The sequence below is a fragment of the Maricaulis sp. genome, from assembly GCF_034670125.1.
Taxonomy (GTDB): Bacteria; Pseudomonadota; Alphaproteobacteria; order Caulobacterales; family Maricaulaceae; genus Maricaulis.
The window spans coordinates 514,047-567,143 of the sequence record NZ_JAXMOC010000002.1 but is presented as its reverse complement, the minus strand read 5'-3'; the positions used below and the strand labels follow the sequence as shown (position 1 = coordinate 567,143).

General features: G+C 63.4%; 61 protein-coding genes and 1 tRNA gene (2 of these 62 running past the window's edge). 45 read left to right on the top strand and 17 right to left on the bottom strand.

Annotated features, from left to right (window positions below; genetic code table 11):
- From rplF to VOI18_RS06005, 12 genes are all read left to right on the top strand, one after another.
- Nucleotides 1–456, top strand: the 3' portion of a protein-coding gene (gene rplF / locus VOI18_RS06060; protein WP_011643718.1) for a 50S ribosomal protein L6. It extends 78 nt beyond the left edge of the window; only the last 456 of its 534 coding nucleotides appear in the window; its start codon lies off the left edge, out of view; its stop codon occupies nt 454–456.
- An 8-nt stretch (nt 457–464) separates the two neighbouring features.
- A complete protein-coding gene (gene rplR / locus VOI18_RS06055; RefSeq protein WP_323761504.1) occupies nt 465–827 on the top strand; it encodes a 50S ribosomal protein L18 in 363 nt (120 codons plus the stop codon).
- 12 nt (nt 828–839) lie between these two features.
- On the top strand, nt 840–1,445 hold the full coding sequence (gene rpsE, locus VOI18_RS06050; protein WP_011643716.1) for a 30S ribosomal protein S5: 606 nt from the start codon (nt 840–842) through the stop codon (nt 1,443–1,445).
- A 12-nt stretch (nt 1,446–1,457) separates the two neighbouring features.
- Nucleotides 1,458–1,643, top strand: a complete 186-nt coding sequence (gene rpmD, locus VOI18_RS06045) for a 50S ribosomal protein L30 (RefSeq protein WP_323761503.1) — start codon at nt 1,458–1,460, stop codon at nt 1,641–1,643.
- A 40-nt stretch (nt 1,644–1,683) separates the two neighbouring features.
- Nucleotides 1,684–2,163, top strand: a complete 480-nt coding sequence (rplO, locus tag VOI18_RS06040; protein ID WP_323761502.1) for a 50S ribosomal protein L15 — start codon at nt 1,684–1,686, stop codon at nt 2,161–2,163.
- A 33-nt stretch (nt 2,164–2,196) separates the two neighbouring features.
- Nucleotides 2,197–3,537 carry a preprotein translocase subunit SecY gene (gene secY, locus VOI18_RS06035; protein WP_416374859.1) on the top strand — a complete coding sequence of 447 codons (1,341 nt, stop codon included), beginning with the start codon at nt 2,197–2,199 and terminating at the stop codon, nt 3,535–3,537.
- Complete coding sequence (locus tag VOI18_RS06030; RefSeq protein ID WP_323761501.1) at nt 3,534–4,100, top strand: adenylate kinase; 567 nt, start codon at nt 3,534–3,536, stop codon at nt 4,098–4,100. The genes secY and VOI18_RS06030 overlap by 4 nt, the downstream gene beginning before the upstream one ends.
- Before the next feature lie 144 nt (nt 4,101–4,244).
- Nucleotides 4,245–4,613 carry a 30S ribosomal protein S13 gene (gene rpsM / locus VOI18_RS06025; protein ID WP_011643711.1) on the top strand — a complete coding sequence of 123 codons (369 nt, stop codon included), beginning with the start codon at nt 4,245–4,247 and terminating at the stop codon, nt 4,611–4,613.
- 11 nt (nt 4,614–4,624) lie between these two features.
- Nucleotides 4,625–5,014, top strand: coding sequence for a 30S ribosomal protein S11 (gene rpsK / locus VOI18_RS06020; protein ID WP_011643710.1), 390 nt, complete (start codon nt 4,625–4,627; stop codon nt 5,012–5,014).
- Nucleotides 5,015–5,088: 74 nt separating this feature from the next.
- Nucleotides 5,089–6,108: a DNA-directed RNA polymerase subunit alpha gene (locus VOI18_RS06015; protein ID WP_011643709.1), complete on the top strand. Its 1,020-nt coding sequence runs from the start codon at nt 5,089–5,091 to the stop codon at nt 6,106–6,108.
- Nucleotides 6,109–6,153: 45 nt separating this feature from the next.
- Complete coding sequence (gene rplQ / locus VOI18_RS06010; protein ID WP_323761500.1) at nt 6,154–6,576, top strand: 50S ribosomal protein L17; 423 nt, start codon at nt 6,154–6,156, stop codon at nt 6,574–6,576.
- 89 nt (nt 6,577–6,665) lie between these two features.
- Nucleotides 6,666–8,069: a Do family serine endopeptidase gene (locus tag VOI18_RS06005; RefSeq protein ID WP_323761499.1), complete on the top strand. Its 1,404-nt coding sequence runs from the start codon at nt 6,666–6,668 to the stop codon at nt 8,067–8,069.
- A 13-nt stretch (nt 8,070–8,082) separates the two neighbouring features.
- Here VOI18_RS06005 and VOI18_RS06000 read toward each other — a convergent pair whose 3' ends face one another.
- Entirely contained in the window at nt 8,083–8,538 is a 456-nt protein-coding gene (locus VOI18_RS06000; RefSeq protein WP_323761498.1) for a VOC family protein, read from the bottom strand.
- An 86-nt stretch (nt 8,539–8,624) separates the two neighbouring features.
- Here VOI18_RS06000 and VOI18_RS05995 point away from each other — a divergent pair, with 86 nt between their 5' ends.
- A complete protein-coding gene (locus VOI18_RS05995) occupies nt 8,625–9,932 on the top strand; it encodes a replication-associated recombination protein A (RefSeq protein ID WP_323761497.1) in 1,308 nt (435 codons plus the stop codon).
- A gap of 68 nt (nt 9,933–10,000) precedes the next feature.
- Entirely contained in the window at nt 10,001–10,381 is a 381-nt protein-coding gene (locus tag VOI18_RS05990) for a hypothetical protein (protein ID WP_323761496.1), read from the top strand.
- On the opposite strand, the gene VOI18_RS05985 is transcribed toward VOI18_RS05990, so the two are convergent.
- On the bottom strand, nt 10,382–11,131 hold the full coding sequence (locus VOI18_RS05985) for a hypothetical protein (RefSeq protein ID WP_323761495.1): 750 nt from the start codon (nt 11,129–11,131) through the stop codon (nt 10,382–10,384).
- 532 nt (nt 11,132–11,663) lie between these two features.
- Between VOI18_RS05985 and crcB the strand changes: the two genes are divergently transcribed.
- The 3 genes from crcB to VOI18_RS05970 all read left to right on the top strand — a co-directional run bounded on the left by crcB (nt 11,664) and on the right by VOI18_RS05970 (nt 13,884).
- Nucleotides 11,664–12,047, top strand: coding sequence for a fluoride efflux transporter CrcB (gene crcB, locus VOI18_RS05980; RefSeq protein ID WP_323761494.1), 384 nt, complete (start codon nt 11,664–11,666; stop codon nt 12,045–12,047).
- The gene (locus VOI18_RS05975) at nt 12,044–13,036 is read left to right on the top strand and encodes an RluA family pseudouridine synthase (protein ID WP_323761493.1); all 993 of its coding nucleotides are present in this window, start codon (nt 12,044–12,046) and stop codon (nt 13,034–13,036) included. The genes crcB and VOI18_RS05975 overlap by 4 nt, the downstream gene beginning before the upstream one ends.
- Before the next feature lie 110 nt (nt 13,037–13,146).
- Nucleotides 13,147–13,884, top strand: a complete 738-nt coding sequence (locus VOI18_RS05970) for a hypothetical protein (protein ID WP_323761492.1) — start codon at nt 13,147–13,149, stop codon at nt 13,882–13,884.
- A 2-nt stretch (nt 13,885–13,886) separates the two neighbouring features.
- Here VOI18_RS05970 and VOI18_RS05965 read toward each other — a convergent pair whose 3' ends face one another.
- A complete protein-coding gene (locus VOI18_RS05965; protein ID WP_323761491.1) occupies nt 13,887–14,210 on the bottom strand; it encodes a DUF1244 domain-containing protein in 324 nt (107 codons plus the stop codon).
- A 111-nt stretch (nt 14,211–14,321) separates the two neighbouring features.
- Here VOI18_RS05965 and VOI18_RS05960 point away from each other — a divergent pair, with 111 nt between their 5' ends.
- Genes VOI18_RS05960 through VOI18_RS05945 form a run of 4 tightly spaced genes read left to right on the top strand, consistent with a single transcriptional unit; the run spans nt 14,322 to nt 17,094 of the window.
- The gene (locus tag VOI18_RS05960) at nt 14,322–15,032 is read left to right on the top strand and encodes an HAD-IA family hydrolase (RefSeq protein ID WP_323761490.1); all 711 of its coding nucleotides are present in this window, start codon (nt 14,322–14,324) and stop codon (nt 15,030–15,032) included.
- Entirely contained in the window at nt 15,029–15,796 is a 768-nt protein-coding gene (locus tag VOI18_RS05955; RefSeq protein WP_323761489.1) for an ATP12 family chaperone protein, read from the top strand. Before VOI18_RS05960 ends, VOI18_RS05955 begins: the two co-directional genes overlap by 4 nt.
- Before the next feature lie 54 nt (nt 15,797–15,850).
- Nucleotides 15,851–16,534 carry a 2OG-Fe(II) oxygenase gene (locus tag VOI18_RS05950; protein WP_323761488.1) on the top strand — a complete coding sequence of 228 codons (684 nt, stop codon included), beginning with the start codon at nt 15,851–15,853 and terminating at the stop codon, nt 16,532–16,534.
- A 26-nt stretch (nt 16,535–16,560) separates the two neighbouring features.
- Complete coding sequence (locus VOI18_RS05945; protein WP_323761487.1) at nt 16,561–17,094, top strand: GrpB family protein; 534 nt, start codon at nt 16,561–16,563, stop codon at nt 17,092–17,094.
- Here the strand turns inward: VOI18_RS05945 and VOI18_RS05940 are convergent.
- Both VOI18_RS05940 and VOI18_RS05935 read right to left on the bottom strand, forming a co-directional pair.
- Nucleotides 17,091–17,879 (bottom strand): hypothetical protein, encoded by a 789-nt coding sequence (locus tag VOI18_RS05940; protein WP_323761486.1) that lies wholly within the window; start codon nt 17,877–17,879, stop codon nt 17,091–17,093. The genes VOI18_RS05945 and VOI18_RS05940 overlap by 4 nt on opposite strands.
- A gap of 16 nt (nt 17,880–17,895) precedes the next feature.
- Entirely contained in the window at nt 17,896–18,975 is a 1,080-nt protein-coding gene (locus VOI18_RS05935; RefSeq protein ID WP_323761485.1) for a GNAT family N-acetyltransferase, read from the bottom strand.
- Nucleotides 18,976–19,146: 171 nt separating this feature from the next.
- On the opposite strand from VOI18_RS05935, the gene VOI18_RS05930 reads away from it, so the two are divergent.
- Nucleotides 19,147–20,679 (top strand): acyl-CoA carboxylase subunit beta, encoded by a 1,533-nt coding sequence (locus tag VOI18_RS05930; RefSeq protein ID WP_323761484.1) that lies wholly within the window; start codon nt 19,147–19,149, stop codon nt 20,677–20,679.
- On the opposite strand, the gene VOI18_RS05925 is transcribed toward VOI18_RS05930, so the two are convergent.
- From VOI18_RS05925 to VOI18_RS05905, 5 genes are all read right to left on the bottom strand, one after another.
- The gene (locus tag VOI18_RS05925; protein ID WP_323761483.1) at nt 20,676–21,539 is read right to left on the bottom strand and encodes a hypothetical protein; all 864 of its coding nucleotides are present in this window, start codon (nt 21,537–21,539) and stop codon (nt 20,676–20,678) included. The genes VOI18_RS05930 and VOI18_RS05925 overlap by 4 nt on opposite strands.
- 363 nt (nt 21,540–21,902) lie before the next feature.
- Entirely contained in the window at nt 21,903–22,169 is a 267-nt protein-coding gene (locus tag VOI18_RS05920) for a Txe/YoeB family addiction module toxin (RefSeq protein ID WP_323761482.1), read from the bottom strand.
- The gene (locus tag VOI18_RS05915) at nt 22,166–22,531 is read right to left on the bottom strand and encodes a type II toxin-antitoxin system prevent-host-death family antitoxin (RefSeq protein ID WP_323761481.1); all 366 of its coding nucleotides are present in this window, start codon (nt 22,529–22,531) and stop codon (nt 22,166–22,168) included. The genes VOI18_RS05920 and VOI18_RS05915 overlap by 4 nt, the downstream gene beginning before the upstream one ends.
- A 209-nt stretch (nt 22,532–22,740) precedes the next feature.
- Complete coding sequence (locus VOI18_RS05910; RefSeq protein ID WP_323761480.1) at nt 22,741–23,676, bottom strand: fatty acid desaturase family protein; 936 nt, start codon at nt 23,674–23,676, stop codon at nt 22,741–22,743.
- Nucleotides 23,677–23,738: 62 nt separating this feature from the next.
- Nucleotides 23,739–24,602: a hypothetical protein gene (locus VOI18_RS05905; RefSeq protein WP_323761479.1), complete on the bottom strand. Its 864-nt coding sequence runs from the start codon at nt 24,600–24,602 to the stop codon at nt 23,739–23,741.
- A gap of 67 nt (nt 24,603–24,669) precedes the next feature.
- Here VOI18_RS05905 and VOI18_RS05900 point away from each other — a divergent pair, with 67 nt between their 5' ends.
- The 5 genes from VOI18_RS05900 (at nt 24,670) to VOI18_RS05880 (ending at nt 29,062) form a co-directional block, all read left to right on the top strand.
- Nucleotides 24,670–25,122 (top strand): potassium channel family protein, encoded by a 453-nt coding sequence (locus tag VOI18_RS05900; protein WP_323761478.1) that lies wholly within the window; start codon nt 24,670–24,672, stop codon nt 25,120–25,122.
- A 96-nt stretch (nt 25,123–25,218) separates the two neighbouring features.
- Nucleotides 25,219–27,228, top strand: a complete 2,010-nt coding sequence (locus VOI18_RS05895) for an acetyl/propionyl/methylcrotonyl-CoA carboxylase subunit alpha (RefSeq protein WP_323761477.1) — start codon at nt 25,219–25,221, stop codon at nt 27,226–27,228.
- Nucleotides 27,229–27,278: 50 nt separating this feature from the next.
- Entirely contained in the window at nt 27,279–27,836 is a 558-nt protein-coding gene (locus VOI18_RS05890) for a DUF805 domain-containing protein (protein WP_323761476.1), read from the top strand.
- 89 nt (nt 27,837–27,925) lie between these two features.
- Complete coding sequence (locus VOI18_RS05885; RefSeq protein ID WP_323761475.1) at nt 27,926–28,378, top strand: DUF805 domain-containing protein; 453 nt, start codon at nt 27,926–27,928, stop codon at nt 28,376–28,378.
- A gap of 147 nt (nt 28,379–28,525) precedes the next feature.
- Nucleotides 28,526–29,062, top strand: coding sequence for a hypothetical protein (locus VOI18_RS05880; RefSeq protein ID WP_323761474.1), 537 nt, complete (start codon nt 28,526–28,528; stop codon nt 29,060–29,062).
- Nucleotides 29,063–29,074: 12 nt separating this feature from the next.
- On the opposite strand, the gene lipB is transcribed toward VOI18_RS05880, so the two are convergent.
- Nucleotides 29,075–29,755 (bottom strand): lipoyl(octanoyl) transferase LipB, encoded by a 681-nt coding sequence (gene lipB, locus VOI18_RS05875; protein WP_323761473.1) that lies wholly within the window; start codon nt 29,753–29,755, stop codon nt 29,075–29,077.
- Between the two features lie 82 nt (nt 29,756–29,837).
- Here lipB and VOI18_RS05870 point away from each other — a divergent pair, with 82 nt between their 5' ends.
- Together VOI18_RS05870 and VOI18_RS05865 are read left to right on the top strand one after the other, a co-directional pair.
- A complete protein-coding gene (locus VOI18_RS05870) occupies nt 29,838–30,086 on the top strand; it encodes a FliM/FliN family flagellar motor switch protein (RefSeq protein WP_041637474.1) in 249 nt (82 codons plus the stop codon).
- Between the two features lie 63 nt (nt 30,087–30,149).
- Nucleotides 30,150–30,236, top strand: a tRNA-Leu gene (locus tag VOI18_RS05865).
- Between the two features lie 46 nt (nt 30,237–30,282).
- Here VOI18_RS05865 and VOI18_RS05860 read toward each other — a convergent pair.
- A complete protein-coding gene (locus VOI18_RS05860; RefSeq protein WP_323761472.1) occupies nt 30,283–31,209 on the bottom strand; it encodes a hypothetical protein in 927 nt (308 codons plus the stop codon).
- 159 nt (nt 31,210–31,368) lie between these two features.
- Here VOI18_RS05860 and mgtE point away from each other — a divergent pair, with 159 nt between their 5' ends.
- The 6 genes from mgtE (at nt 31,369) to VOI18_RS05830 (ending at nt 38,468) form a co-directional block, all read left to right on the top strand.
- Nucleotides 31,369–32,760 (top strand): magnesium transporter, encoded by a 1,392-nt coding sequence (gene mgtE, locus VOI18_RS05855; protein WP_323761471.1) that lies wholly within the window; start codon nt 31,369–31,371, stop codon nt 32,758–32,760.
- 64 nt (nt 32,761–32,824) lie between these two features.
- A complete protein-coding gene (locus VOI18_RS05850) occupies nt 32,825–33,769 on the top strand; it encodes a kelch repeat-containing protein (protein ID WP_323761470.1) in 945 nt (314 codons plus the stop codon).
- Nucleotides 33,770–33,835: 66 nt separating this feature from the next.
- Nucleotides 33,836–35,896 carry a glycoside hydrolase family protein gene (locus VOI18_RS05845; RefSeq protein WP_323761469.1) on the top strand — a complete coding sequence of 687 codons (2,061 nt, stop codon included), beginning with the start codon at nt 33,836–33,838 and terminating at the stop codon, nt 35,894–35,896.
- 78 nt (nt 35,897–35,974) lie between these two features.
- Nucleotides 35,975–37,147: an isovaleryl-CoA dehydrogenase gene (locus VOI18_RS05840; RefSeq protein ID WP_323761468.1), complete on the top strand. Its 1,173-nt coding sequence runs from the start codon at nt 35,975–35,977 to the stop codon at nt 37,145–37,147.
- A 60-nt stretch (nt 37,148–37,207) separates the two neighbouring features.
- Nucleotides 37,208–37,912, top strand: coding sequence for a flavodoxin family protein (locus tag VOI18_RS05835; RefSeq protein WP_323761467.1), 705 nt, complete (start codon nt 37,208–37,210; stop codon nt 37,910–37,912).
- A gap of 55 nt (nt 37,913–37,967) precedes the next feature.
- Nucleotides 37,968–38,468, top strand: a complete 501-nt coding sequence (locus VOI18_RS05830) for a lysozyme inhibitor LprI family protein (RefSeq protein ID WP_323761466.1) — start codon at nt 37,968–37,970, stop codon at nt 38,466–38,468.
- Here VOI18_RS05830 and VOI18_RS05825 read toward each other — a convergent pair.
- From VOI18_RS05825 to VOI18_RS05815, 3 genes are all read right to left on the bottom strand, one after another.
- Nucleotides 38,453–40,207, bottom strand: a complete 1,755-nt coding sequence (locus tag VOI18_RS05825) for a patatin-like phospholipase family protein (RefSeq protein ID WP_323761465.1) — start codon at nt 40,205–40,207, stop codon at nt 38,453–38,455. The two genes, VOI18_RS05830 and VOI18_RS05825, sit on opposite strands and share 16 nt — an antisense overlap.
- Before the next feature lie 112 nt (nt 40,208–40,319).
- Nucleotides 40,320–40,964: a hypothetical protein gene (locus VOI18_RS05820; protein WP_323761464.1), complete on the bottom strand. Its 645-nt coding sequence runs from the start codon at nt 40,962–40,964 to the stop codon at nt 40,320–40,322.
- Nucleotides 40,965–41,153: 189 nt separating this feature from the next.
- Nucleotides 41,154–41,987 (bottom strand): DUF5694 domain-containing protein, encoded by an 834-nt coding sequence (locus VOI18_RS05815; RefSeq protein ID WP_323761463.1) that lies wholly within the window; start codon nt 41,985–41,987, stop codon nt 41,154–41,156.
- A 130-nt stretch (nt 41,988–42,117) separates the two neighbouring features.
- On the opposite strand from VOI18_RS05815, the gene VOI18_RS05810 reads away from it, so the two are divergent.
- The 10 genes from VOI18_RS05810 to VOI18_RS05765 all read left to right on the top strand — a co-directional run bounded on the left by VOI18_RS05810 (nt 42,118) and on the right by VOI18_RS05765 (nt 51,643).
- On the top strand, nt 42,118–43,725 hold the full coding sequence (locus VOI18_RS05810; RefSeq protein ID WP_323761462.1) for a carboxyl transferase domain-containing protein: 1,608 nt from the start codon (nt 42,118–42,120) through the stop codon (nt 43,723–43,725).
- Nucleotides 43,726–43,784: 59 nt separating this feature from the next.
- The gene (locus VOI18_RS05805; RefSeq protein ID WP_323761461.1) at nt 43,785–44,441 is read left to right on the top strand and encodes a heme-binding protein; all 657 of its coding nucleotides are present in this window, start codon (nt 43,785–43,787) and stop codon (nt 44,439–44,441) included.
- 110 nt (nt 44,442–44,551) lie between these two features.
- Complete coding sequence (locus VOI18_RS05800) at nt 44,552–44,872, top strand: hypothetical protein (RefSeq protein ID WP_323761460.1); 321 nt, start codon at nt 44,552–44,554, stop codon at nt 44,870–44,872.
- A gap of 121 nt (nt 44,873–44,993) precedes the next feature.
- Nucleotides 44,994–45,389 carry a hypothetical protein gene (locus VOI18_RS05795; RefSeq protein ID WP_323761459.1) on the top strand — a complete coding sequence of 132 codons (396 nt, stop codon included), beginning with the start codon at nt 44,994–44,996 and terminating at the stop codon, nt 45,387–45,389.
- A 207-nt stretch (nt 45,390–45,596) separates the two neighbouring features.
- On the top strand, nt 45,597–46,391 hold the full coding sequence (locus VOI18_RS05790) for an enoyl-CoA hydratase-related protein (RefSeq protein WP_323761458.1): 795 nt from the start codon (nt 45,597–45,599) through the stop codon (nt 46,389–46,391).
- Between the two features lie 72 nt (nt 46,392–46,463).
- Nucleotides 46,464–47,261, top strand: a complete 798-nt coding sequence (locus VOI18_RS05785; protein ID WP_323761457.1) for a DUF817 domain-containing protein — start codon at nt 46,464–46,466, stop codon at nt 47,259–47,261.
- A gap of 31 nt (nt 47,262–47,292) precedes the next feature.
- The gene (locus VOI18_RS05780; RefSeq protein ID WP_323761456.1) at nt 47,293–49,296 is read left to right on the top strand and encodes an acetyl/propionyl/methylcrotonyl-CoA carboxylase subunit alpha; all 2,004 of its coding nucleotides are present in this window, start codon (nt 47,293–47,295) and stop codon (nt 49,294–49,296) included.
- A 70-nt stretch (nt 49,297–49,366) separates the two neighbouring features.
- On the top strand, nt 49,367–50,320 hold the full coding sequence (locus tag VOI18_RS05775; protein ID WP_323761455.1) for a hypothetical protein: 954 nt from the start codon (nt 49,367–49,369) through the stop codon (nt 50,318–50,320).
- A 127-nt stretch (nt 50,321–50,447) separates the two neighbouring features.
- A complete protein-coding gene (locus VOI18_RS05770; RefSeq protein WP_323761454.1) occupies nt 50,448–51,173 on the top strand; it encodes a hypothetical protein in 726 nt (241 codons plus the stop codon).
- 38 nt (nt 51,174–51,211) lie between these two features.
- Nucleotides 51,212–51,643 carry a DUF1489 domain-containing protein gene (locus VOI18_RS05765; protein ID WP_323761453.1) on the top strand — a complete coding sequence of 144 codons (432 nt, stop codon included), beginning with the start codon at nt 51,212–51,214 and terminating at the stop codon, nt 51,641–51,643.
- Between the two features lie 292 nt (nt 51,644–51,935).
- Here VOI18_RS05765 and VOI18_RS05760 read toward each other — a convergent pair whose 3' ends face one another.
- Together VOI18_RS05760 and panC are read right to left on the bottom strand one after the other, a co-directional pair.
- Entirely contained in the window at nt 51,936–52,706 is a 771-nt protein-coding gene (locus tag VOI18_RS05760) for a glutaminyl-peptide cyclotransferase (protein WP_323761452.1), read from the bottom strand.
- A 53-nt stretch (nt 52,707–52,759) separates the two neighbouring features.
- Nucleotides 52,760–53,097 carry the end of a pantoate--beta-alanine ligase gene (gene panC, locus VOI18_RS05755; protein WP_323761451.1) on the bottom strand. 529 nt of this gene lie beyond the right edge of the window, so 338 of the gene's 867 nt are visible here — the last part of the coding sequence; its start codon lies beyond the right edge, outside the window; its stop codon occupies nt 52,760–52,762.

Sequence of the window (53,097 nt, the reverse complement as noted above, 5' to 3'; positions counted from 1 at the left end):
AAGGGTCCCAAGGGCGAACTGTCCATGACCTTTGTCGATGAAGTCAGCGCCGAGCAGGGTGAGGACGGTATCGTCATCTCCCCGCGCGATGAGACCAAGAAGGCCCGCGCAATGTGGGGCATGCAACGTGCCCTCGTCGCCAACCTGGTCCAGGGTGTCACGGCTGGTTACGAAAAGAACCTTGAGCTGGTCGGTGTTGGTTACCGGGCACAGATGCAGGGCACGTCCCTGAAGCTGTCGCTCGGTCTGTCCCACGACGTCGTTTACGACGCGCCTGAGGGCATCACCATCGCCGTCGGCAAGCCGACCGAAGTGAAGATCACGGGCGCTGACAAGCAGCGCGTTGGCCAGGTCGCCGCCGAGATCCGCCGCTTCCGTCCGCCGGAGCCTTACAAGGGCAAGGGCATCAAATATGTCGGCGAGTACATCCGCCGCAAAGAAGGCAAGAAGAAGTAGGGCGAGCGATGAAAACTCAACGCGAAAAATCGGTCCGTCGCGCCCAGCGCAACCGGATCCGTCTGCGCAAGTTCGCCAACGGCCGTCCGCGGCTGTCGGTCTACCGGTCTTCGAAGAACATCTATGCCCAGATCATCGACGATGTGTCGGGCAAGACGGTCGTCGCAGCCTCTTCCCTCGAGGAAGCCGCTCAAAAGGAGCATGGCAAGGGCTGGGACACGAAGGCTGCCGAGCTTGTTGGCAAGCTGATCGCCGAGCGCGCAGTCAAGGAAGGCGTCAAGGACGTCGTCTTCGACCGTGGCGGTTACATCTTTCACGGGCGTGTCAAAGCGCTCGCAGAGGCGGCCCGCGAGGGCGGCCTGAACTTCTAAGGGAGCGGACGTATGGCTCATCAGAACGAGCAACGTGGTGGCGGTGACCGTGGCCGGGGCCGCGGCCGCGGCCGGGACCGCGACCAGGAACGCGATGACGAACTTGTCGACAAGCTCGTCCACATCAACCGCGTCGCCAAGACGGTGAAGGGTGGCCGGAACTTCCAGTTCGCAGCCCTCGTCGTCGTCGGTGACACGAAAGGCCGCGTCGGCTTCGGACAGGGCAAGGCACGTGAAGTGCCGGAAGCCATCCGCAAGGCGACCGACGAAGCCAAGAAGAACATGATCCGCGTCCCGCTTCGCGAAGGCCGTACCCTGCACCATGACGGCAAAGGCCGTCACGGCGCCGGCAAGGTCGTCCTGCGGGCAGCGCCTCCGGGTACCGGCGTCATCGCCGGTGGTCCGATGCGCGCCGTGCTGGAAACCCTCGGGATCCAGGACGTGGTCGCCAAGTCGGTTGGTACGTCCAACCCGTACAACATGATCCGCGCCACCATGGACGCGCTGAAGCTGCAGTCGAGCCCGCGCTCGGTTGCCGCCAAGCGTGGTCTCAAGGTCGGTGATCTGGTGAACCGCCGCGATGACGGCGCGTCCTCACCGGAAGCGATCGAAGCGTAAGGACCGGATACAATGGCCAATAAGACCATCCGCGTGCGCCAGACGGGTAGCGCCATCCGCCGCCCGAAAGATCAGCGTGCCACGCTCGTCGGCCTCGGTCTGAACAAGATCGGTCGCGAGCGCGAGCTTGAGGATACACCGTCTGTCCGTGGCATGATTGCCAAGGTCAGCCACATGGTGGAAATCGTCGAGGAGTAGGTCCCGGCAAGGGAAACCGCTCCATCGAATGGAGAACGACATGCGTCTCAATGAATTGCGTGACAATGACGGTGCGACCAAGATCCGCACCCGCGTCGGCCGTGGTATCGGTTCCGGCAAGGGCAAGACCGGTGGTCGTGGCGTCAAGGGCCAGAAATCCCGTTCGGGTGTGGCCATCAAGGGTTTCGAAGGCGGGCAGATGCCGCTTCACATGCGTCTGCCGAAGCGGGGCTTCAACAAGCCGAACCGCAAGGCTTGGGCAGAAGTGAATCTCGGCCGTCTCGAGAAGGCCATCGCCGAAGGCAAGATCGACGCGAAAAAGCCGATTGATGCCGACGTCCTGATCGCTGCGGGCCTGGTCCGCCGCGCACTGGATGGCATCCGCCTCCTTGCGAAGGGCGAGCTGAAGTCCAAAGTAGAGATCACCCTTGCCGGTGCTTCGAAGGCCGCGATTGCCGCAGTCGAGAAGGCCGGTGGCAAGGTGACCCTCACCGCCGTGGCCGATGACGCCGCGGAATAAGTGACTTTGTGCTGACCTCGTAAGGACGTCTTGATGGCTTCTGCTGCCGAACAGCTTGCCCAGAACATGAATTTCAGTTCCTTCGCGAAAGCGAAGGAACTGCATCAGCGTATCCTGTTCACGATCGGGATCCTGATCGTGTACCGGCTGGGCACTTTCGTTCCGATTCCGGGCATCAATCCGGAAGAATACGCACGTGTGTTCGACTCCCTCGGCGGGCAGGGGCAGGGCATCCTGGGGATGTTCAACATGCTGGGCGGCGGTGCCGTCGAACGCATGGCGATCTTCGTTCTCAATGTGATGCCCTACATCTCGGCCTCGATCATCATGCAGTTGATGTCGGCCACCATTCCCAGCCTTGAAAAGCTGAAGAAGGAAGGTGGCGAGCAGGGTCGTCAGCAGATTAACCAGTATACCCGCTATCTGACGGTGCTTCTGGCGACCGGTCAGGCCTTTGCCATCGCCATCGGCATGAATACGCCGAACAGTGAAGGAGTGGCGCTGGCCCTCAATCCGGGGCCCTTCTTCCTGGCGTCGACCGTGATCACCCTTGTCGGTGCCACCATGCTGTTGTTGTGGCTGGGCGAGCAGATTACCGCCCGCGGTGTCGGCAATGGCGTCTCCCTGATCATTTTCGCCGGCATCATCTCGGCCGTTCCGGGCGTCATTGGCGGCGCCCTGGCTCAAGCCTCGTCGACCGGAGACGGTACCGTCCTCGTGGTCGGCACCGTGCTGATCCTGGTCGGCCTGCTGCTGGTCGTGTTTGTCGAGCGCTCCCAGCGCCGCCTGTTGGTCCAGTACCCCAAGCGCCAGCAAGGCAATCGCATGGTGGGTGGTGATACCTCCTTCCTGCCGCTCAAGCTGAATACGGCCGGCGTGATCCCGCCGATCTTTGCCTCATCCCTGCTGTTGCTGCCGGCGACCGCTGCGAGCTTCCAGGCCCAGTCGGGTCCGGGTTGGCTGCAAAGCGCGGTCGCGATCCTCGGACCGGGTTCGCCCTGGTTCATGCTGGCCTACGCCGCGATGATCATCTTCTTCTGCTTCTTCTACACCTCGGTTGTCTCCAATCCGGAAGACATGGCCGAGAACCTGCGGAAGTATGGCGGTTTCCTGCCGGGCATCCGCCCGGGCAAGCGGACCGCGGAACATATCGACTTCGTCATGTCCCGCCTGACCTTCATCGGTGCCCTCTACCTGGTGCTGATTTGTATGGTGCCGATGATGATGAACCCGAATACGGCTCTCGGCGGTACGTCCCTGCTCATCGTGGTTTCGGTGACCATGGACACGGTTTCCCAGATCCAGTCGCACCTGCTGGCACACCAGTATGAAGGCTTGATCAAGAAGTCGAAGCTGCGGGGACGCAAGCGATGAATATTATCCTGTTCGGACCGCCCGGTTGCGGCAAGGGCACCCAGTCCAAGCGTCTCGTTGCCGAGCGTGGTTGGGTGCAGCTCTCCACCGGAGACATGTTGCGCGACGCCCGTGCGGCGGGAACAGAGCTGGGCCGGCGTGTGGCTGCGATTATGGACGGGGGCAACCTGGTTTCCGACGCGATCGTGATCGAGCTGATCGAGGAACGCCTGCCGGAAGCGGAAGCTGCCGGTGGTGCCATCTTCGACGGTTTCCCGCGCACGGTGGCCCAGGCACAGGCACTCGATCAGCTCCTGCTCGATCGCGGAACCAAGGTTGATTCCGTTGTCGAGTTGAAGGTGAACGACGAAGAACTGGTTCAGCGGCTTGTTAAGCGCGCTGAGGAGGAAGGCCGCCCGGATGACACCGAAGACGTCATTCGCAAGCGCCTGGAAGTCTACTATGGGCAGACCGCGCCCCTGATCCCTTTCTTTGCCGAACAAGGCAAGGTGAAGGCGGTCGACGGCATGGGTTCCATGGATGAGGTTGCAGCCGGAATTGCTGCAGCTCTCGAAGAGAAGTGACACGCACCTGTTGCAACCCCATTGACGGGGTGGCAACGCTGACTGTAGATAGCGCCCTTCGCGAAACGGGCGAGCTGATGCGGCGACCGAAAGGTTGCCTGTTGGGTCGTCCGTGAATGGCGTTCAGAATTTGGGAGATGGAAAGTGGCCCGTATTGCCGGCGTCAATATTCCGACGAATAAGCGCGTAGAGATCGCGCTTCGCTACATCCACGGCATTGGCCCGGCCAAGGCGAAGGAGATCTGCGAGCAGGTTTCCATTTTGCCCGAGCGCCGCGTCAGTGAACTGACGGATGCAGAAGTCCTGCAAATCCGCGAAGTGATCGATCGTGATCACCAAGTGGAGGGGGATCTGCGCCGTGAGGTGGCTGTGAACATCAAGCGTCTCATGGACCTGGGTAACTACCGTGGCCTGCGCCACCGTCGTGGCCTGCCTGTCCGTGGCCAGCGCACTCACACCAATGCGCGTACGCGCAAAGGTCCCGCCAAGCCGATTGCCGGCAAGAAAAAGTAGGGCCCTGACCGATGGCTAAAGATACTGGCCGCGTTAAGCGGCGCGAACGGAAGAACATCACGTCGGGCGTTGCCCACGTGAGTGCCAGCTTCAACAACACCATGGTGACCATCACGGACGCTCAGGGAAATGCAATTTCCTGGTCGTCGGCCGGTCACATGGGCTTCAAGGGGTCGCGCAAGTCGACTCCCTATGCGGCCCAGATGGCGGCTGAAGATGCTGGCAAGAAGGCGATGGAACACGGGATGAAGACCATCGAAGTGAAGGTCTCCGGTCCGGGTTCGGGGCGCGAAAGCGCGCTGCGTGCGTTGCAGTCGGTGGGTTTCACCATCACCACCATCCAGGACGTCACGCCGATTCCGCACAACGGTTGTCGTCCGCCGAAGCGCCGCCGCGTCTAGTACGCTGCGCGCATTTCGCCTGTTGAACGCGCCGACGGTGCAAGCCGTACGGCTGATGAAGGGGCAGTAAGAACGTGATCGAGAAGAACTGGCAAGAACTCATCCGCCCGATGAAGCCGGAAATCGAGCCGGGACATGATCCCGCGCGCCAAGCCAAGATTGTCGCCGAGCCGCTGGAGCGTGGCTTCGGCATGACGCTGGGCAATGCGCTGCGTCGTGTCCTGCTGTCCTCGCTTCAGGGTGCAGCAGTGACGAATGTCCACATTGACGGCGTCGTCCACGAGTTTTCGTCGATCGACGGCGTTCGTGAAGACGTCACCGACATCGTGCTGAACATCAAGCAGATCGCCCTGCGCATGCATGGCGAAGGCCCCAAGCGTGTCGTTCTCAAGAAGTCGGGCCCCGGTATCGTCACCGCTGGTGATATCGAGGAAACGGCTGACGTTGAGATCGTCAACAAGGACCTGGCGCTGTGCACGCTGGACGAGGGTGCGGAAATCCGCATGGAGTTCACCATCAACACCGGCAAGGGCTATGTCCCGTCCGAGCGTAACCGCCCGGAAGATGCCCCGATCGGTCTGATCGGCGTTGACGCGCTCTACAGCCCGGTCAAGCGCGTGTCCTACAAGGTCGAGAACACCCGTGAGGGCCAGGTTCTCGACTATGACAAGCTGACACTTGAAGTCGAGACGGACGGAACCGTCACCCCGGAAGATTCGGTGGCGTTCGCCGCGCGCATCCTCCAGGACCAGTTCCAGATCTTCATCAACTTCGAAGAAGCTGTCGAAGCGCGTCCGGCCGAGGACGACAAGCCCGAGCTCGACTTCAACCCGGCGCTGCTGCGCAAGGTTGATGAGCTGGAGCTCTCTGTGCGTTCGGCCAACTGCCTGAAGAACGACAACATCGTCTACATCGGTGACCTGATCCAGAAGTCCGAGGCGGAAATGCTCCGCACGCCGAACTTCGGCCGCAAGTCACTTAATGAGATCAAGGAAGTTCTCGCCCAGATGGGTCTGCATCTTGGCATGGAAGCGCCGAACTGGCCGCCGGAGAACATCGAAGATCTCGCCAAACGTTTTGAGGATCACGTCTAGGCAGCCGCCGAGAGGCGCCTGAACCGGACCTGAGGAGATAAAGCCATGCGTCACGGCATCGCACACCGCAAGCTTAACCGCACCCACTCGCACCGCAAGGCGATGCTGGCCAATATGGCCGCCTCGCTGATCGAGCACGAGCAGATCGTCACCACCTTGCCGAAAGCCAAGGAACTGGCCCCGTTCGTGGACAAGCTGATCACGCTGGCCAAGCGCGGCGACGTCCATGGACGCCGCCAGGCAATGTCCAAGGTCCGCAATGAGGACCAGGTCAAGAAACTGTTCGACACGCTCGGCGGTCGCTACACCGAACGCGATGGTGGTTATACCCGCGTTCTGAAAGCCGGCTTCCGTCACGGCGACAATGCGCCGATGGCCGTCATCGAGCTTGTTGATCGCGACCCGTCGGCCAAGGGCGCCGGCGATCGGGCCCGCCTCGAGGAAGAAGGCGGCATGACTGAGGAGTAAGCTTCCAGTCAGCACCAGTTCAGGAAAAGGCGGCTTTGCTTCAGCAGGGCCGCCTTTTTCGTGCCCGCAATCCAGCCTATATGGGTGCCATGATCAGATACGCTTTTTTCGCTGTCCTCCTCGCGAGCGCGCCTGCGTTTGCCCAGGAGATCGACCTTGCCGGTGCCGCCGATGACCGTGTTGTGCCGGACAGCCGGATGGACATGCAGATGTCCTTTGCGCCGATCGTGCGCGAAGCGACGCCCGCTGTGGTGAATGTCTATACCCGCCGCGTGGTCCAGAACCGCAGCCCGTTCGCCAATGACCCGCTGTTTTCGCGGATGTTCCGCAGCCGACCGCAGGAACAGAACTCGCTCGGTTCCGGGGTGATCGTGGATCCGTCGGGTGTGATCGTAACCAACAATCACGTCGTCGCCGGCGCCACCGAGCTGCGCGTGGTCCTCGCCGACCGCCGCGAATTTTCCGCCGAAATCCTGTTGACCGACGAGGCTACCGACCTGGCCGTCCTGCGTGTCGAAACCGATGAGCCGCTGCCGGTGTTGCCGTATGACATGAGCGGCGATGTCGAGGTGGGCGATCTCGTGCTGGCGATTGGCAACCCGTTCGGTGTCGGTCAGACCGTAACGTCCGGCATCGTGTCGGCACTGGCCCGCACAGATGTCGGCCAAACCGATTTTGCCTCCTTCATCCAGACTGATGCCGCCATCAATCCGGGCAATTCCGGCGGCGCACTGGTCGACATGGACGGTGAACTGGTCGGCGTGAACACCATGATTTTTTCGCGATCGGGCGGATCGAACGGGATCGGCTTTGCCATCCCGGTCGAGATGGTCGCCCGGGTGGTCGACACCGCGATGAGCGAGGGCGAATTGATCCGCCCCTGGCTGGGCGCCCGCCTGCAGCCGGTCGACAGCGACATTGCGGATGCTTTCGGTCTCGATCGGCCGCGTGGCGCGCTGGTCAATGAAGTCTACCCGCTCGCAGCGGCCGATGATGCCGGCCTGATGCAGGGCGATATCGTATTGGCGATCGATGGCCAGACCATCAACAATGAAGCGGGCGCCCGTTTTCGTCTCGCCACCCGCGCCGCGGGAGATGATGCCCGCTTCACGGTCCTGCGGGACGGGGAGGAGCTGTCGCTGGATGTGGCCGTGCAGCCGGCTCCCGGTATCTCCGAACCGGAGCCGTTTGCTGTCGATGGCCGCAATCCGCTGGTCGGGGCGGCCCTGGTGACGCTGTCACCGGCCTTCAACGAACGCGTCGGTCTCGACCCGTTCCGGGGCGGCGTGATCATCAGCGCGGTCGGGCGGCGGTCCGTCGCGGCGCGTTATGGCTTCCGGCCCGGCGACCAGCTGGTCGAGTTGATGGGCGAGCCGATCTATTCGCTTGATGACCTCGCCGAGGTGCTCGCTGCCCATGACGGCGCGCAGGTCTGGCCGCTGATCGTGGAGCGTCGCGGACAGCGCTTCGACACCTCGGTCCGCCTTTACTAGGGCGGGCCAGGCTTCAATCGGTGTGGGGTTTTAACGCGACGAAGCTCCACACATGCCCGAACGGGTCCCGCACCTTGCCGTGGCGGCCAAAGAACTCGTCACTGCAGGGGCGGACAATCTCGGCGCCCGCCTTCACGGCCCTGTCGAACCAGCGGTCGGCATCGGTGACATAGAGATTGAGCGTAAAGGTGGTGCGATTGCCCAGGCTGGCCGGGGCGACGTTGCCGATCATCGCCTCGTGCTGGGGGAATTCGTCGGCCAGCATCACGATGCCCTCATTGATGCGCAGCGTGGCGTGGCCCAACTTGCCCTCGAAATCATAGCGTTCGAGCAATTCGGCATCGAACGCACGGGTATAGAAGTCCACTGCTGCGGCACCATCGCGGACGCTGAGATAGGGCGCCACGCCGGAGGTCGGCGGCACATGGGCGTCGCCAGCCTGTGCTGAATCGCCGGGTGCGTCATTCATGTCGGTTCTCCCCACCGGATTGCGAGCTGCAAGACTAGCATGACCTGCCTTCTACGACACCGCGAACACGCCTAGGCTCCAGGGCGATGACAAGCCTGTTTGAAGCCGCCGGCCTTGATGCCGAAGCCCCGCGACCGCTGGCCGACCGATTGCGCCCGCAAGCGCTCGACGAGGTCGTCGGCCAGGACCACCTGCTCGCCGGCAAGGGGCCGATTGCCCGGATGCGGTCGCAGGGACGGCTCGCCTCGCTGATCCTGTGGGGACCGCCGGGCGTTGGCAAGACAACCATTGCCCGCCTGCTGGCCGAGGACAGCGATCTGGAGTTTGAGCCGCTGTCAGCGGTCTTTTCCGGTGTGGCCGACCTCAAGAAGGCCTTCGAGCGAGCCCGCGCCCGGCGTCAGCAGGGCCGCGGAACCTTGCTCTTTGTTGACGAGATCCATCGCTTCAACCGGGCCCAGCAGGATGGCTTCTTGCCGGTGGTGGAGGAGGGGACGGTGACGCTGGTCGGTGCGACCACAGAGAACCCGTCTTTTGAACTCAATGCCGCCCTCCTGTCGCGCTGCCAGGTGTTGGTCCTCAAACGGCTCGATGACGACGGGCTGGACCTGCTGATGCAGCGCGCCGAGGCCGAGATGGGCCGGGCCCTGCCGCTTGATGCCGGGGGCCGCAACGCCCTGTGCTCGATGGCTGATGGCGACGGCCGCTACATGCTCAACCTGGTCGAGGAGGTGTTCACCTTCGATCCGGACGTCGAAGTCAGCGCCGACGACCTCGCCACGCTGCTCAACAAGCGCGCGACCGCCTACGACAAGGACCGTGACGAACACTACAATCTCATCTCGGCCCTGCACAAATCCATTCGCGGCTCCGATCCGGACGCGGCGCTGTACTGGTTTGCCCGCATGCTTGAAGGCGGCGAGGATCCGCTCTTCCTGGCCCGACGGCTGGTGCGCATGGCGTCCGAGGATATCGGCCTCGCCGACCCGACCGGCCTGATGATCGCCAACGAGGCCGCACGCACCTATGAGCGCCTCGGCTCACCCGAGGGTGAGCTGGCGCTTGCCCACGCCGTTGTCCATCTGGCGACCGCCGCCAAGTCCAATGCCGTTTACGTCGCCTTCAAGCGGGCCCAGAGAGCCGCCAAGGCCACAGGCTCCCTGATGCCGCCTGCCCACATTCTCAACGCCCCGACCGCCCTGATGAAGGATCAGGGCTATGGCAAGGGCTATGAATATGATCATGACGCTGCCGGCGGCGTTTCCGGCCAGGACTATTTCCCTGACGACATGCCGGACCGCCCGGTGTTTTACGAGCCGACGGGCAATGGCCGTGAGGCGGCAATCGGCGAGCGTCTCGCTCGCTGGCGCAAGGTGCGTCACACACGGCGATCATAAAGCGCAGCCTTGCCAACGCTGCCCGGTTGGCGAATTCTTCTCCCTCAACCACTCTGGGGGGAGTTTTCATGAAACCGGAACGCATTCACCTGACGCTGGGTCTTGTCTGGCTGATCGCCGGCATGCTGCTGGGCGAGCACATGGGCCGCTCGGGCGACCACGGCCAGATGCCGACCCATGCCCACATGATGTTGCTGGGCGGGGTCCTCTCCGTTCTCTGGGCCGTGCTCTATCGCGTCTTCGCGCTGGGCAGCGGTTTTCTCGCCTGGATCCAGGTTTTGCTGCATCATATCGCTATTCTGATCATGATCCCGGCGCTCTACCTGATGTTCGGCGGGCTGGCGGAGGAGGCGACAGTGGGGCCCTTGCTGGGCATCAGCGCGATCATGTCAGTCGTGGCTGCGGCGCTGATACTGCTGCTGAGCCTGCGGGCGAAGCCTGATGCCTGATCAGGGTTGTTCGGCTTCGGTGGTCTCGCAAGCCTGACCGGCTATCGCATTGGCATCGAACCGGGCGAGACCCAGCGCCGTGCGGGCGGCGTCGATCGTGTCCGGATCGGCGAGCGGCCAGACCTGGGTCAGCCCGTCCACGCATTCCGTCGCTGTCCCGTAGGGCTGGGGCTGGTTCTGTGACACGGCGAGCGCATCGGCCATCGCCGCGTAGGCCGCCCCGTCATAGGCGCCGGCCAGCGCGACCGGTTCCAGAGCAGCGACCAGCCGGGCCTGGCTGTCCGGGGCGCGCTGGGCCATCCGCAACAGCTCGGCGCCAAGGCGCGGGTTGTCCGTCCACACGGTGAGAAAACTGTCCGGATCGATCTGGTCCAGTGCCCACTGGCTGTTATTGGCTTCGATCTCATGGATCTGCCCGGACAGCGCGGCGAGGATTTCACCCTGTGCCCCGTCATCGAGGTCGGCGCGTGAAATGACCGGCAGGAGGAGTTCGGACAGATAGCGCTCGCGCGCCTTGCGTCCGGCCATCTCGGCGACGGTGTCGGCATGGCTGGCAAACCGGCCCTCGATCCGCGCGATCAGGCTCGCCGCATCGGTCGGCGGGCTGTCTGCCATCGGCTCGTCGGTATCGGCCCCCGCCTGAGGCTCGCCAGCCTGAGGCGCGGCTTCCTGTGTGGCAGTCGCCTCGGGACCAGGCTGGATCTCGGCGTCCTGCAAGACAAGCAAGGCGGCCAGAATGAATACGGACATGACGCGACTCCTGAAATTGCAGGCAGTCTAGCGCGGCTTGCGGCGTATCCAAGACATGCCGACAAAACAAAAGCGGCAGCCCTTGGGGGAGACTGCCGCTTTCGCTTGGGGTCGGGATCGATCGGGACGGGAGACTGTGAGGCGTGTCGCCGGTCCGGATCGTTGGTCGTCTGGTTGAACCCTTGGGGGGGAGGTTCAGCCTAGGCGAATGCGCCGCCGAGGGCGAGCGTCATGGCGCCAAACACACCGGCCACGAAAAGTACGTTGACGAGCATCGAGAGGGAGGTCGAAACACGGTTCATCATTGGTCTTGTCCTTGCGGTCTTGGCGAGCCGGGCCTTCCCGGTTCGCACGTTGGTAAATAAGGGCTTAGAGCTGCCGGACAATCGTCATTTCACCAAACCGCCATTGCAAAAACGCATAGCTAAACAAAAATTACATGAAATTTAGGATTTGTTAGTGTGCCGTTAATGTGGCGAGGTTCGATGCGGCAGTGCTTGCCAATCGGGGCGCGGGACCCTATCGACCCGGAATGATCAATTATCTTCTCGTTGGTGCCGGCGGAGCCCTGGGTGCCGTGTCCCGCTACCAGGTCGGTCGCCTGACCTTCCGCTGGTTCGGGCCGGAGCAGGTCTGGGGTACATTCGCGGTGAACATTGGCGGTGGCCTGCTGATGGGTCTGCTGATCGGCTGGCTGGCGGCCACTGGTCGCAGCGACCAGCAATATATCCGGCTGTTCGGAGCGGTCGGCTTCCTGGGTGGTTTCACCACGTTCTCGGCTTTCTCCCTGGAAATCGCCAACATGATCGAGCGTAAAGCGATCCTGCCGGCCTTCGCCTACGCGGCGGGTTCGGTTGTGGTGGCCCTGGCGGCTGTATTTGTGGGCCTCTGGCTCATGCGAAAGGCATACTCATGAGCGGTGTCCAGACCATCAAGGTAGAAGCCACCGAAGACGGCTCACGCGTCGATCGCTGGTTCAAGCGTCGTTTTCCGCATGTCTCGGCGATCATGGTCCAGAAGCTGTGCCGCAAGGGTCAGATCCGCGTCGATGGCGGGCGTGTGAAGGGGGACAGCCGGGTCCATGAGGGCCAGGAGGTCCGTATTCCGCCGCTGCCGGAACCGGGCGAACGGGCACCGGCCAACCGGATGTCGGATGAGGACATCGCCTACGTGAGGTCGCTGGTCATCTATCAGGATGACGAGCTGATCGCGTTCAACAAGCCGGCCGGGTTGGCCGTGCAGGGCGGCTCCAAGACGACCCGGCATCTGGACGGCATGCTCGATGCCTTCGGTGAGGGCCTGGACCGACCGCGGCTGGTCCATCGCCTCGACAAGGACACCTCCGGCATCCTGATTGTCGGCAAGGGGCCCAAGGCGACGGCGCGCCTCGCCAAGGCCTTCCAGTCGCACAAGACCCGCAAGACCTATTGGGCGATCGCCATTGGTGTGCCCAAGCCCAAGATGGGCGAGATCAAGGGTTTCATGCGCAAGGCCGCCGCGTCGGGGGTCGACAGCGAGCGCGAGACCATGGTCGCCGCCGGTCATGGCGATGAGGGAGCCCAGCACGCCCTGACGCGTTATGTGGTCATCGGTGAGGCCGGGCAGAAGGCCTCCTGGGTGGCCCTGCGTCCGGTCACAGGCCGGACGCACCAGCTGCGCGTCCATCTGGCGGCCATGGGCACAGCGATCCTCGGTGACAAGAAATACACCTGCCACCGCCCGGCGCCGGAAGACCTCGGCCGTCGCCTCTGCCTGCACGCCCGCCGTCTCGAAATCCCGCGCCCCGGCGGCAAGCCGCTGGTCCTGACCGCCGACCTGCCGCCGGCTTTGAAGAAAATCTATGACACGCTGGGTTTCTCGGTGAAGGAGATCAGTGAGAGCGAGATCGAGGAAGATCTGGCCTAGACCGGTCCCAGCCGTTCACGCGCGCTCACATCTGCGTCAAGGCCGCCGAAGGTCAGTCGACAGTCCGGGCAAGCGGTGATGTCCTGCGAAAAAACAGGGGACATTCTGGGATGGCACACATCAATCGAATTCTGGTCGCGGGCCTGGCGCTTGGGCTGGCTGGCTTGTCGGGGACGCAGGCGCAATCCATTGCCGAACGGGCCAATCGCGCCGAGCTGGTGGAGGGCGGCTTCAATCTCGGCCTCTTCGTCGACGGTGAGCGCGACGGTTTCATGCGCTATGGCTGGTATGCCGACGAGGCGGGCGTGCACCTGTGGGATCGCTCGATGATCGTCTCGCGCAGCGACTATGAAAGCTTCTCGGCCCTGCTGGACCCGGCTGACCTGACACCGCGCCGGGTCGCTCTGCGCTATCACAGCGGTACCCGCTATTATCTGGTCGATGCCGGTTTCGAGAATGGGCAGGTGACCGGATCGCGCAACCTGCATGGCCCGGCCGAGCCGACCCAGAGCCAAGCCATCGATCATCCGGTCCGCGAGGGCGCGATGGTACGTGGCGCCGTCTTCATGCTGGTGACCGTCCTCGACCTGGAGCCAGGTGACACCCTCAGCTTTGACTGGTGGATTCCGATGCGGGACAGCTTCGAGACCGTGACGCTGACGGCCTTCGACGCCGAAAGCGTCGAGACCCCGGCGGGCCTGTTCGACGCCATCCGTATCGAGCTGCGCGGCACGACGCCAGCCAATGATCTCTTCGTCGATGTCGACAGTGGCCGCCTCGTCCGTCTCGATGTGGTTGGTCAGCCGGTCCAGTATCTGGCCCTGCCGGACCAGGACGGGGCTGGCTAGCGTCAGCCGCCGGCCTTCGCCGCCTGCTTGGCCTTGAAGGCCGCGATCTTTTCCGGACTCGCTTTGCCCTGATAGAGCGCCTTCCAGTCTCCGGGCGGCATGCCGTAGACACGTTCGCGGGCCTGGTCCCGGGTCACGTCTATTCCGCGCTCGGCCGCGGCTTCTCGCCACCAGTCGCCCAGACAGTTGCGGCAGAAATCGGCCAGCAGCATCAGATCGATATTCTGGACATCCTTGCGCGCGTCCAGATGGGCGAGCAGGCGGCGGAAGGCCGCTGCATCGAGTGCAGTGCGCTCGGTCTCGGTGATATTGTCGGGATCGGTCATCGGCAGTGCACTCCAGCTTGCATGTCCTGCCTAGCTAGCATGAGGCGGGGCGTGCTTGCCAAGCCGGACGCAGCCGCTTATGTCGCGCCCAAGCAAACGGAGCCTCGCCGCGTGAGCAGCCCCTTGAAACTCGCCATCTGGGATGTCGACGGTACCATCGTTGACAGTCGGCAGGTGATCCAGAAGGCGATGGACCGTGCCTTCCGTCGCGCCGGCCTGGGCGGGATCGACTATGATCGCACGCGAACGATTGTCGGGCTCGAGCTGACCGAAGCCGTGACGCGCCTCGCGCCGCCGGACTTCGGACCTGAGCGTGCCGTGCAGCTGGCGGGCTACTACAAGGAAGCGTTCGTCGAGCAACGCGCCGAGGCCGGCTTTTCCGAACCGCTCTATGACGGCGTTCGCGACACGCTGGAGCGCCTGGTCGATCAGGGCTGGCTGATGGGCGTGGCGACCGGCAAGGCCCGGCGAGGCCTCGATATCGTCTTTGAGCATCACGACCTGCACCGCTATTTCGACACCTTGCAGACCGTTGACGGCGGAGCCGGCAAGCCGAACCCCCGCATGGTGCTGGACGCCTTGCGCGAGACCGGCACCGAGGCCGCGCACGCGGTGATGATCGGGGATACCGGTTTCGACATGGCGATGGGGCGCAATGCCGGTGTCCATACGCTGGGCGTCAGCTGGGGTTTCCATACCCCCGACGAGATCGCTGAAGCCGGGGCGCACAGCATCCATGATGATTTCGCCGCGCTCGACAGGGCGTTGGACACGTTTGCCGAGACCGTCGGCATCGCATTCACGCCGGGAGCAACCCTATGAGCGAATCCTATCAGACCAAGCCCGGGGTCAAGATCCCCAGCCGTGAAAATTCGCTTCCCAAGCGCTTTTACAAGACGGTCGATGTGCTGGCTCTTGATGACGGGTTTGCGGTCCGGCTCGATGGTCGGCCGGTCAAGTCCCCGGCCAAGCGCACCCTGGCCCTGCCGACCCGGGCGCTGGCCGAGCTGGTGGCGTCGGAATGGGACGCCCAGGGCGAGCGCATTGATGCGCCGGCCATGCCGGCCACCCGCCTGTGCTTCGTCGCCCTGGACCTGATCCCGGACGCCCGGGCGGCGACAGTGGCGGAAGTCACCAAATACGCCTCCACCGACCTGGTCTGCTTCCGGGCCCCGGAACCGCCGGAGCTGGTTGCCTCCCAGGCGGCGGCCTGGGATCCGGTCCTGGCCTGGGCCGAGGACAGACTGGGCGCCCATTTCGTCGCGGCCACGGGGCTGATGCCGGTCGATCAGGACCCCGTCGCCCTGCAGCGTGTGATGCAGCGCGCCGGCGAGCTGGATGACTGGCGCCTGACGACGCTGGCCCATGTCACGGCGGTGTGCGGTTCGGCCCTGTTGGCGCTGCAGCTGCTGGCGGGCGACATTGACGGCGAGCAGGCTTTCGCCCTTTCGACCCTCGACGAGCATTTCCAGATCAGCCAGTGGGGCGAGGATCATGAGGCGGCGGACCGTCTCGCGCGGCTGCGCAACGAATTGGTGACGATGGCTGCAGTCCTGCGTGCATTGGACGCGGCGCCCTCGGCTTGATGCCCGGCGCCAGGCGTTTAACCTGATAATCCCAATCCGACCGGAGACTGGACCATGGCTGACACCGCTCCCGAACCCAATGGCCAAGCGCAAGCTGGCAAGACCGGTCCCGGTGGCCTGCTGGATTTTGACGCGCTGCGTCAGGCCAATGTCCGCTCAGACCCCTATTCCTATTTCGTCGCGGACGGTGCCCTCAGTGCCGACGAAGCCGCCAATGTGCGCCGCGACTACCCGGCGATCGACAAGCCCGGCTATCTGCCGCTGTCCAAGCTGGAAACCTCTGGCGAGTTCAAACGCCTGATGGAAGATCTCAATTCGGCCGAGCTGGCGCAGGTCCTGACCGACAAGTTCGGCGTCGACTTCACCGAGAAGCCGCGCATGATCACGGTGCGCAAGGTGTCGCAGCTGTCTGACGGTCCGATCCACAACGACTCCAAGTCGAAAATCCTGACTATGCTGACCTATCTCAATGCCGAGTGGGACGGCACGGGGGCCGGCTGCATCCGCGTGCTCAACGGACCCAAGGATTTCGAGGATTTCACCGAGGAAGTACCGCCGCTGGCAGGCTATGTCTTTGCCTTCCTGCGCGCCGACAACTCCTGGCACGGTCATCTGCCCTTCGAGGGCGAGCGCTATGTCGTCCAGACCACCTTCCTGACCTCGCAGGAAGAACTTGACCGCAAGGAAAACCGCGGCGGGTTGCAGTATTTCCTAAAGAAGCTGAACCCGTTTCAGTAGTCGGGCAGCGGCGGGGAGCAGGCTTGATGGCCCAGGTTGTCGATTATGATCCGGCCTGGCCCGGGCGCTTTGTCGAGGAGCAGGCCCGTCTGTACGCGGCGCTGGGACGTGCGGCCGTCCGGATAGAGCATATCGGCAGTACATCCGTGCCCGGGCTCGCGGCCAAGCCGGTGATCGACATTCTGGTCGGGACGCTGGACCTGTCGGCGCTGGATCGTCGCAACGACGCCATGGTGCAGGCCGGTTACCAGTTGCGCGGCGAGAACGGGATCGAGGGACGGCGCTATTACCGGCGCCACCATCCCGATGGAACGCGCCTCGCCCATGTTCACGCCTTCCGGGAAGACAGTGACGGATTTCGCCGCCACCTGGCGTTTCGTGACTATCTCCGGGCTCACCCGGATGTCGCCTCGGCCTATGGTCGTCACAAGCTGGTGATCGTCGCCGCGGGGTTGGTCCGCCGGGCGGACTATGCCGCGCGGAAAGCCGTGTTCGTCTCCCGGATCGAGCAGGACGCGACGGCCTGGAGGGACCGGTTGGCGGCGGCCGCGCCGGACTAGAGTGCCGCGACCGTGCGCAGTATCCGGGGTCGGAACTCCAGGCGACCTTCGTCGAGCCGGTTCCAGACCAGGAAGCCTGTCACGATAACCGCGAGCTCGGCCAGTTCCTGGAAGATGTGATGGCACATCAGGGCACCGCTCAGGATCAGCAGGCCCCGAAGCGGCAGCAGCACGGTGTCGCCATTGCGCGCCTCGATGAGGGAGCCCAGTCGGGCTCCGGTCACCAGCAAGATCAGCCCGCCCACATAGTAGACGGTCTCCATCGTGCCGGGTGTGATGTAATTGTGCAGGTTGAACTCTTCCTGCAGATTGGTGCGGGCTATCGCTTCGGGCGGCGTGAAACCGAACCAGTGTTGGCCCCAGCTGACCTCCTCGCCGAAGGCGACGAGCAATACGATCGCCACAGCCGTCAGGGCGACCGGGCCGAACGCGCCGTGTCCCCGCCGTTGCCCCAAGCCGCTGATAGCGAGCACCACCGGGAAGATCATGACGGTTATGGTCAGGTTTTCGACCAGGCCGCCATCGCCAATCTCGGGACGAAACACGCCGGCCAGCGGCACCACGGCGTGATCGAACAGGTTGAGCGGTACCAGCGCGATGAGTGCGATGAGCGCCAGCATGTCCGGGTTCACGACCTGCCGCGCAAATCCGTGATACCCGACCGCAGCGAAACCTCGCACTGTCACGTTCACGGTGATTGCCAGTGCCAGGGCTGTGGCGATCAGGAAGCCGAACGCCTGGAGCGGTGCATCAATACTGCCATCCGGCGAGAATAGCGTCTGCATGGATACCCCCAACTGGCTAGAAAGCGTGTACGGCGGCCCATTTGTCGAGGCGGCGGAATGCCTTGCCGGGCCAATTCGAGACCCGGCCCAGCGGCAGGGCCCGGGCAACACCGTCGATCATCTGTCCGGTCCGCACCAGGGCGTGGGCAAGGGAGGGGCGCTCAAGGCGCCCTGTCACGATGGCGAAACCGGCATTCGACAAGCGGCGCTTGAAGTCATAATCGCCCGGCCCGAGATGGATCTGGTCAACGCCCAGCGTTTCGAGATGACGGGCGATCTCCAGATACAGGGTCAGGCCCGGGCCGAGTTTTGAAAATTCCGGCCAATAAACCGGGAACCAGTAGTGCAGCACCCGTTCGGAGCGCATGCCGAAATGAGCGGCCGCGAGTTGACCATTGATCTCGACCGTCGACAGCAGGCCGGACAGTTCCGGTGTATCGCTGTCGAACAGGTCCTCGATGGCCTGCCGGGCCCAGCCGGCGACAAACACATCCAGGGCATTGGTGCGGCGGTATTGCTCACGCTTGGTCTCGATCACGGCGCGGAAGACGTCCGGGCGGCGGTCGTCGATGCGGAACACGACCTCATCGCCCATTTCGGCCAGCTTGCGCTGACGGGCGCGGATGTTGCGCATCGCCTTGGCGTCTTCGCGGGCGCAATCATCGAGGAAATTCTCAAAGCCGCCTGACAGATCGGACACCCACGACATTTGCGGCGGGTGGCCGCTGGCCCGGGCAAAGCTGGACTGGTCGGCGAGGGCACCGTGAAAGGTGAACAGGCCAAAGCCGCTGCCGCCGAGGGCCGCTTCAATATCAAGTTCGGGTGTCGTGGTGATCAGGCCATGATGGTCGCCCAGCGGGCCGCCGATCGGCCGCGCGACGCCGGAACGGGACAGGTGCAGCGGCAAAAAACCGTCGATTGTGCCGTTACGGTGCAGGATGGCGATGCGGGTGTCGTTGCGTCGCCGGGCCATCGCTTGAGTAAAGGCCAGGCTGAAATAGGGCGAGGCGAGGGAGGGGTTACGCGCACGAAAATCGTTCCAGGCCTGGCGTTCCGGGGCGCCGATGCCATCAATGGTCACGATTTCTGTTTGCATGCCTCGGCCGCTCATGCGCCCATCCTTGTCCCGGTTCACCGTGATGCGCTGCAATCCCTGCGCCGCATGATGCCTGTTTCCCGGTTCAACTGGCGCACGGGCTTGATTGCACAATCACTCGGGGGTCTGCTATCTGGCGCCTGACAAGAATCCCGTGGGGAAGGACCTGCCATGAAAGACGTGCTCGAGCAGCTGGAAGCCAAACGCGCCGCAGCCCGTATGGGCGGCGGAGAGGCGCGCATTGAAGCGCAGCATGGCAAGGGCAAACTCTCGGCGCGTGAACGCATCGAACTCCTGCTGGATGATGGCTCGTTTGAAGAATGGGACATGTTCGTCGAGCATCGCTGCGTCGATTTCGGCATGGCCGACAAGAAAATCCCCGGCGATGGCGTGGTCACCGGCCACGGCACCATCAATGGCCGGCTGGTCTATCTCTTCTCCAAGGATTTTACCGTCTTCGGCGGCTCGCTGTCCGAGACCCACGCCCAGAAGATCGTCAAGATCCAGAAAGCCGCCATCCAGAACGGCGCGCCGGTGATCGGCATCTTCGACGCCGGTGGGGCCCGGATCCAGGAAGGCGTCGCCTCGCTGGGGGGGTATGCCGACATCTTCCTGCAGAACACATTGGCGTCCGGCGTGGTGCCGCAGATCTCCATGATCATGGGACCGTGCGCCGGCGGTGACGTATACTCCCCCGCCATCACCGACTTCATCTTCATGGTGAAGGACACCTCCTACATGTATGTGACCGGGCCGGATGTGGTGAAGACCGTCACCAACGAGACCGTCACCCATGAAGAACTCGGCGGAGCCTCCATCCACGCCAAGAAATCCGGCGTCGCTGATGGCGCGTTCGAGAATGACATCGAGGCCCTGGTACAATTGCGCCGGCTGATCGACTTCCTGCCGCTGTCCAATCGCGAAACCCCGCCCAAACGACCCAGCCATGACTGCGTCGACCGGCAGGAACCCAGCCTCGACACGCTGGTCCCGTCCAATCCGAACAAGCCCTATGACATCAAGGAGCTGATCGAGAAGGTGGCGGATGAGGGCGATTTCTTCGAGATCGCGCCGGACTATGCCGCCAATATCGTCACCGGTTTCGGCCGCCTCGACGGTCAGCCGGTCGGTTTTGTTGCCAACCAGCCGATGTCACTGGCCGGCGTGCTCGACAGCGATGCCAGCCGCAAGGCCGGCCGTTTCGTGCGCTTTTGCGACGCCTTCAACATCCCGATCGTCACCTTTGTCGACGTGCCCGGCTTCCTGCCCGGAACCCGCCAGGAATATGGCGGCCTGATCAAGCACGGCGCCAAGCTCCTCTTTGCCTATGCCGAAGCGACCGTTCCCAAGCTCACCGTCATCACCCGCAAGGCCTATGGCGGCGCCTATGACGTGATGAGTTCGAAACACCTGCGCGGCGACGTCAACTACGCCTGGCCGACCGCCGAGATCGCCGTGATGGGCGCCAAGGGTGCCGCCGAGATCATCCACCGCAAGGATGCCGCCGACCCCGACAAGATGGCCGCCCACGCGAAGGAATACGAAGACCGCTTCGCCAACCCCTTCGTCGCCGCCGGCCGCGGCTATATCGACGACGTCATCATGCCCCACAACACCCGCAAACGCCTGATCTCGGCGCTAAGAACGCTGAAGAACAAGAAGGCGGAAAACCCGTGGAAGAAACACGATAATATTCCGCTTTAGGGGGTGGGGCAGGACGTCGGTTGCTCGTCATTGATAGCGGCCACAAGTGCAAAGCTGGTTGTGGTGTACAGCGCCTGCGTGACGGCCTCCCAGCGTTCTGCGATTTCGGGTGATGATGGTCCGTTGTCGCTCCAACTACCCATGCCGCCAAACACCCAGCCACGAAGGGCTCCCCGTAGCAGTTGCTCGCGATCCGGCGACAGGCCGAGATTCTCCGGCAATACGGGAAAAGGTTCTGACGCGCTGGCCGGATCGAGCAGACCCAGGGCCGGCAGGAAAAACGAATTCGACCAGTAACCGGATTGCTCGGATTGATCGACCTCGCGGATGTCATTGAGGGCGCGTTTCAGGTTTCCCCGAGCGACGTGCAGGGATGGCGAGTCCATACCAGGATCGGCCACTGGCAGTTCACGATAACTGACAGTCCAGATTGGGCCGGAGGTGGGGCGTGGATGGATTGCCTGCCATTCGGGCCACCAGTAGCGAACGCTGTCGGGGAAGGTAACCGCAATGGCCCAAGGCGCAGGATTGTCGTTGTCGAGGCTTGGACGGCCAAGGATGTCTGTGTCGCCCTGAAGCTTGTGGTCAGTCATGTAGGTTGGGCGCATCGTGTTCAGATGGATTCGAAGTGGCCGCGAAGGAAAATATCGCGCCGTGAAGGAACATCCGCCTTGCTCGGTCGTCGACGCAATCCACTGCGAAACACTGAGTCGTTCCTGTGCCGGGGAAACAAATTCGACGATGTGATGCTCGCCTCGCGCCTCGAAGTCGAGGATCGCCGCGGCAAGATCGTGATCGCCCGCCTGCTCGGCCTGGGCAGCCAGCGTGTAGAGAATGAGTTGAAGCAGCGTTCCGGGCATTGGCAACTTCTCGTTCCAAATGGCTTTCTTGGTGTTTTGTCGCTGAATGGCTCCCTTTCGGTCAAGGGACATGCCCGCTACGCGGCCCTTCGGGCCCTTGATTGAAAGAAACGAATACGGCCCGCTGGCTGACAAGCGATGTATGGATCGGTCCGCGCCGGTGCGCGCACTCTCACACACCATTTTTCCCGGGCGAAGACCCGGGACCAACCGAACCCGGTTTGAAGCGCTGAATCTCCCGTTGGTCCCGGATAGCGCTGGCGCGCTTCCGGGAAAAATGATGGAATGATTGATTGGATGGTTGGCTTGTCGGCTCATGCAGCGTTGCTACCCTGCGACAGGCTGGCCGCAGGCCAACTCAGCTCAATAATGCCGCCGACACTGCACCACCTCCACCCGCTGCCCATCCCCGGCCCCCATAACCCGATAAACCAGCCTGTGCTTGCTATCGATGCGGCGCGACCACCAGCCTGACAGTTCGCCCTTGAGGCATTCCGGTTTGCCCAGGCCGTCGAACGGGTTGCGGCGAATGTCTTCGATGAGCTGGAGGGTGCGTTTGGCTAGGCGGGTTTCGTGGCGGACCAGCCAGGCAAGATCGTCGAGCGCCTGGGGCGTCAGCTCGACATTCATGATGTCCCGTCGGTACCGGTCTCGTCCCCGGCCCAGCCGATGAAGGCGGCCGGGTCTTCGGCGAGGCGGCGCAGCGTGTCCGGCGTCAGGGAGCGGGTCTCACCGGCCTCGGCGGCGGCGATACTGTCGCGCAGGCGGCGGGCATTGGCCGGGCTCTCGAGCAAATAATTGGTTTCCTGTAAGGCTTCCCACTCCGACAGCGCCACCATCACCACCGGCTCGCCGCCCTGACGGGTGATGATCGCCGGCGCCTTGTCAGCGGTGACGCGCTCGACCACGTCTTTCAACGCCGCGCGCGCTTCGGATATGGAGAGGATTCGGGGCGGCTGCAGCATGAAGTGATTGTACAGGTTTCCGTACATTTATCAAGTGGTGCGCCCGCGCTCACCTGTCCATAAGTCGCTTGCCGAGACGTCGCCGTATCCGCTTCTTGCCGTCAAGGGGCCTGCCCGCTCCGCGGCCCTTCGGGCCCTTGACGGCAAGAAGCGGATACGGCCTGCTGGCTGACAAGCGATCTATGGGTTGTTCCGCGCTCGCGCGAAATTCAACTGAAGGCGTTGGAGGGTCAGCCCTAAGCCACCCGCACCGCCTTGCCCAGCATCGCCGGATAGCCGCGCGTCACGCAGGCATGGCCGTCATAGTATCCCCGGCTCGCCAGCAGCCTGTGAAGGCGGGGCAGGTTATAGGGCGGGACGGCAGCGAAGATGTGGTGTTCGAGGTGGTAGTTGACGTTGTTGGGCGCCACCAGCAGGCGCTCCGGCCAGCTGGCAATCGTGGTGTGGGTGTTGCGGCGCGGTTCGGTGTCATAGCGATCGGCGGCGACGCCGTGCTCGCCGATATTCCGCAGTCGCATGATCGCCGGATAAACGAAAATCCGCGCCGCCCACCACAGGGCGATGGCCCAGGGCGCGCCGGCGGCGGTGAGGGCGGCGAGCAGGACCAGCTGGAACACCAGGAAGGGTGTCTTCTGGCGCCAGTCCGGCGACTTCCAGGCCATGACCAGATCGCGGATGGCGGTCTGGCCGGTCAGGTCGCGGATGAATTTGCGGCGCAGGCTGTCGCTTGTGACCGGATAGGCCTTCACCAGCCCCTGGTCGGGGTCCTTGTCGGTGCCGGCATGGCGGTGATGGTCGAGGTGATAGTCGCGATAGAGCTGCAGCGGTACATCGACCGCCGCGCCGCCGATCCAGCGTCCGGCGAATTCATTGAGCCAGGGCGTGCGGAACAGGGAGTGGTGGGCACAGTCATGCAGCACGATCGACAGCGCCAGCTGGCGGCCGCCGATCAGGATGACGGCCAGTGGCAGGGTGAGCGGATTGGTCCAGACGATGGCCAGCGCGAAGGCTGCAGCGAGCCCGGCGAGGTTGCTCGCCAGCATCAGCGCGCCCTGCCAATTCGTGGTGCGCGACAGCTGGCGCAACTCGTCGCGGGTCACGCATTCTGAAAGCCTGCGCGCCGTATCGGCTTGCACAGTACCGTCGTGATCGGGGTGATGGGTGTCGCTCATGTCGGTTCCGTACGGCGTCGGATTACCAGTGTCCCGCATTTGATGCCGGTGGAAAAGCGCGATCAGTCGGCAGGCTTGCCCCGTCCCGTCGGGATGAAGCCGACGATGAAGGTGACAAGAAGCACACCGCCGAGCGGGTAGAGCGCATGGGCCAGGGCGTTGCCCTCGGCCATGCCGGCGAGCAGCGCCAGCGAGATGACCAGGCGGCCACCGCGCACCCGGGCGTGGCTCAGCGGCTCACCGCGCGCATCACAGACGCTGTTCGGCCGCGGGCAAAGCCGGGTGCTCAACAGGCCGATCACGACCAGACCTCCAATCAGGGCCATCAGGTGCATCGACGCCGTCTCAGGCCACAACAAGGCAGCGAAATCACCCTCCAGCTCGATCAATTGCCAGACCGTCAGGCCCAGCGCGGCGAGGGCGGCGATCAGGGCCAAGGTGCGCGAACGGTCGAGATGCACGTCGATGGCGATGGCGATCGCGGCGACGACGCCCATCAGCGCGTACCCGTCCGAGAAGACCGAGAAACCGGCGAGGATCAGCACCATGACAAGATCGCCGGGCTTGGCCGGCTGGCCGACGGTGCGGTTCACCGTTCGTGCCGCCATCAGGACAAAGGCCAGGGTCCAGACTGCGACCGGCAGGCCCATCACCAATGCGTAGACAACCAAGCCGGCCGCCACGAAGGCAGTGAGGTTGCGGTCCGGATCGGCCTCGCGGCCCAGGGCCCAGACCAGGAAGGTGACGACCATCGCCTCCAGACCGGTGATCACGGCATTCACCGCGCCGCCACCGGCCGAGAGATAGGCATAGAGTCCGAGGCCCAGTCCGATCAGGGGCAGGGCAATCAGCACGGCGCGATTGGTCGGATACTTTGCCTCCAGCGGCCGGGCGATGGAGGTCAGGCGGTAAACGGCTTTGCTCATTGATCGATTCCCCTTTGCCCCCGACACTAAGCCGAATCGTGCCCGGTTCCAGCTCTGGAGATTGCCGATGACCGCAGCCTTGCTTGTTTCGACCGCCATGGCCGTCTGGACCGTGCTGGTGCACATGGTCGGCCTGGGCTCGCTCCTGGTGCTGGCACGGGTGCGCTCGACGCGGATCAGCCCGCATGGATCCGCCTTTCGGCAAGCGTTGTTCATCCTGTTGATCGTGCTGGGGTTGTTCGTGGTCCATGCCGTCGAGATTTGGAGTTTTGCGTTGCTTTATCTGGTGCTCGACGCCTTTCCGGATCTCGAGACCGCGCTGTATTTCTCCACCTCGACCTTCACCACGCTGGGCTATGGCGAGGTGGTGATGAGCGGCCAGTGGAGGATGGTCTCGGCAATGGAAGGATTTACGGGCTTCCTGATGATCGGCTGGTCGACTGCTTTCCTGGTGTCGATTGTCGGCAAATTGCGAGCACTGGAAGCCGATTGGCTGGAGCCACCGCGCCAACCGGACTGAGACAGGCCGCCGCCACCGCTTGCCGCCCGGCCACAAGCCACGCTAAACCCGTGACAATCGAGCGGTAATCATCCGCTGCCGGATCAAGGGGCCCGCATGTTCAAGAAGATCCTGATCGCCAATCGTGGCGAGATCGCCGTCCGCGTCATCAAGACCTGCAAACGCCTCGGCATTGCCACCGTGGCGGTTTATTCGGAAGCGGATGCCGACAGCCTCGCGGTCGAGATGGCGGACGAAACCGTTTTCATCGGCGCATCGGCACCGGGTGAAAGCTATCTCGTGCTCGACAAGATCCTTGATGCCGTCAAGCAGACCGGTGCCGATGCGGTCCATCCCGGTTTCGGTTTCCTGTCGGAAAACCCGGCCCTGCCCAAGGCGCTGGAAAAGGCCGGTGTCGGCTGGATCGGTCCGAACATCCACGCCATCGACGCGATGGGCGACAAGATCCGCTCGAAACAACTGGCCGCCAAGGCCGGCGTGTCGACCATTCCCGGCGCTGACGGCGAGATCGCCGATGCCGACACTGCTCTCGCCGCGGTCAAGGCGATCGGCTATCCGGTCATGCTCAAGGCTTCGGCCGGTGGCGGCGGCAAGGGCATGCGGATCGCGCGCAACGATGCCGAGGTCAAGGACGGGTTCAAGGCGGCGCGAAACGAAGCCAAGTCGTCTTTTGGCGATGACCGGATCCTGATCGAGAAATTCATCGAGGAGCCGCGCCATATCGAGATCCAGGTGATGGGCGACAAGCATGGCCATGTGATCCACCTCAACGAACGCGAATGCTCGATCCAGCGTCGCAACCAGAAAGTCCTCGAAGAAGCGCCGTCGCCCTTCCTCGACAAGAAGACCCGGGAGGCCATGGGCGCCCAGGCCGTCTCGCTCGCCGCTGCGGTTGATTATGACAGCGCCGGCACGGTCGAGTTCATCGTCGACAAGGACAAGAAATTCTACTTTCTCGAGATGAACACCCGGCTGCAGGTCGAGCATCCCGTCACCGAGCTGACGACCGGGGTTGATCTGGTCGAACTGATGATCCGCTCAGCCTTCGGCGAAAAGCTCGCCCTGGCCCAGAGCGATGTCCCGATCAAGGGCTGGGCCGTCGAGGCGCGCCTTTACGCCGAGGACCCTTATCGCGGCTTCCTGCCGTCGATCGGCCGCCTGAAGCGCTTTCAGGAGCCGGCCGAAGGCAAGTTGGGTGAGGGGACGCTGCGCATCGACGCCGGCGTGCGCGAGGGCGACGAGATCTCGCTCTTTTACGACCCGATGATCGCCAAGGTTATCGGCTATGGCAAAACCCGCGACATCGCGATCGACACGCTGTCAGCCGCGCTGGACCGGCTCCATGTCGAGGGGCTGCAGTCCAACGCGCCCTTCCTGTCAGCCGTGCTCGACGAGGCTGATTTCCGCGCCGGTCGCATCCATACCGGCTATATCGGTGAGCATTATCCGGACGGATTTCACGGCACCGCGCCGCGCGAGGAGCAATTGGTCGCCATGACCTGCGCCGCCGCCTTCGTGCATGAAACCTTCGTGCGCCGGGCCAGCCAGATCGAGGGGCGGTTACGCCCGGCAGACGAGCCCATCGTGCGCGAATGGGTGGTCCTCCTGGACAAGCGTCGCATCCCGGTCGAAATCGAGATGACGGCCGAGGGGCAGGCGACGATCTGGGCGCCGTCCCTGGCGTCAGAGCGTCTCCAGGTTGAAACTGCCTGGCGTGCCGGCCAGCACCTGTTCGAAGCGACCATCAATGGCGACGCCATCGCCCTGGAGTTCGCGGATCGCACAGAAGGCTACCAGATGCGGCACCGGGGCTTCTCCGCCGTGGCGCTGGTCTGCACAGCCCGGGCGGCTGAACTGCACGCGCTGCTGCCGGAAAAGGAAAAGCCGGACATGGCCAAGCTGGTTGTCTCGCCGATGCCTGGCCTCGTGGTCTCGCTCGAGGTTGAGGAAGGCCAGACCGTCAAGACCGGTGAACCCCTGGTCATCGTCGAGGCGATGAAAATGGAGAATGTGCTGCGCGCGGAGACGGATGGCACGATCAAGGCGGTCAAGGTCGAGGCCGGGGCTTCGGTGGCTGCGGACGAGTTGCTGGTCGAGTTCGAGTGACGGCCGATATCTGACGCCCGGGCGCATGGACGGACGAAAAGGCGATACCCATGGATTGGCAATTCCTGTTGTTCGACCCCAATGGCCGCATCGGTCAGAAGGACTTCTGGATCGGCGTCGCCATCATTCTCGGCGGCAACATACTGGCTGATGTCGTCCCGATTCTGGGGGGCTTGCTCTGGTTGCTTCTGGTTTGGGTCGGGATCGCTGTTTACGGCAAGCGATTGCACGATATCGGCCGGTCAGCTGGGTTGCATGCCATCCCCTGGGCTCTGAATCTCGTGCTATTCCTGCTCGGCTTCATGATGCTGGGAGGTGTGATCGTCACGGCGATCATGACCGGGGGCGATGTCGGGCCGGGCCTGTTCCTGTCGGCCGGTGGTGGCCTGCTGTCGCTGGGAGCGATCAGCGTTCTTGTCTGGGCCGTGTACACGATCTGGCTCGGACTCGCGATCGGCGACAGCGGCGACAATGTCTACGGCATGGTGCCGCCCGTCGATGGAGCCGCCACCCGGGCTGGAGGTGCGACCGATCCCAAGCCGAACCAGGACCCGAAATTGCCGCCCGCCGGCGGCGGTGGCGATGGCGGCGGCGGCGGACCCGTCTGACCAAATTCGCGTATCAGGCGTATGGGGCGTGGCAGTTTCCCTGATTTCGGGTAGTCTTTTCGGATCAACGACCGGGGAGGGTCGAAGCCATGTCATTGAACACATTCATTCTCCAACCTGCCGACGCCAAGCGCATCCTGTTCGGGGCTGCCGGCAAACTGTCACCGATGGAGTTCGCGCAGGGGATCATCGCGATCATCGTCGTCAACCTGTTGCTGCAAATCCTGTCATTGATGCCGGTTCTGGGCGGCGTTTTCGGCCTGGTCGGCATCCTCGTCGGCCTGGCCTCGATATTCGCCTGGGTTTGCGTCTATTCGAAGCGGTTTCACGATGCCGGCCGGTCCGGTTGGCTGACATTGGCCGCCATCGGGGCAGTGATTGTTGTTTCGGTGGTCGTCAATCTGGTGCTGGCGCCTGTTCTGGGCGCTGGCGCGGCATCGACCGGTGGCTGGCCCGTGGTCACCCCGGCCACGGTCCTTGCCTCCAGCATGACCAGCATCATTGCGAACGCCGTGGTCGGCTACTTCATGTACAAGCTCTAGCCCGATGCCCGACTGACCCGGTGGGATCGCGCCGGGTCGAATCCTGCTTGAATATGGCCGGTTCCCGGGTAGTTACGGGACCGGTCATATTTATTGTCCGGGCCTTGCCGCCCGCCCATCCTTGAAGCCGCCGACAGGACAGCCGTCATGAACTTCCTTGCCCTTCTCCTGCCCAATCACCGCGCCTCGGTCTCGGCCTTTGTGCTGGGGGTCATCATCCTGATGGCGCTGGATGCATTGCGGTTGACCTACGGGACGGCCCCGGTCCCGGGCATCGTGCCCCTGTTCGCGATCTGGTTCGTGTGCCATTCGCTGTTCGCCAATCGACGCCGGCACGCCGGTCGCGGAACCGGTCTGGCCATCCTGCCACTGGTGCTCGCCATACTGGCCAAGGGCGTCGGCGCCCTTGTCGGGTTCGGCATGCAGGTCTTCGAGGCCATGCTTCAGTTCGCGGAGGAACAGGGTCTCGATACCTCGGATCAGGTCGCGTTCAGCGAGGCCCTGGCCGACCCGGGTTTCCAGCCGGCGTTCCAGGCCTGGCTTGAGGCCGACCAGGAGCGATTGATGGCGATGGTCCAGGCGGGCGCCTGGCCGTCCTTCATCGGCTTCTGGATGGTCCTGGGCGTGTTCGCGATCTGGTTCGCGACACTGCAGCGCAACGGCACCAGCGCCGACCAGACCTGACCGGATTCCTGTTCAGTCCGGCGCCAGATCCGGCGCATCCGCCCGTCGGACCGGTCCGAAGGCCTCTGTCCAGGCCAGATGAAGCGCAATGTCGAAATCGGCCATGTCGATGGCGTGTCCCAGGTCGGCCAGTGAGGTCACGCCAAAGCGCGGGTCTGAAATGCCGCACGGCGTGATCCCGCCGAAATGGCTCAGGTCCGGATCGACATTGAAGGCGATTCCGTGAAAGGACACCCAGCGCCGCAGACGCACGCCAATGGCGGCGATCTTGTCCTCGCGACCATCCGACCGGTCGACCCAGACGCCGACCCGGCCATCGCGGATGCCGGCTGAAATGCCGAACTGGGCGGCAGCCCCGATCAACCAGTCCTCCAGCGACTGGATGAACTTGCGCACATCCCGGCCGCGCTTGGTCAGGTCGAGCATGACGTAGGCCACGCGCTGGCCGGGGCCATGATAGGTGTACTCGCCGCCGCGTCCGGTCTCATGAACCGGGAAGCGGTCCGGCGATAGCAGGTCGCCGGCCTTGGCGCTGGTCCCGGCCGTATAGAGCGGTGGGTGCTCCAGCAACCAGACCATCTCATTGGCCTCGCCCGCGGCGATTGCTGCCGCGCGCGCTTCCATGAAGGCGAGGGCGGGTTCATAGGGCGTCAGACCGGGCGAGACCGCCCATTCGATGTTTGGTAATGCCATATCTTGATGTCTTAACGCTGCGGAAACCGTATTGGCCAAACATCAGGCCCGCGATGATGATCCGCAAGTCCTGGAGTGCGACGTGAGTCAGATCAGTTCGGTGGAAGTGGAAATTTCTGTCCTGTTGGGCCGGTCGAAGATGCCGATCCAGCAATTCCTCCGCATGGGACGCGGTGCAGTGATCCCGCTCGATTCGGGTGAGGACGACCAGGTGTGGATCCTGGCCAACAACCATCCCATCGCTCGCGGCGATGTTGTCATCCAGGGTGATCGTATCGCCGTGTCCATAACCGGGCCGGCCGATGCCAATGAATTCTTCGCAGCTGCATAAAGCGTTGCAATACCCTCTTCACAAGGTGCGGGGATATTGCTATCTCCCGCGCCTCCATGACGTGCGGTCGTGGCGGAATTGGTAGACGCGCAGCGTTGAGGTCGCTGTGGGGTAAAACCCGTGGAAGTTCGAGTCTTCTCGACCGCACCATGTCTCTCCAGGTGAGAGATCCCGACATATGATCTGAAGACGCGGACTACCGGTCGGGCGCGAGCGTGGCCGGCTCCAGGACCGTGATCCTGTACGCCGCGGACACGCAGGCGATGCTGGCCAGGGAATAGGCGACCAGCAGCAGGTTCAGCGGCAATTCCTCCACAACCAGGCGCAACCAGAACAGCGGTGTGCCGATATCATCCGGCAGGTCGCCGGGAGTGGCGGGCAGGGCTGCCATGGCTGACAGAACCAGTGAGTTCGAGCCGATCACCACAGGTATGATGAGGCCGATCGAGACCAGGGCGACCAGCCACAGGCTGGCGCTGAGCGCCATGGCGACAGGTGCGGTGCGTCCCAGTGCTGTCCCGAACCAGTCGCGCCCGCCCAGCACGCTGGAGGGATAGACGAAGGCCAGTCGGGCAAACAGGGTGCTCAGGCAGATCGCGGCGATGCCGGCAGCGACCCCGGCGGCCAATCGGGCGGTTTCGCCATCCAGCCCGGTCATTTCGGCCAGCGCGACCATCAGGGCCGCCAGCACGAACACCAGGCCGGCGGTCACCAGGATCAGGGCACCCAGCGCGAGGGATCTGAGCAGGATGCTCCAATAGCCGGTTTGCGGCACGTCGATGCCGGCCGCGGCCGCCGGACGCTCCAGCATAGTCCTGTGTCCCAGGAAGACGAGCACAGCCGCCATGGCCGTCTCGAATACGGTGGTTGTCCGCCCGATCAGCAGCGCGAACAGGGTGACCGCGGTATAGGCAAGGCTGACCCCGATCCACAACGTGACCAGGGCGCCGAGCCGGTCCTTCATCGTTGTGACGGCTTGGCCGAGGAGCGGGGTTGCTGTGTAGCGTGGCGACCCGCCGAAGCCGGTGAAGCCGAGCACAAAAAGGACCATCAGTGACAGTCCGCCGCCAACCGCCAGGCCGACCAGAACCGGAAGGTTTTCCTCGCCCGTGATGCTGAACACGCCTTGGCCCCCCTTCGACCCGATAAAAGTCATAAAGGGCCGCTAGTTCAGGTCAATACGATTGAGGTTGGCAGGCGGGACGGTTAAGACTTCTGCATCAGTCGCGTCCTCACTGCCAACCCGCACTGATCCCAACCATTTCCCTGCCAGGAGGCCAGCATGGGCGAAGCTGCTTTTGATGACGATGTCCTGATCGATTCGCCGGCACGGGCGGATACCGATCCGGAATTCGTCGCCAACTTGCGGCAGGCCATTGCCGATGCGGACGACAATCTTGTGCGCCGCATGCTCGCGCCGCTGCATGAGGCGGACATTGCCGACGTCCTCGAACAGTTGTCGGCCAGCCAGCAGGGGGCGCTCGCGCAGCTGTCGCCCGATATTTTCACCGGTGAGGTGCTTGCCGAGCTGGAGCCGGACTCCCGCGAAGTGGTGATGGAGTATCTGGACACGGCACATCTGGCCGCCGCGATCCAGGAGCTCGACTCCGATGATGCGACCGAAGTCGTCGAGGAAATGGATGACGAGACACGCGCTGCCGTGCTCGCCGAGTTTTCCGAGAGCGACCGGGAGGCGGTCGAACAGAGCCTGTCCTTCGAAGACGAGACGGCCGGTCGTCTCATGCAGCGCGAATTCGTTGCTGCGCCGGAATTCTGGTCGGTCGGCCACGCGCTGGATCACATGCGCAATGAGGCCGACGAGCTGCCCGACAAATTTCACGACCTGTTCGTGATCGATACCGGCTTTCGTCCGGTCGGTGAGATCCCGGTCTGCCGGCTGGTCAGCGCCCGGCGCGATGTGGCGCTGAGCGATCTGATGGAGGCACCGCGTATCCTGGTGGCCCCGGAGACCGACCAGGAAGAGGTCGCTTACCTGTTCCAGAAATACCACCTCGTCTCCGCCCCGGTGGTCGATGATGCCGGGCGCCTGACAGGGATGCTGACCCTGGACGATATCGTCCACGTCATCCAGGACGAGAACAAGGAAGACCTCCTCGCTCTCGCCGGCGTCAACGAGGCGGGACTGGCCGACACCGTCTATCGCTCCGTCCGCTCACGTGCACCGTGGCTGCTGGTCAATCTGGCGACCGCGATCCTGGCCTCCGGCGTCATTGCCCTGTTCGAGGGGGCGATCTCGCAGGTTGTCGCGCTGGCGGTGTTGATGCCGATCGTCGCCTCGATGGGGGGAAATGCGGGGACCCAGTCGCTGGCTGTTGCCGTGCGGTCGATTGCCGAACGTGACCTGACAGCCGCCAACGCGGTCCGTGTGATCTGGCGTGAGCTGGCGACCGGCTTCGTGAACGGCATCATTTTCGCCGTGGTGATGGGGCTCGTGACCGTGTTGTGGTTCCAGGACTGGGGCCTGGCGGCGGTGATCGCGATCGCCATGGTGCTCAACCTGGCCTGTGCTGGCCTGTCCGGTATTCTCATCCCGCTGGCCATGGTCCGGTCGGGCGCTGACCCGGCTGTGGCATCGTCTGTGTTTGTGACCACCGTGACAGATGTTGTTGGTTTCCTGGCCTTCCTGGGGCTGGCGACAATCGTCCTGTTGTGATGATATCGATGTCGGGGTGGCAAGGTCGGGTGGTCAGACACCCTCGCAATGAAATGGTGAAAGCGTGCGTTTAACTGTCCTAATCGTGAGCCTGCTGGGATTGCTGGGAAGCCCGGCCGTCGGGCAGGGTGAGTGGGAGAGCGCCGCCCGGCTGGATGCATCCCGTGCCGGCCTGTCTGTCGCGGTCTATGACGGCCGCATATATGCGGCTGGCGGCTCGGGCCTGACCGATCCGCGCGACGAGTTCGAAAGCTATGACCGTGAGCTCGATCGCTGGTTCCCGGAAACACCCCTGCCTCGCGGCCTCGAGCGCTTTGGCATGGCGATGATCAATGACCGGATCTATGTGGCTGGCGGATACGCCCGCGGCGACGACGGTGTTGCACCCAGCGCCGGCGTCTGGTCGTGGTCCTTTGCCGGCAATATCTGGCAGAGCGAAGCCGCGATGCCGGCTGCCAAGGCCGACATGGCCCTGCTGACAGTCGGCAGTTCCCTGTACGCGTTCGGCGGGCTCAGCGATGACGGACAAGCCTTCGTCTTCGACCCCGAGGAGCGCAGCTGGGACAGCCTGGAAATCCCGGAGGGCGTGACGCGGCGCGGCGTTTCTGCTGCGGTGCTGGACGGTCATGTCTACCTGGTCGGCGGTCGCCTCGGAGCCGAAACCACCACGCGGGTGGATGTTTTTGATCCGCTCGGCGGTGCGTGGTCACGGGGGCCGGACCTGCCGTCGCCACGGTCCGGTGCCGCAATCGCGGTACTCCACGGCCGCATCCATTTGCTCGGGGGACGGGGGCCCGACGGTCGGGAAACACTCCAGACCCACCTCTCCTGGCAACCCGGTGAGGATGCCTGGCGTGAGGAGGCGCTGTTGCCCGCACCGCGTACCGGTGGAGGGGCGGCGGTCCTGGCCGATGAGATCTACCTGGTCGGTGGCGGGGCTGGCGGCGGTTTTCTCGCGCCCTTCACCGCGCTCGACACCACCGATGTCTATGACCCCGGTCAGGACTAGCGTCGCGGCGTCAGGCTTGCAGGGACGGGTCATATACTTGGCGCGCCGTCCTAAAACGGAACACGCATGAAACCGCGATTGAAAACATCTCCGGCTGCCCGCGAACTCATCAAGCGGTTTGAGCCTTTCCGACCTCAGGCCGAGCAAGGCGATGACGGCCGTTGGGTTGTCGGCTATGGCCACCGCGCCGCCGCCCGGTCCGGCGTGCAGGTCAATGAGGATGAAGCCGCGCTGCTTCTGATCTATGACGTCATGCGCGCTGAAGAAGTCGTTGATGACAGCATTACCGGCCCGTTGTCACGCGGCCAGCGCGATGCCCTGACCTCCTTTGTCCATGATGTGGGTGTTGACAGTTTCCGCCGGTCTGACGTCGCCCGCTACCTGTTCGAAGGACGGGCCCGGGCTGCCGGCGAAGCGCTGGCAGCATACGGTGACGGTACGTCGTCGCGTCGCGAAGCGGAAAGCCGCCTTTTCCTGGATGCCTTGATGCCGGCCCAGCCGGGCAAGGCCCGCAAGTCCGAGCCGGTCGAGCTGGTGATCAAGATCGAACATCCGGCTGAGGAACGTGTCCTTGAAGGCGCGATCGCCGGACGCGACGCGCCTGTGCCCGAAACAGCACCGGACTTTCCGCCGCCGCCGCCTCCCTTTGATGCCGGCCTTGCCCGTCGCCGCGAGGCCGAGGACGAGATCGCGCGAATTCTGGCAACCGTCGAAGCGCTGCCACCGGAAGTTCGCCGCGAACTCGGCGAGACAGACATGGCGCCCGTCGCCGAGGCCGTCTCCGAGATGCGGGACGACCCGATCGAGACTCGTTTTGAGGCGGTTGAGGACGTGCCGGAACCGGACGACGCGGCGGAGGACACAGCTGTCGAGGCCCTGGCTGTCGACCCGGAATCTGACGAGTCCACGCCCGAAGAAGCCTCGCCGGAAGACGTCACGACAGGCGAGACGGTCGAAACCGGTCCTGCGGCAGAATCGGCAACCGCGGATGACCCGGAGGCCGCAGCTGACCGGGTACTGGCTCGGATGGCCGAGGATATCGCCGATGTAGAAGGCGAAGCGGAAGCGGTTGACGCGATCGTTGATGCTCCCGCCGACGTGCCTGAAATCGACGAATCCGCCAACGACGAGCCTGCTGACGACGAGCCCACAGCCGAACTCTCTGAAGTCGACGTCACGGAAGTCGAGACATCGGACTCCGACCGGGCGGCTGACGGCATGACCGCAAGGACGTCCGCGCCTCTGGCAGCGTTTGACCTGCCCGAAGGCATGGGGCTGGGATTTGTGCTCACTGACGGCCAGCCTGCCGACGATTCAGCCCAGGCCGGGCTTGGATCCGCCGCGCCGGTCAGTGACTCGACCGAGCCGGCCATGCCGGAGCACTATGCCCTCGATCTTCCCGCTGGCATGGGGCTGGGCTATGCGTTTACCAGTGTGATGGAGGGCCGCTTCCAGGTCGTGGCCGACGAAGCGCCTGTCCAAATCCCGGAACGTCCCGAACACGCCCCGGTCTTGCAGGTTGAAGCGGACGCCGAAGCCGGCACCGACCCGGACGCCAACACCGGCACTGAGTCGAAAACCGAAACCGAGATTGAAACCAGCGCCGGGCCGCAACCGGTCACGGTTCCGCAAGCCGATATCGTCGAGCGCACCGTCGCGCTGGCCGGTGACGATGTTCCGCCGCCGCATCCGGCCGAAACACCGGCTGCAGCGCAGGGCGCTGTCGGCGACGTTGAAGGTGAGCCCGTCGCCGATGTCGATGCGGGCCAGGCTCCGTGCGATGATCCCGGTGATGATCCGTTGATGGGCGGCCATGACCCGATGGCGGATGACGCTGATGATTTCACGCCGCGCGACCTGGCGGCAGACGTCCACACCACGGCGCCCCGTCCGGGGCCACGGTCCGATGACGGTCTTTGGACGTTTATCGCCGTTTTGATTGCGGGCGGCCTGCTGGCGGGTTTTGGCAGTGTCCTCGCGGCGGCCGAGTGGGACTACATCATGGCGCAGCGTGAAATGACGCTGAATTTCGGAATGGCGATCGCGGGATTTTTCCTTGTCATCGTTGCCGGGTGGCAGCTCGCGTCCATTTGGCTTGCCAAGTTGAAACAAAAGGCTCGCGACTAGCCCTTTTCGCGCCAATCTGTTCCACAGCCTGCACCGGTCTGACTTGACCCGGTCGTGGGCCGTGTTACATCGCGCAACATGATACCGAACCAATACCCTTCGCTTGATTTCAATCTCGGTGACACCGCGGAAATGATCCGCGACACCGTTCGATCCTTTGCCTCTGACGAGATCGCGCCACGCGCTGCCGAAATCGACAGGACCGATGTTTTCCCGGCTGACCTGTGGCAGAAAATGGGTGAGCTCGGCCTGCTTGGCATCACCGTTGGCGAGGAAGACGGTGGCACCGGTCTGGGCTATCTCGAGCATGTGATTGCGATGGAGGAAATCTCCCGCGCGTCGGCCTCGGTTGGCCTGTCCTATGGCGCCCATTCCAATCTCTGCGTCAACCAGATGCGGCGCTGGGGCAATGCCGAGCAGAAAACAAAATACCTGCCCAAGCTGATCTCCGGCGAACATGTCGGATCCTTGGCCATGTCCGAGCCGGGCGCCGGGTCCGATGTCGTTTCGATGAAGCTCAAGGCGGAACGCAAGGGTGATCATTTCGTGCTCAATGGCTCGAAAATGTGGATCACCAATGCGCCCGCCGCCAACACGCTGATCGTCTACGCAAAGACCGATACCAGCGCCGGGTCGCGCGGCATCTCCGCCTTCATCATCGAGCGTGGCATGAAGGGTTTCTCGGTAGCGCAGAAGCTCGACAAGCTGGGCATGCGGGGTTCGGAAACCGGTGAACTGGTGTTCGAGGACTGCGAAGTCCCGGCCGAAAACATGATGGGCGAGGAGGGCAAGGGTGTCGAAATCCTGATGTCCGGCCTCGACTATGAGCGCGCCGTACTGGCCTCCGGGCCGGTCGGGATCATGCAGTCCTGCATGGATGTGGTGATGCCCTACATCCGCGAGCGCAAGCAGTTCGGCAAATCGATCGGCGAATTCCAGCTGGTGCAAGGCAAGCTGGCTGACATGTATGTCCGCATGAACGCCACGCGCGCCTATGTTTATGCTGTCGCACAGGCCTGCGATCGTGGCCAGACCACGCGCAAGGATGCCGCTGGCGCCATCCTCTATGCCGCTGAGGGCGCGACCCAAATGGCGCTGGATGCGATCCAGCTTCTGGGCGGCAATGGCTATATCAATGAATACCCGGCCGGTCGCCTGCTGCGCGATGCCAAGCTCTACGAGATCGGCGCCGGGACGTCGGAAATCCGTCGCTGGTTGATCGGTCGCGAATTGTTTGACGAGACGAACTAGTCCTGCACGGGCGAGGCAGGCGTGATAGGCTCCGGGCCATAGCCGCCCGGAGCCTTTTTCATGGCCGACTATTCCGATCTCAAAGCCGTTTTCGTCAACTGCACGCTCAAACGCTCACCCGAGACCTCGAACACCGAGGGGCTCATGGGCGTGTCGAGGGCCATCATGGACCGGCAGGGTGTCAGCACCGAGCTCGTCCGCCTGGTCGATCACGATATTGCCTTCGGCGTCTATCCCGACATGACCAAGCATGGCTGGCCAAGCGATGAATGGCCGTCCGTCTGGCAGCGTATCGAGGCGGCGGATATCCTGGTAATCGGCACGCCGATCTGGCTGGGCGAGGAAAGTTCTGTCGCGCGAATTCTCATCGAGCGGCTCTACGCCCAGTCCGGTGATCTGAATGGGAGCGGGCAGTATGCCACCTATGGCAAGGTGGGCGGGTGCCTGGTGACCGGTAATGAAGACGGAATCAAGCATGTCGCCATGAGCGTGCTCTATGCGCTCCAGCATGTTGGCTACACCATCCCGCCCCAGGCGGATGCCGGCTGGATTGGCGAGGCGGGTCCGGGGCCATCCTATCTGGACGAGAACTCCGGCGGGCCGCAAAATGATTTCACCCAGCGCAACACCACATTCATGAGCTGGAATCTGATGCACATGGCGGCAATGTTGAAGCGGGCGGGCGGCTTGCCGTCCGAGGGCAATTCACGCACGGCCTGGGATGATGGTGCGCGGTTTGATCACCCCAATCCGGAATACCGGTAAGTAAGGCTGACGACGGCAAGGTGGCCTGATAGCGTCACCGCACAGGGAGACCCGCATGAGACGATATTTGTGTGCACTGATTGTTGGTCTGATGGTCGCCGGGTGCGGCTCTGCCCCGGCCGAGCCCCAGCCCGGCGGGATGGACCGGCTGTCGGCCTATGATACGATCGACGCCTGCCTGTACCGCCATCCGGCGGCGACGGACCGGGCAGTGTGCATTGGCGAGTTCAGCCAGGCATGCGAACAGCTGGCGGCGGATGGCGAGACCACGACCGGGATGCTGACCTGCCGCGGCGAAGAGTTCGAGGCTTGGGACCGCTGGCTGAATGAGAGCTATCTCGCGCTGCGGGAAAGCCTGGCCGGCGAAGCGGTTGTCACCTTGCGCGAGGCTCAGAGAAGCTGGATCGCCCATCGTGACCAGGACTGCCTGTTCCTCGCCAGCCTTTACGCGGGCGGCACGCTCGAGCGGGTGGAACAAGCGAGCTGCCTGAGTCGAAAAACCGCCGAGCGGGCGATCGAACTGATGCATTGGGACGCCGACTATCCGCCGTTTTGAGGCGCCGCCTTGAGACCCAGCGTCACCCGCATTTCGTCACCTATGCCGGCCAGCATGCCCTGGGCAGCGTCATAGCCGGCATCGCGAACTTCCTCGAACCGGTCCCAGGAGCGGATATCGACGGAGGTTTCCGGCAGGATGAGCAAATCCGCCGCCTCCCGGCCGAGGTCGCGATGGTCGGCGACCCCGATTGTTGCCGCCCGCATCAAAAGCGAGGCGATGGGCGGGGGGGATTTCAGGCCGTTCTTGCGGACCCACTCGATAAAGCCCGGCGGGTTCTCGAAGTCTTCGGGGTTGAGGCCCTGGGCGCGCGTCACGTCAACACCGACCACCGGACCGCGATGGAAGGCCCGCATTTCGCGAGCCGGGAAATTCGAGAAAACCGCGCCATCGACCAGGATCTGTCCGTGTACCACGACAGGCGGCAACAGGCCCGGAATGGCGATCGAGGCGCGCAGCGCGTGGCGCAGCAGTCCGGTGCGATGTACCTGGGGGCGGCCGCTCGCCAGGTTTGAGGACAGGCAGAAAAAGGGGCGGACCATTTCCGCAATCTCGACCTCGCCGAAATGTTCCTTGAGCCGTGCGTCGACCTTCTCGCCCTTGGCCAGCGACACCACCGGCAGGGTCCAGTCATCGAGCGGGTTGGAGTCGACGAATGCCTTGCGGATGCGCCGCTCAAGCTCGTCATCGGACCAGTCCAGCGCAATACCGGCCGCGATAATCGCACCCATTGACGCACCGCCGACAAAATCGAACGGCATGCCCGCTTCGCGCAGGGCCCGGATGGCGCCCATGTGGGCATAGGCCCGGGCGCCGCCGCCGGACACAACAAGTCCGACCGAGCGGCCGGCCAGGGTACGGGCCAGCCGGGCGGTATCGGCAACATGATGATCCTGGCGCCAATGGAATACGCGGGACGCGTCGGCGGCGTTGGCCCAGTCTTGCGGCCGTGATGCCGCCAGGACGCCGCCCGGGTGCAGCAACACCACGTCCAGCAATTTGAGCTTCATCGCCGGTGACGGGTCGTCGGGCAGGAGCGGGGTTGAGGGGCGGGCGTCGGCGCGGGCAAACAGCCACATCCGGTCGGCCCGGCCCATGGCCCGACGGGCCCAGGCCGGATTCGAGAAACGTGCGGTCAGCAGGACGATGTCGTGTTCCGCTTCCATCGCGTCCAGTTTCTGACCGGACCAGTCCGCACAGGTCTCGTCGGCGATGCCGCAGCGGACACCCATGCCGGACAGGGTCGAGGCGATCTCCTTGGACCGGTAGTCCAGATCAATCGTCGGCGAGGTGCTGATGAGCGCGAACACCTTGGGTTCGGATCCGGACGCGCGACGGGGTCCCCGCAAACGCGCCAGCATCATGCGCGACAATTCCCGCATCAGGCTGGCATGCTTGTTGGTCAGACGCTCGAAACTGGCCTTGGGCAGGCGCACCAGTTCGCTGTCACGCAAGGCATAGACGCTGGCCGAATGCGGGGTTTCGTCGAGCATCGACATTTCGCCGACCGGTTCACCGGTGCGGATATAGCCGATCAGGTCGGGCCGCCCGAGCGCACCATTGCGGAAGGCGGCGAGGGCACCCGAGCGCACCAGGTAGATGGCGTCGGCATCGTCACCTTCGCGAAACAGCATCTGACCGGCCGGCAGGCAGAACCATTCCACCTCGTGCTCGACCGCGTCGAGCACGGATTTTTCAACCCGGTTGAGGAAAGGCAGGAAGGAAAGGTTGAGGGGCATGGGTCCGCCAGCACGATGAATCGTCTGGCAGTCTAGGGCTGTGTCGGATGCTTATGAAGGGGGACAGACCGTCAGCGCCATCCCGTCCAGGCCATCCGGGCGTTGCCAGCGATCAGAAACGCCGTCGCAGCACGAGATGGGCGACAGGGCGGACCGAACGGGATTGTGATTCGCCGATAGCCTCGGCATCCATGCGGTCGAGGTCTTCCAGAAGCGGCATGTGCTCGCCGGTTTCCGGATCGAACAGGATCATCTGGTCTTCGCTGGTATCCTGGAAGTAGGCGCCGCCCTCCATTGTGACACTCCAGGCGTCGATGGTGCGGACCGTGATGCCGGCGCCGAAATAGCGTGTCAGCGCGTCGATATTCGAGCGGGACAGCTCCTCCGACAATTCGGCGTGGGGAAAGGCCATCGAGGCCGGGCTGTCGGGCTGTCGCATCCAGGCCGGGATAGCGCGATCGCCGCGTGGCGAGATGGTGCCGGCCGACAGGAAGAACTCATCACCGAACGGGTGAATGTCCACCTGGCCGGAAACCGCGGAGATTTCCGAGACATCATCCCGCTCGCCGGTGAGCAGGATCGGCACCGAGGCGGCGCTCGAGGTGTTAACCCGCCAACGCAGCCATGCGGCATCGCTGGAGTGCTCGATTTCGGTCACGCCTTCAAGCCAGGCGGACGAATCAGACACGGTCTGGGCATGTGACTGCGCCGCGGTGCTCGCAAAAAGTGCGGCGGTAACAAGTACTTGTACGCGCATAAACACCTCCGAAAAGAGACCGGACCAAGTCTAACGCAATCCGGCTACATTCCCTATCAGCCTGCGAGGGAGGACTGAATCATGTCTTAACGAAATGCCGGACTCATTAAGAATCCAGACACCCGGTTCGACCATGAAACCATACGACACGGGACGCTGCGTGCCAAGCCGACTGCCGGAGGTGTCGGGTCAGTCCGTGATCGCCCCGCCGGTCTCTCCGAGATAGTCCAGCGCGTCGACCCATTCGATATTCGGGGCGCCCCCGACGAACTCATCGAGCAAGGCCTTGTGGCCGGAGCCGTATATCACGAGCACCCGCTCGCCGGATTCCGCCAGACGGGCAATATTGGCAAAGATATGGATATTTCGGCCCCACCAATTGGTCATTTCGCGGGCACCGGCCGGGTTGTCGACGCTGCCCATCTGGGCCAGCAGCAAATAAAGGTCGTGCATGTCGCGGGTCGGCTGGGCGTTTTCGCTGATCATCCGCGCAAGCACGGACCGGTCTGACGCGGATGTCGCTGCGATATGGGCCTGGACGCCAGCAATATAGGTCTGCCAGACCGCCATCAGCCGGTCCTGTCCGGCCTCATCGGCTGCGCCCATCATCGCTTCGAAATCCATCCCGCCGGGATGATCGACCGCATACAGCCGGTCATGTCCGAGCCTCGCGGCCAGCCGCATGCCGATCTGCTGGCGCTCATTGACCCCCAGCTCGATTTCCCCGGCCCGGTATTGCGAATAGCGCTCATTGAACCGGGCCTCATGGGCGGGAAGAAGCTCGACCGCGATCCGGGTCGGGGCAAAGGATTCCAGTCGGTCCAGCACGTCCGCGATCTCGGCCTGGCGATGCGGCGCGAGGAAATCATCGACCTCCGGATTGATCATGTCCTGACCGCCGCCGGTGAAATGGAAGCTGCCGAGCACCATCACCTGGCCGTTCGCAACGCGCTCGGCCTCCTGGGCGAATGTGGCCGGCACGATGGTGAGGGCCGTGATGAGGCTGCAAAGAAAGGCACGCATGAATTTCTCCCCGGTTCTGGCGATGTCGGAACCAAGATGCGCCGACCGGGCTGATCGGATGCATGATTGTTTGCCTTCACCGCCATGCGCGGGTTAATCACCCAGAACGATTGCTGCTTTCGGGGCCTCCATGACCAAGATCGTTTCCGCGCTCGACACCTCATCCGCGACCTTCCGTGAAAACGCCGCCGCGATGGATGCACTGGTGGACGACCTGCAGCTGCGAACCGCCGCGGCCGCGGTGGGCGGATCCGAGCGGTCCCGTGAAAAACACCTGTCCCGCGGCAAGCTTCTGCCCCGCGACCGCGTTGAGCGCCTGCTCGATCCCGGTTCGCCCTTCCTCGAGATCGGGGCCCTGGCGGCCAATGGCATGTATGAGGGCAATGTCCACGGCGCCGGCATGATCGCCGGTATCGGACGGGTGTCCGGCCGCGAAGTGATGGTGGTCTGCAATGACCCGACCATCAAGGGCGGCGCCTACTATCCAATGACGGTGAAGAAGCATCTGCGGGCCCAGGAAATCGCCATGCAGAACCGCCTGCCTTGCGTCTATCTGGTCGATAGCGGCGGCGCCAACCTGCCGCACCAGGCGGAAGTTTTTCCGGATCGCGACCATTTTGGCCGCATCTTCTACAATCAGGCCAACATGTCGGCCGAGGGCATTCCCCAGGTCGCGGTGGTGATGGGGTCGTGCACGGCGGGCGGGGCCTATGTCCCGGCGATGTCCGACGAGACCGTGATTGTGCGCAAGCAGGGCACGATTTTCCTGGCCGGGCCGCCGCTGGTGAAGGCCGCGACGGGTGAAGTGATTTCGGCCGAGGATCTGGGCGGCGCCGACGTCCATGCGCGCACCTCCGGGGTCGCCGATCATTACGCCGCCAATGACGAACACGCCCTGTACACGGCGCGCCGCATCGTTGGCACCCTCAATACGGTCAAGCAGACCGATCTCGACATCACCGAGCCGCGCGAGCCGGCCCATGACCCGGCCGAGCTGGGCGGGGTGATCCCGGCCGACATCCGCGCGCCCTATGATGTCCGCGAAGTCATTGCCCGACTGGTTGACGGGTCCGAGTTTGACGAGTTCAAGAAGCTCTATGGCGAGACGCTGGTGACCGGTTTTGCCCGGCTTTACGGCATGCCGGTCGGCATCATCGCCAATAACGGCATCCTGTTTTCCGAAAGTGCCCAGAAGGGCGCCCATTTCATCCAGCTCTGCGCCCAGCGCGGGATTCCGCTGGTCTTCCTGCAAAATATCACCGGCTTCATGGTCGGCTCGAAATACGAGGCGGGCGGTATCGCCAAGGACGGCGCCAAGCTGGTCACTGCCGTTTCAACCTATCGCGGGCCGAAATTCACGGTGATCATTGGCGGTTCCTATGGTGCCGGCAATTACGGCATGTGTGGCCGTGCCTATTCCCCGCGCTTCCTGTTCATGTGGCCCAATGCCCGCATCTCCGTCATGGGCGGCGAACAGGCCGCGGCCGTACTGGCCACAGTCAAGCGTGACGGCATGGAAGCGCGCGGCGAGGACTGGTCGCTGGAAGACGAGGCGGCCTTCAAGGCACCGGTGCGCGAGGCCTACGAGGCCGAGGGCAATCCCTATTTCTCGACCGCCCGCATGTGGGATGACGGCATCATCGCGCCGGAAGACACACGTCGGGTTTTGGGTCTGTCACTTTCGGCGGCTCTGAACGCGCCAATCGAGAAATCCAAGTTCGGTATTTTCAGGATGTAGGGACGGGACAGATCCGGACCGGGTGGGCTGACGTAGGAGTCTCTACAAGGAGACACACCATGGACATCCGTTCGCTACTCATTCCCGTTACCATCGGCCTGTTCGCCGCCCTGCCGGCTCCGGCCGATGCCGCCGACGAGCCGCCACACGCGGTCGTGTTTCGCGACGGGGCGATCGAGTTTCGCGATTATGCGCCGCAGATTTCAGCCACGGTTGAAGTGGATGGCTCCATGGCCCGGGCCGGAAACTCCGGCTTCCGGCCGCTCGCCGGATATATTTTCGGCGGCAACACCGCTCGCGATGGCGACGGGGCGGAAGAGATTGCGATGACCACGCCGGTCACCCAGGCGCGATCCCAGGAAATCGCCATGACCACGCCGGTCACCCAGTCGGGCAGTGGCGATGGTGTTTGGCAGGTGTCCTTCATCATGCCCACGCGCTGGACCATGGACACTCTGCCCATCCCGGATGATCCGCGTGTCGCCCTTGTGGAGGTCCCGGCTCGGCGGCTTGCTGTGATTCGCTTTTCCGGAGGGGCCTCTGATGCCCGCTTCGCGGCAAAGGCCGAGGAACTCTCGGCTTACCTGTCCGACACGGGTCAGGTCATGATCGGGGCGCCGATCTATGCGCGGTATGACCCACCCTGGGTGCCAACCCCGTTCCGTCGCAATGAAGTGATGATCGAGATCCAGGACGAGCAGGCAGTGGCGCCATAAGACCTAAGCTGTGGCACCGTAAAACTCATCTACCGCCCGGGGTGACAAAGGGTTAATTCCGGTTAATGCTCCTGGCATCAACCCGCGTTTTCTTGCGGGGAGGGGTGCGTATGCCGGAGTTTATGGAACAGGGGCTGAGCCTTGCCCGTGAGGGTTTTGCCGAGGTCAATGCGGTGCTGGGATTGCTGCTCGCAGTCCTGTCGGCGCTCATCCTGTCCAAGTGGTCGCGACTGTTGTTCGTGGCCGCGGGCGCCGTCATCGCACATATCATCCTGGAGCGTCTGGCGCCGGTGATTGCAGAGGTCGGGGGCTTTCACCTGCCACCACTTCTGGAAGCACATTTCTGGCGCGAGGCCGGAGTACTTTTTGTTGGCTATCTCGTGGTGATCGGAATTCTTTTCGCGATCAAACGGGTTGTCATGAAAAGCTGATAAAACTCGCCTCTCAGGAGAACCCGCTTTCCAAGACAAATTTTTCACTAGAACGTTAACGCTGCGCACTCGTCTTGGGGTAAGGTGAGCGCGGCGTTTGTAGGCGGAAGGGGACCGCGTAATGGAATTTCTCGATCAGATCATGGGCTATATCCAGCCCGCTATTGATTTCTTCATGCCGGGCCTGGTGGCCCATGCCGGCGACGGTGTCGCGGCAGTGAACTGGATGCCATTGGGAATTCAGCTGGGCGTGATCGCGCTCGTGCTGGCGCTCCTGATGCGCGAATTCGGCGCAATCCTGATTTTCACCGTTGTCGGTGTGATCATCCACGTCATTGTTGATGTGGTCATGCCGATGGTGCGCGGTGGCGGTGCCGGGGACTTCGATATTGCGGCCTTCGGCCAGCAATTCACCCAGACACCCTATCTTCTCTATCTCGGCGCGCTGGCGATCGGCTATTTTCTGGCGATCATCATCCTGTCGATGGTCAAGGGCCTGGTTTTCCGCGGCGATTGATCGTCACGGCTGCACTGGCGCCGTAGGGGCGGCGCCGGGCTGGGGGCATGAACGGGCTGTCGGGAAACCGGCGGCCCGTTTGTCTTTGTGCGCTGCCGGCGGCGTATCGCGACAACGCGGATATGTGGCCCAGCGGCTTGTTGCCGACGCGTCGGGGGACTAAGCCTAGGGGATTGATTTCATGTGCCCGCTGGTTTGGAGACCGCCATGTCCGACGCCCCCGTCCTGCTCGATGTCAGCCCGGCCGGTGTGGCCGTTGTCACGCTGAACCGCCCCGACAAGCACAACGCCTTCAACGCCGAGGTCATAAGCCAGCTGTCGGATGTGTTCGAAACGCTGCGCGCCAATGGCGACGAGGTCCGGATCGTCTTCCTGCGCGGCAATGGCGGCAGTTTTTCCGCCGGCGCCGATCTCGACTGGATGAAGGCGGCGGCGCACTACACCGAAGCCGACAATGAAGAAGACGCGATGGCGCTCGCGACCATGCTCAAGCGTCTTTATGACCTGCCACAGATGACGGTCGCACTGGTCCAGGGCGCGGCCATGGGCGGCGGAGCCGGGCTGCTGGCGGCCTGCGATGTCGGCATCGTCATGAAAGACGCCAAGGTCCGTTTTTCCGAAGTCCGTCTCGGCCTCACGCCGGCGACGATTTCCCCCTTCGTCATCCGGGCCATCGGGCCGCGCTGGGCGCGGGCGCTGTTTGCCTCCGGCGAAGGCTTTGACGGCAATTTCGCCTACCAGATCGGCCTCGCCCAATATGTAGTCGAAAATGAGGACGAGATGGCGCTGATGGAAGAACATCTCGCCAAGCTGGCCTTCTCCGCCGCGCCGGGCGCGGTCGCGGACGCGAAAGCGCTCGTCGATGACGTCACCGGCCGCGAAATTGATCACGCCTTGGCCGTGCACACTGCCAAGGCGATCGCCAAACGCCGGGCCTCCGAAGAGGGCAAGGAAGGCCTGAGCGCCTTCCTGGAACGCCGCAAGCCGGTCTGGGCGGAGTAGGGAGCCCTGCTGCCAACCTGCAACCCCCGCGCCGTCCTGCACGCCCGCCGGGCTGCCCTGCGGGCCTGGCTGGTGCGCGGGCCCTGGACATTGGGACTGTTCGAGTTCGCCAGTTTCGGCGTCAAACAGGCCTGGGCCTGCCTGTTCGGCGGGTTGATGCTGGCCATGCTGGTCGCGACTTTTCTCTGGTACCCGAGCGATGCGGCGCTGGCTCGCTATGATGCGATCACGATCTTCGCGATCCTGATCCAGCTGGCATTGCTCGTGACCCGGCTGGAAACGCTGGAAGAGGCCAAGGTCATCGCCATCTTCCATGTGGTCGGAACGGTCATGGAAATCTTCAAGACCCAGGCCGGCAGCTGGGTCTATCCGGAGGAAAGCCTGTTGCGCATTGCGGGTGTGCCGCTCTTTTCGGGTTTCATGTATGCGGCGGTTGGGTCCTACATCGCGCGGGTCTGGCGCATTTTCGAGTTCAGGTTCGACTGCTTCCCGGCGCTGTGGATGCAAATTGCGCTCGCGACAGCGGTTTATCTCAATTTTTTCACCCATCACTACGGGCCGGATTTCCGGTTGCTCCTGTTCATTGCGACCGCCGCCATTTATGGACGGTGCGTGGTGTGGTTCCGACCCGACGAAGCCCATCGCCCGATGCCGCTGGTGATCGGCTTCCTGCTGGTCGCGCTGTTCATCTGGTTTGCCGAAAATCTTGGGACCTTCGCCCGCGCCTGGTCCTATCCAGGCCAGGAGGCGGACTGGCACATGGTGTCGCTGGCCAAGCTGGGCTCATGGTATCTTCTGATGATCATCAGTTTCGTGCTGGTCGCCGCTGTGCAATACCGGCGCAAAGACCCGACGCGGGACACTATCTGATTTTGGACCACAACACGGGGATGACCGGATCATGATCAACACCCTTTTGATCGCCAATCGCGGCGAGATTGCCCGCCGTGTGATGCGGACCGCCAAGCGGATGGGGATCCGCACCGTGGCTGTTTATTCAGAGGCCGACGCCGACGCGCCGCATGTGCGCGAGGCCGACGAATCGATCCTGCTCGGGCCAGCGCCGGCCGCGGAAAGTTATCTGCTGGGCGACAAGATCATCGAGGCGGCCATCGTCACCGGTGCCGATGCAATCCATCCCGGCTATGGGTTCCTGTCGGAGAATGCCGCTTTTGCGGACGCCTGCGCTGACAACAATATCATCTTCGTCGGCCCGTCTGCCGATGCGATCCGGGCCATGGGCCTGAAGGACCGCGCCAAGGCCTTGATGGAAGACGCCGGCGTGCCCGTCACGCCGGGCTATCACGGAGAGAACCAGGATCCGGACCACCTCGCCGCAGAGGCTGGCCGGATCGGTTATCCGGTGCTGATCAAGGCCGTCGCCGGCGGTGGCGGCAAGGGCATGCGCAAGGTCGAGGCGGCCGCCGATTTCGCGGCAGCGCTGGACAGCTGCAAGCGCGAGAGCTCGAAGAGCTTTGGCGATGACCGTGTCCTGATCGAGAAATTCATCACCAATCCGCGCCATATCGAGGTCCAGGTCTTTGGCGACAGCCGCGGCCGGGTGATCCATCTTTATGAACGTGATTGCTCGCTGCAGCGCCGTCACCAGAAGGTGATCGAGGAAGCGCCGGCTCCGGGCATGACACCGAATGTCCGCCAGGCCATGTGTTCGGCGGCGATCAATGCCGCCAAGGCGGTCAATTATGTCGGCGCCGGTACGGTCGAGTTCATCGTCGACGGTTCGGGTGAGCTGTCCGAGGACGGCTTCTTCTTCATGGAGATGAATACCCGGCTGCAGGTCGAGCATCCGGTGACCGAAATGGTCACCGGCCTCGATCTCGTCGAGTTGCAGCTGAACGTCGCTGCCGGTGGCTCTGTGCCTGAACAGGACGCAATCCGACTGAATGGCCATGCCATGGAAGCGCGCCTTTATGCCGAGGACCCGGTCGCAGGATTCCTGCCATCGACGGGCCCGCTGGAGCGTCTCGAGTTTCCAGCTGCGGGGGCCGGGCGACGGGTGGATACAGGGGTTGAAGAGGGTGGCGAGGTGTCGCTGCATTATGACCCGATGATTGCCAAGCTGATCGCCCATGGGGAAACCCGTGGCGATGCGGCGCGCAGTCTTGCCGCGATGATTGACGAACTCGTGGTCTACCCGGTGCGCACCAATGCCGCCTTCCTTCGCTGTGCGACCCTGCACGAGGAATTCCTGGCGGCGCGCCTGTCGACGGGATTCATCGAGGCCAATCTCGAGGCACTCATTCCGCCGGTCGTGCGCCCGGTGGACAGTGCCTTTGCCCTGTTGGGTGCGCTCGATCTGCGGCCGATCCTCGGGGGTGGGCTTGATCCATTCGAGGCTGCCGATGGCTGGCGTCTGAATACGCGGCCCCGGATCGAACACCGTTTCGAGGTGGCAGATGAGGTTGTCACGGTTTCGCTGACAAAGGCCGGGCGAAGCCTTGCGGTCCGCGTGGGAGATGAGATTTCCGAGATCAAGAACCTCGCCATCGAGGATAGCGGCCAAGGCTATGCCTTCACGGTACGGGCCGATAATGAGGACGTGCGGGCCGTTTGTGAACCGGTTGAAAATGGTGTCCTGGTTGCCTGTCAGGGGCGGACCACGGTCTATGTCTTCGAAAATCCCGAAGCCGCAGCCGACGCTCTGGAAGCCGGTGACGTGATCAAGGCGCCGATGCCGGGCAAGGTGCTGGCCGTCAACGTGAAGCCCGGTGACAGCGTCAAGAAGGGCCAGGCCTTGGTGGTGCTGGAAGCCATGAAAATGGAACATGCCTTGGCGGCGCCACGTGACGGGGTGATCGGCGAGCTGAGCGTCGAAGTAGGTGGTCAGGTCGGCGAAGGCGACGTGCTGGTAGCGCTTGAGGCGCTGGAAGACGTGGCGGCCTGACCACTCTCCCCACACGCGAAACCGGCACGCGTTTTGCTCCTCCCCGGGTGACATCACGGGAGATGGATCAATGCGTGACACCTATATGGATCAGTTCGGGTCGACATGGTCGGATGACGGCAAGCGGAAATTTCGCCGCGAACCCATTACGGTGCGCCACAATTACCATGAACATCACGCTTTTTCCGACGTCGCCTTGGCCGCACTGATCGAACGCCACCCGCGTGAGATGATCGATTTTTGCACGATGGGCGACGACGCCACCGATCATGACAGCTGGCGGGCCGGGGATCCGGGCGCGTTGAGCGGGCTGGAGCTGATCGAGGCGGTCCGCAAGGGCAAGCTGTGGATCAATCTGCGTCATGCCATGGACCGGGACCCCGAATACCGTCCGATCTACGAGGCCATGTTGGCCGACATGAAAAAGGCGGACCCGTCATTCCGTCCGCTGGTGGCGGAAGCCGGCATCCTGATCTCTTCGCCATCGGCGCAGGTTTTCCTGCATTCCGACGTCTCCGAGACCATGCTGTGGCACATGCGGGGCGTGAAGCGTTTCCGCACCTATCCGGCCACGCGGCCCTATCTCAATACCGATGATGTCGAGGCGGTCCTGCATCACGACAAGACCGAGGACATTCCCTTCGATCCGGCATGGGACAAGGACGCCTTCACCGTCGATCTTCACCCCGGCATGGCCGCCAACTGGCCGCTGCACGGTCCACACCGGATCGAAAACCAGTCGGGTGTGAATGTGTCGGTCCCGTTCGAGATTTCGACCCCGCAATCTCGCCTGAAAAACGCGATCCTGTTCGCCAACGGGATTCTGCGCCGGCAATTCGGATATGCGCCAAAGGAGACGCGGACCGACGGCCCGGGAGCCCTGTTGAAGCAGCTGCTGAGCTTTGCCTACAAGTTGAAGGTCCGCATTTTCCCGGAACCGGCCCGGCCGATGCCGAAATCGGAACGGACCTTTGATATCGACCCCGATGCGCCGGACGGATTTACCGACCGCCAGGCCGCCTGACGGCGCATTTGCCTCCTTCCAAGACGTGACAATACAGTCAGGCGAGGGGTTTGCGGTCCCCTCGCTTGAACGTTTGTGGCAAGGGTTGGCGCCTGTGCAAGCAATTGAGCTGGTTGGATCTGAAATCATGAAACCTGTTTTTGCGCTGATGGTCATCTTCGGCTGGCTCGCAGCATCGTCCGTACAGGCGCTCCAGTCTGACGACCCGGTTCATCCGATACTCGGCCCGGTCCTGTCCCGCGGCGATATTGAGACCGAGGAAAGCGAGTGGCGCTATGTTGTCACCCTGACCAATGAGGATGGCGTCATGGTCGGGCGTTTCGACGGTACCCAGCCAGACGACGAACGATGGCAGCTGGTGTCGCCTGCTCGGGACCAACTTTCCGACACCCAATTGCGCATGTGGTCAGGACTGCAGCGGCGTGACGACGTGGACGAGGGACCCTATTCCGGCCTGTTTTTCTCCGCGGATGACAGCGATATTGCGCCCGGGTCGCTCGCGCTGGACGAAGAGTCTTCCGACCCGCTTGTTTTCCGGTTCCAACCCCGCATGGACGACGAAGATCCGGCGATCGTTGAAAACCTGCGCGGGGCGCTGACCATCTTGCGAGAACCGGGCACGGTGATTCAGGTTCGTATTTGGGCACCGGACAGTTTCAAGCCGCACATGGCGGTCCGGGTGAACACGTTCGAATTCGTCGAGGAGTTCACAGTGTTTGACGGAATTCCGGCGCCGGTCAGGACCCGCCTCACGCAACAGGTCAGTGGCCGAGCCGCCTTCCAGGTTTTCGAACAGAATTTTGAAATGACCTTTACCGAGATCGAATACCTTGGCGCCGCGCCGGTCCTTTGACCTCATAGCGGAGTCGGCCTAACTGCAAGGCCATGGTCATGCATATCGTCAAGCTCTGCGTCGGCGTCGCCTCGGTGGACGAATTGGAAGCGCACCGGGATCGCGAGATGGCGGCTCGGCGCGCGGCCGGCGAGCCGGAAGTGGCCATGCATGTGACCCGCATGTCGCCGGCCCGCAAGGACGAGGTGGAGGCCGGTGGATCGCTCTACTGGGTCATGTCCGGGGCGATCCAGTGCCGCTCCGAGATCATTGCCCTGGAGCCTGTCACCGGCACTGACGGGATCAAGCGCTGTGCGATCATCATGTCACCCGAGATCATCCGCACATCCGCCGCGCCGCGGCGTCCGTTTCAGGGCTGGCGCTATCTGAAGCCGGAGGATGCGCCGCGTGATCTGTCGGGCGGCGGCGAGGGCGGGGATGACATGCCCGGCGAGCTGCGCGCGAAACTGCTTGAGCTTGGTGCCTGGTAACAGCCTGAACCGGTGGCCTCAGCGCAAGGCACCGGACCATCGCAAGTGTAGCGTCACCAACAGGACGGATAGTCCGATGGCGATGACGAGCCTTTCGACCGGGCTGTCATAGGCTGGATTGTCGGTCATCCGGATCGGAAAGCCGATGTCGTCGGCCCTTAAAGCCGTTGGCCCATACAGTCCAGTTCGAGCACGAGTCGCCATGCCATCGCGGCCCCGAAGACCGGTTTGATCGATCCTGAGTTTGGTGCGTGCGGTTGCGGCCTAGTCGGACTTTCACGTCGTCCGGTCGTCAATTGGCCTGATCCGGCAAGCGGATTTCATACAGGACCGGCCAGAGTTTGCCCGTAACGTAAATCTGCCCGGTCCGGGCATTCCAGGCGATGCCGTTGGCGACCGCATCCCGGCGTCCGGCCACCTCGGGCGGCACAAGCGCCGAAAGGTCGATCATCGCGTCCACCACGCCGGTCTCCGGATCGATGCGGACGATCGACCGGGTCTCCCAGATGTTCGCCCAGATCATGCCGTCGATCCATTCCAGCTCGTTAAGCCGCCGGATCGGGCGTCCGTTGAGTGTGACATTCACCGTATGGCTCAACGTCATCGTTTGCGGATCGAGATAGCGAAGCTCCGGAGTTCCGTCGGACAGGATCAGGTGGGTTCCGTCATGGGTCAGCCCCCAGCCTTCGCCTGGATAGGTGAAGCTGTCGATCTGTTCGAACGTGTCCGCATCGAACACGAAACCGCGCTCGGACACCCAGCTGAGCATGTAAATCTCGTCGCCGATGCGAGCTGAGCCTTCCCCGAATACCGGCGGGGCGATGGCGACGCTCTGTTCCACCCGTCCGGTCTCCAGGTCGACCCGGCGCAAGCTGGACTGGCCGACCCGTCCGGTACTCTCGAACAGCTCGCCCTCGTGGATGAACAGGCCCTGGGTGAAGGCGTTGGCATCGTGCGGATACCGGGCGACGATTTCAGGCCGGATGATGTCCGGCGCTTGCGCGCAGGCTGCCAGGGGCAGGCCGATCCAGAACGCGAGAAGGGTCAGGGTGCGGGCAATCATGAAACGGGCTCTCCCGGTGGGCCTTGATGGCGAGCTTAACCGGAAAACCGGCATCAGGCAGGTGGATTCGCGGCCATGTTATCGATCAGGCGAGTTGAACCCAGCCTGACTGCCGCCAAGACCCGGGCGGGCCGGTCGATCGGACCGTCGTCCAGCTCCGCCAGCGTCGCGGCGCAGCGGGCCTCGACATAGTCGACGCCATCAAACGCGGCCCGGGCGGACGCCTGGGCGGTCGCCGTTGCCTCGGCCCGTCCGGCCCCCGACCCCAACGCCGCTGCAAAGGCCTTGAGAATGACATTGAGCTGGCTGGCCCGGGCACGTTGATCAGCGTCTAGGTAGGCATTGCGCGAAGACAGGGCCAGGCCATCCTTCGCCCGACCGGTTTCACCGG

Excerpts from the sequence above, each read along its gene's own strand:
- rplR (WP_323761504.1), top strand. The coding sequence starts at position 465 with ATGAAAACTCAACGCGAAAAATCGGTCCGTCGCGCCCAGCGCAACCGG.
- rpsE (WP_011643716.1), top strand. The coding sequence starts at position 840 with ATGGCTCATCAGAACGAGCAACGTGGTGGCGGTGACCGTGGCCGGGGC.
- rpmD (WP_323761503.1), top strand. The coding sequence starts at position 1,458 with ATGGCCAATAAGACCATCCGCGTGCGCCAGACGGGTAGCGCCATCCGC.
- rplO (WP_323761502.1), top strand. The coding sequence starts at position 1,684 with ATGCGTCTCAATGAATTGCGTGACAATGACGGTGCGACCAAGATCCGC.
- secY (WP_416374859.1), top strand. The coding sequence starts at position 2,197 with ATGGCTTCTGCTGCCGAACAGCTTGCCCAGAACATGAATTTCAGTTCC.
- VOI18_RS06030 (WP_323761501.1), top strand. The coding sequence starts at position 3,534 with ATGAATATTATCCTGTTCGGACCGCCCGGTTGCGGCAAGGGCACCCAG.
- rpsK (WP_011643710.1), top strand. The coding sequence starts at position 4,625 with ATGGCTAAAGATACTGGCCGCGTTAAGCGGCGCGAACGGAAGAACATC.
- rplQ (WP_323761500.1), top strand. The coding sequence starts at position 6,154 with ATGCGTCACGGCATCGCACACCGCAAGCTTAACCGCACCCACTCGCAC.
- VOI18_RS06005 (WP_323761499.1), top strand. The coding sequence starts at position 6,666 with ATGATCAGATACGCTTTTTTCGCTGTCCTCCTCGCGAGCGCGCCTGCG.
- VOI18_RS06000 (WP_323761498.1), bottom strand. The coding sequence starts at position 8,538 with ATGAATGACGCACCCGGCGATTCAGCACAGGCTGGCGACGCCCATGTG.
- VOI18_RS05995 (WP_323761497.1), top strand. The coding sequence starts at position 8,625 with ATGACAAGCCTGTTTGAAGCCGCCGGCCTTGATGCCGAAGCCCCGCGA.
- VOI18_RS05990 (WP_323761496.1), top strand. The coding sequence starts at position 10,001 with ATGAAACCGGAACGCATTCACCTGACGCTGGGTCTTGTCTGGCTGATC.
- VOI18_RS05985 (WP_323761495.1), bottom strand. The coding sequence starts at position 11,131 with ATGTCCGTATTCATTCTGGCCGCCTTGCTTGTCTTGCAGGACGCCGAG.
- crcB (WP_323761494.1), top strand. The coding sequence starts at position 11,664 with ATGATCAATTATCTTCTCGTTGGTGCCGGCGGAGCCCTGGGTGCCGTG.
- VOI18_RS05975 (WP_323761493.1), top strand. The coding sequence starts at position 12,044 with ATGAGCGGTGTCCAGACCATCAAGGTAGAAGCCACCGAAGACGGCTCA.
- VOI18_RS05970 (WP_323761492.1), top strand. The coding sequence starts at position 13,147 with ATGGCACACATCAATCGAATTCTGGTCGCGGGCCTGGCGCTTGGGCTG.
- VOI18_RS05965 (WP_323761491.1), bottom strand. The coding sequence starts at position 14,210 with ATGACCGATCCCGACAATATCACCGAGACCGAGCGCACTGCACTCGAT.
- VOI18_RS05955 (WP_323761489.1), top strand. The coding sequence starts at position 15,029 with ATGAGCGAATCCTATCAGACCAAGCCCGGGGTCAAGATCCCCAGCCGT.
- VOI18_RS05950 (WP_323761488.1), top strand. The coding sequence starts at position 15,851 with ATGGCTGACACCGCTCCCGAACCCAATGGCCAAGCGCAAGCTGGCAAG.
- VOI18_RS05945 (WP_323761487.1), top strand. The coding sequence starts at position 16,561 with ATGGCCCAGGTTGTCGATTATGATCCGGCCTGGCCCGGGCGCTTTGTC.
- VOI18_RS05940 (WP_323761486.1), bottom strand. The coding sequence starts at position 17,879 with ATGCAGACGCTATTCTCGCCGGATGGCAGTATTGATGCACCGCTCCAG.
- VOI18_RS05935 (WP_323761485.1), bottom strand. The coding sequence starts at position 18,975 with ATGCAAACAGAAATCGTGACCATTGATGGCATCGGCGCCCCGGAACGC.
- VOI18_RS05930 (WP_323761484.1), top strand. The coding sequence starts at position 19,147 with ATGAAAGACGTGCTCGAGCAGCTGGAAGCCAAACGCGCCGCAGCCCGT.
- VOI18_RS05925 (WP_323761483.1), bottom strand. The coding sequence starts at position 21,539 with ATGCCCGGAACGCTGCTTCAACTCATTCTCTACACGCTGGCTGCCCAG.
- VOI18_RS05920 (WP_323761482.1), bottom strand. The coding sequence starts at position 22,169 with ATGAATGTCGAGCTGACGCCCCAGGCGCTCGACGATCTTGCCTGGCTG.
- VOI18_RS05915 (WP_323761481.1), bottom strand. The coding sequence starts at position 22,531 with ATGTACGGAAACCTGTACAATCACTTCATGCTGCAGCCGCCCCGAATC.
- VOI18_RS05910 (WP_323761480.1), bottom strand. The coding sequence starts at position 23,676 with ATGAGCGACACCCATCACCCCGATCACGACGGTACTGTGCAAGCCGAT.
- VOI18_RS05905 (WP_323761479.1), bottom strand. The coding sequence starts at position 24,602 with ATGAGCAAAGCCGTTTACCGCCTGACCTCCATCGCCCGGCCGCTGGAG.
- VOI18_RS05900 (WP_323761478.1), top strand. The coding sequence starts at position 24,670 with ATGACCGCAGCCTTGCTTGTTTCGACCGCCATGGCCGTCTGGACCGTG.
- VOI18_RS05895 (WP_323761477.1), top strand. The coding sequence starts at position 25,219 with ATGTTCAAGAAGATCCTGATCGCCAATCGTGGCGAGATCGCCGTCCGC.
- VOI18_RS05890 (WP_323761476.1), top strand. The coding sequence starts at position 27,279 with ATGGATTGGCAATTCCTGTTGTTCGACCCCAATGGCCGCATCGGTCAG.
- VOI18_RS05885 (WP_323761475.1), top strand. The coding sequence starts at position 27,926 with ATGTCATTGAACACATTCATTCTCCAACCTGCCGACGCCAAGCGCATC.
- VOI18_RS05880 (WP_323761474.1), top strand. The coding sequence starts at position 28,526 with ATGAACTTCCTTGCCCTTCTCCTGCCCAATCACCGCGCCTCGGTCTCG.
- lipB (WP_323761473.1), bottom strand. The coding sequence starts at position 29,755 with ATGGCATTACCAAACATCGAATGGGCGGTCTCGCCCGGTCTGACGCCC.
- mgtE (WP_323761471.1), top strand. The coding sequence starts at position 31,369 with ATGGGCGAAGCTGCTTTTGATGACGATGTCCTGATCGATTCGCCGGCA.
- VOI18_RS05845 (WP_323761469.1), top strand. The coding sequence starts at position 33,836 with ATGAAACCGCGATTGAAAACATCTCCGGCTGCCCGCGAACTCATCAAG.
- VOI18_RS05840 (WP_323761468.1), top strand. The coding sequence starts at position 35,975 with ATGATACCGAACCAATACCCTTCGCTTGATTTCAATCTCGGTGACACC.
- VOI18_RS05835 (WP_323761467.1), top strand. The coding sequence starts at position 37,208 with ATGGCCGACTATTCCGATCTCAAAGCCGTTTTCGTCAACTGCACGCTC.
- VOI18_RS05830 (WP_323761466.1), top strand. The coding sequence starts at position 37,968 with ATGAGACGATATTTGTGTGCACTGATTGTTGGTCTGATGGTCGCCGGG.
- VOI18_RS05825 (WP_323761465.1), bottom strand. The coding sequence starts at position 40,207 with ATGCCCCTCAACCTTTCCTTCCTGCCTTTCCTCAACCGGGTTGAAAAA.
- VOI18_RS05820 (WP_323761464.1), bottom strand. The coding sequence starts at position 40,964 with ATGCGCGTACAAGTACTTGTTACCGCCGCACTTTTTGCGAGCACCGCG.
- VOI18_RS05815 (WP_323761463.1), bottom strand. The coding sequence starts at position 41,987 with ATGCGTGCCTTTCTTTGCAGCCTCATCACGGCCCTCACCATCGTGCCG.
- VOI18_RS05810 (WP_323761462.1), top strand. The coding sequence starts at position 42,118 with ATGACCAAGATCGTTTCCGCGCTCGACACCTCATCCGCGACCTTCCGT.
- VOI18_RS05805 (WP_323761461.1), top strand. The coding sequence starts at position 43,785 with ATGGACATCCGTTCGCTACTCATTCCCGTTACCATCGGCCTGTTCGCC.
- VOI18_RS05800 (WP_323761460.1), top strand. The coding sequence starts at position 44,552 with ATGCCGGAGTTTATGGAACAGGGGCTGAGCCTTGCCCGTGAGGGTTTT.
- VOI18_RS05795 (WP_323761459.1), top strand. The coding sequence starts at position 44,994 with ATGGAATTTCTCGATCAGATCATGGGCTATATCCAGCCCGCTATTGAT.
- VOI18_RS05790 (WP_323761458.1), top strand. The coding sequence starts at position 45,597 with ATGTCCGACGCCCCCGTCCTGCTCGATGTCAGCCCGGCCGGTGTGGCC.
- VOI18_RS05780 (WP_323761456.1), top strand. The coding sequence starts at position 47,293 with ATGATCAACACCCTTTTGATCGCCAATCGCGGCGAGATTGCCCGCCGT.
- VOI18_RS05775 (WP_323761455.1), top strand. The coding sequence starts at position 49,367 with ATGCGTGACACCTATATGGATCAGTTCGGGTCGACATGGTCGGATGAC.
- VOI18_RS05770 (WP_323761454.1), top strand. The coding sequence starts at position 50,448 with ATGAAACCTGTTTTTGCGCTGATGGTCATCTTCGGCTGGCTCGCAGCA.
- VOI18_RS05765 (WP_323761453.1), top strand. The coding sequence starts at position 51,212 with ATGCATATCGTCAAGCTCTGCGTCGGCGTCGCCTCGGTGGACGAATTG.
- VOI18_RS05760 (WP_323761452.1), bottom strand. The coding sequence starts at position 52,706 with ATGATTGCCCGCACCCTGACCCTTCTCGCGTTCTGGATCGGCCTGCCC.